Annotated in this window: 34 protein-coding genes and 3 pseudogenes (1 of these 37 running past the window's edge); 23 read left to right on the top strand and 14 right to left on the bottom strand. The window is 61.6% G+C overall.

The genetic code is table 11. The features are described 5' to 3' along the window. On the top strand, positions 1-539 hold the final stretch of the coding sequence (locus tag J1G33_RS26675; protein ID WP_223019099.1) for a TonB-dependent receptor. 1,579 nt of this gene lie to the left of the window's left edge; the window shows 539 of its 2,118 coding nt (coding positions 1,580-2,118); its start codon lies off the left edge, out of view; the stop codon is at positions 537-539. A gap of 1 nt (position 540) precedes the next feature. Here J1G33_RS26675 and J1G33_RS26670 read toward each other — a convergent pair whose 3' ends face one another. Then, the gene (locus tag J1G33_RS26670; protein ID WP_005789029.1) at positions 541-2,355 is read right to left on the bottom strand and encodes a sigma-54-dependent Fis family transcriptional regulator; all 1,815 of its coding nucleotides are present in this window, start codon (positions 2,353-2,355) and stop codon (positions 541-543) included. Between the two features lie 372 nt (positions 2,356-2,727). On the opposite strand from J1G33_RS26670, the gene J1G33_RS26665 reads away from it, so the two are divergent. From J1G33_RS26665 to J1G33_RS26615, 11 genes are all read left to right on the top strand, one after another. Beyond that, complete coding sequence (locus tag J1G33_RS26665; protein WP_032880725.1) at positions 2,728-3,822, top strand: ABC transporter ATP-binding protein; 1,095 nt, start codon at positions 2,728-2,730, stop codon at positions 3,820-3,822. Further along, complete coding sequence (locus J1G33_RS26660) at positions 3,822-4,919, top strand: ABC transporter ATP-binding protein (RefSeq protein ID WP_148853871.1); 1,098 nt, start codon at positions 3,822-3,824, stop codon at positions 4,917-4,919. Before J1G33_RS26665 ends, J1G33_RS26660 begins: the two co-directional genes overlap by 1 nt. Further along, positions 4,916-5,782, top strand: a complete 867-nt coding sequence (locus J1G33_RS26655; protein WP_223019098.1) for a sugar ABC transporter permease — start codon at positions 4,916-4,918, stop codon at positions 5,780-5,782. Before J1G33_RS26660 ends, J1G33_RS26655 begins: the two co-directional genes overlap by 4 nt. 10 nt (positions 5,783-5,792) lie before the next feature. Next, positions 5,793-6,593: a carbohydrate ABC transporter permease gene (locus J1G33_RS26650; RefSeq protein WP_223019097.1), complete on the top strand. Its 801-nt coding sequence runs from the start codon at positions 5,793-5,795 to the stop codon at positions 6,591-6,593. Positions 6,594-6,604: 11 nt separating this feature from the next. Continuing rightward, positions 6,605-6,877 (top strand): DUF2160 domain-containing protein, encoded by a 273-nt coding sequence (locus J1G33_RS26645; RefSeq protein WP_122734058.1) that lies wholly within the window; start codon positions 6,605-6,607, stop codon positions 6,875-6,877. Between the two features lie 32 nt (positions 6,878-6,909). Continuing rightward, a complete protein-coding gene (locus J1G33_RS26640; RefSeq protein WP_003192009.1) occupies positions 6,910-8,652 on the top strand; it encodes an ABC transporter substrate-binding protein in 1,743 nt (580 codons plus the stop codon). Positions 8,653-8,800: 148 nt separating this feature from the next. After that, positions 8,801-8,995: a hypothetical protein gene (locus tag J1G33_RS26635; protein ID WP_032880727.1), complete on the top strand. Its 195-nt coding sequence runs from the start codon at positions 8,801-8,803 to the stop codon at positions 8,993-8,995. After that, on the top strand, positions 8,995-9,270 hold the full coding sequence (locus tag J1G33_RS26630) for a type II toxin-antitoxin system RelE/ParE family toxin (protein ID WP_223019096.1): 276 nt from the start codon (positions 8,995-8,997) through the stop codon (positions 9,268-9,270). Before J1G33_RS26635 ends, J1G33_RS26630 begins: the two co-directional genes overlap by 1 nt. Before the next feature lie 186 nt (positions 9,271-9,456). Next, positions 9,457-10,836: an iron-containing redox enzyme family protein gene (locus J1G33_RS26625; protein WP_223019095.1), complete on the top strand. Its 1,380-nt coding sequence runs from the start codon at positions 9,457-9,459 to the stop codon at positions 10,834-10,836. 11 nt (positions 10,837-10,847) lie between these two features. Then, positions 10,848-11,792, top strand: coding sequence for a class I SAM-dependent methyltransferase (locus tag J1G33_RS26620; protein ID WP_223019094.1), 945 nt, complete (start codon positions 10,848-10,850; stop codon positions 11,790-11,792). A gap of 6 nt (positions 11,793-11,798) precedes the next feature. Further along, entirely contained in the window at positions 11,799-12,917 is a 1,119-nt protein-coding gene (locus tag J1G33_RS26615; protein WP_223019093.1) for a carboxylate-amine ligase, read from the top strand. A 29-nt stretch (positions 12,918-12,946) separates the two neighbouring features. Here the strand turns inward: J1G33_RS26615 and J1G33_RS26610 are convergent, their stop codons facing one another. Both J1G33_RS26610 and J1G33_RS26605 read right to left on the bottom strand, forming a co-directional pair. After that, positions 12,947-13,378, bottom strand: coding sequence for a hypothetical protein (locus J1G33_RS26610; protein WP_223019092.1), 432 nt, complete (start codon positions 13,376-13,378; stop codon positions 12,947-12,949). A gap of 92 nt (positions 13,379-13,470) precedes the next feature. Next, positions 13,471-14,259 (bottom strand): helix-turn-helix transcriptional regulator, encoded by a 789-nt coding sequence (locus J1G33_RS26605; RefSeq protein WP_032880733.1) that lies wholly within the window; start codon positions 14,257-14,259, stop codon positions 13,471-13,473. An 85-nt stretch (positions 14,260-14,344) separates the two neighbouring features. Here J1G33_RS26605 and J1G33_RS26600 point away from each other — a divergent pair, with 85 nt between their 5' ends. From J1G33_RS26600 to J1G33_RS26590, 3 genes are all read left to right on the top strand, one after another. Beyond that, positions 14,345-15,343: a bile acid:sodium symporter family protein gene (locus J1G33_RS26600; RefSeq protein WP_148853876.1), complete on the top strand. Its 999-nt coding sequence runs from the start codon at positions 14,345-14,347 to the stop codon at positions 15,341-15,343. Positions 15,344-15,429: 86 nt separating this feature from the next. Further along, positions 15,430-15,792 carry a type 1 fimbrial protein gene (locus tag J1G33_RS26595; protein ID WP_032880735.1) on the top strand — a complete coding sequence of 121 codons (363 nt, stop codon included), beginning with the start codon at positions 15,430-15,432 and terminating at the stop codon, positions 15,790-15,792. Positions 15,793-15,904: 112 nt separating this feature from the next. After that, positions 15,905-17,089 (top strand): sugar transporter, encoded by a 1,185-nt coding sequence (locus tag J1G33_RS26590; RefSeq protein WP_032880736.1) that lies wholly within the window; start codon positions 15,905-15,907, stop codon positions 17,087-17,089. 152 nt (positions 17,090-17,241) lie between these two features. Here the strand turns inward: J1G33_RS26590 and J1G33_RS26585 are convergent, their stop codons facing one another. The 3 genes and pseudogenes from J1G33_RS26585 to J1G33_RS26580 form a co-directional block, all read right to left on the bottom strand. After that, positions 17,242-17,463 carry a hypothetical protein gene (locus tag J1G33_RS26585; RefSeq protein WP_032880737.1) on the bottom strand — a complete coding sequence of 74 codons (222 nt, stop codon included), beginning with the start codon at positions 17,461-17,463 and terminating at the stop codon, positions 17,242-17,244. A gap of 248 nt (positions 17,464-17,711) precedes the next feature. Further along, positions 17,712-17,864, bottom strand: a pseudogene (locus J1G33_RS28010) (NAD(P)/FAD-dependent oxidoreductase); the annotation flags it as partial. Between the two features lie 35 nt (positions 17,865-17,899). Next, positions 17,900-18,046: pseudogene (locus J1G33_RS26580) on the bottom strand (ABC transporter substrate-binding protein); the annotation flags it as partial. 466 nt (positions 18,047-18,512) lie between these two features. Here J1G33_RS26580 and J1G33_RS26575 point away from each other — a divergent pair. The 4 genes from J1G33_RS26575 (at position 18,513) to J1G33_RS26560 (ending at position 46,015) form a co-directional block, all read left to right on the top strand. After that, on the top strand, positions 18,513-31,430 hold the full coding sequence (locus tag J1G33_RS26575) for a non-ribosomal peptide synthetase (RefSeq protein WP_223019091.1): 12,918 nt from the start codon (positions 18,513-18,515) through the stop codon (positions 31,428-31,430). Continuing rightward, complete coding sequence (locus J1G33_RS26570) at positions 31,427-42,754, top strand: non-ribosomal peptide synthetase (protein ID WP_223019090.1); 11,328 nt, start codon at positions 31,427-31,429, stop codon at positions 42,752-42,754. The genes J1G33_RS26575 and J1G33_RS26570 overlap by 4 nt, the downstream gene beginning before the upstream one ends. Before the next feature lie 147 nt (positions 42,755-42,901). Continuing rightward, positions 42,902-44,053, top strand: a complete 1,152-nt coding sequence (gene macA, locus J1G33_RS26565) for a macrolide transporter subunit MacA (protein WP_032880740.1) — start codon at positions 42,902-42,904, stop codon at positions 44,051-44,053. Positions 44,054-44,056: 3 nt separating this feature from the next. Beyond that, on the top strand, positions 44,057-46,015 hold the full coding sequence (locus J1G33_RS26560; RefSeq protein ID WP_223019089.1) for a MacB family efflux pump subunit: 1,959 nt from the start codon (positions 44,057-44,059) through the stop codon (positions 46,013-46,015). Between the two features lie 131 nt (positions 46,016-46,146). On the opposite strand, the gene J1G33_RS26555 is transcribed toward J1G33_RS26560, so the two are convergent. Next, positions 46,147-46,818, bottom strand: a complete 672-nt coding sequence (locus J1G33_RS26555) for a helix-turn-helix transcriptional regulator (RefSeq protein ID WP_177327439.1) — start codon at positions 46,816-46,818, stop codon at positions 46,147-46,149. Between the two features lie 228 nt (positions 46,819-47,046). Continuing rightward, positions 47,047-48,291: a methionine gamma-lyase gene (locus tag J1G33_RS26550; protein WP_223019088.1), complete on the bottom strand. Its 1,245-nt coding sequence runs from the start codon at positions 48,289-48,291 to the stop codon at positions 47,047-47,049. 123 nt (positions 48,292-48,414) lie between these two features. Between J1G33_RS26550 and J1G33_RS26545 the strand changes: the two genes are divergently transcribed. Beyond that, complete coding sequence (locus J1G33_RS26545; protein WP_005788981.1) at positions 48,415-48,885, top strand: Lrp/AsnC family transcriptional regulator; 471 nt, start codon at positions 48,415-48,417, stop codon at positions 48,883-48,885. Between the two features lie 29 nt (positions 48,886-48,914). On the opposite strand, the pseudogene J1G33_RS28120 reads toward J1G33_RS26545, so the two are convergent. After that, a pseudogene (locus J1G33_RS28120) lies at positions 48,915-49,019 on the bottom strand (outer membrane lipoprotein carrier protein LolA); the annotation flags it as partial. Next, positions 49,010-50,446, bottom strand: a complete 1,437-nt coding sequence (locus tag J1G33_RS26540) for a PLP-dependent aminotransferase family protein (protein ID WP_223019087.1) — start codon at positions 50,444-50,446, stop codon at positions 49,010-49,012. The gene J1G33_RS26540 and the pseudogene J1G33_RS28120, both read right to left, overlap by 10 nt. 172 nt (positions 50,447-50,618) lie before the next feature. Between J1G33_RS26540 and J1G33_RS26535 the strand changes: the two genes are divergently transcribed. The 3 genes from J1G33_RS26535 (at position 50,619) to J1G33_RS26525 (ending at position 53,666) form a co-directional block, all read left to right on the top strand. Continuing rightward, positions 50,619-51,251 (top strand): LysE family translocator, encoded by a 633-nt coding sequence (locus J1G33_RS26535; protein ID WP_148853881.1) that lies wholly within the window; start codon positions 50,619-50,621, stop codon positions 51,249-51,251. A gap of 80 nt (positions 51,252-51,331) precedes the next feature. After that, positions 51,332-52,390: a diguanylate cyclase gene (locus tag J1G33_RS26530; RefSeq protein ID WP_103734597.1), complete on the top strand. Its 1,059-nt coding sequence runs from the start codon at positions 51,332-51,334 to the stop codon at positions 52,388-52,390. A gap of 46 nt (positions 52,391-52,436) precedes the next feature. Next, complete coding sequence (locus J1G33_RS26525; protein WP_223019086.1) at positions 52,437-53,666, top strand: M20/M25/M40 family metallo-hydrolase; 1,230 nt, start codon at positions 52,437-52,439, stop codon at positions 53,664-53,666. A gap of 155 nt (positions 53,667-53,821) precedes the next feature. Here J1G33_RS26525 and J1G33_RS26520 read toward each other — a convergent pair whose 3' ends face one another. The 4 genes from J1G33_RS26520 to J1G33_RS26505 all read right to left on the bottom strand — a co-directional run. Continuing rightward, positions 53,822-54,238 (bottom strand): hypothetical protein, encoded by a 417-nt coding sequence (locus J1G33_RS26520; RefSeq protein WP_032880747.1) that lies wholly within the window; start codon positions 54,236-54,238, stop codon positions 53,822-53,824. Continuing rightward, positions 54,232-54,516, bottom strand: coding sequence for a hypothetical protein (locus tag J1G33_RS26515; RefSeq protein WP_223019085.1), 285 nt, complete (start codon positions 54,514-54,516; stop codon positions 54,232-54,234). The genes J1G33_RS26520 and J1G33_RS26515 overlap by 7 nt, the downstream gene beginning before the upstream one ends. A gap of 44 nt (positions 54,517-54,560) precedes the next feature. After that, positions 54,561-54,917 (bottom strand): hypothetical protein, encoded by a 357-nt coding sequence (locus J1G33_RS26510; protein ID WP_032880749.1) that lies wholly within the window; start codon positions 54,915-54,917, stop codon positions 54,561-54,563. A gap of 2 nt (positions 54,918-54,919) precedes the next feature. Beyond that, a partial coding sequence (locus J1G33_RS26505; RefSeq protein ID WP_223019084.1) for an RHS repeat-associated core domain-containing protein occupies positions 54,920-57,671 on the bottom strand: 2,752 nt, incomplete at its 5' end.

Genomic DNA, 57,671 nt, shown 5'->3' with positions numbered 1-57,671 from the left:
CCGTGGAAACCCAGGCCCAGACTGCCAACAGCAGCGCGATCATCGCCGAATCCAACGCCAGCCCCACCATGCACCAGGGCGTGGAACTGAGCCTGCTCAGCCCGCTATGGGACGGCGGCCGCAACGGCAAGCTCGACCTGCGCCAGGCCTATACCTTCAGCGACTTCCACTACCGTGACGATGACCGTTTCGGCGACAACACCTTGCCCGGCATCCCCAAGCATTACTATCAGGCGCAGGTGCGCTACAGCCACCCGACGGGTTTCTACACCAGCCTCAACACCGAACATGCCTCGCGGGTAGCGGTGGACTACGCCAACTCTTACTACGCCGCGGCCTACACCACCCTCGGCGCCACGTTCGGCTATGACGCGCCCAAGCAAGACTGGCAAGCCTGGGTCGATCTGCGCAACCTGACCAACCGTCGCTATGCCAATACCGTTACGCCGGGGTACGACGACAAAGGCGTGGACGCAGCACGTTCTACCCCTGCCGATGGGCGGGGTATCTACACCGGCGTGTCGTGGAGCTGGCGTTAAATCAACCTTCGTGCTGGCGCAGGCGCTTGTACAGGGTGTTGCGGCTCACTCCCAACTCCCGCGCAAGGTGGGAAATATTGCCGCCCACGGCTTGCAGGCGTTGGTTGAGGTCAAGGTTTTCATCCAGGCGCTCGCAGGTGGGCAGCGGCGCCGTTTGCTTCAAATCGGTAAAAAAATCATCGGGCAGATGTTCTGCGCGGATCGGCTGCTCCTCGGCCATCGCCAGCGCCACCTGTAACACGCTGCTCACCTGACGCAAATTGCCCGGCCACGGATGTTGCTCGAATAAGCCCAACACCTCGGCACTCAGCCCGGCCCACTGGTTCGGCTCGCGATGTTGCTGCCACAGTTGCTGGAATAACGCTTGCTTGTCGGTGCGCTCGCGCAATGGCGGCAACTCCAGGGTCAGGCCACCGATGCGGTAGTACAAATCCTCGCGGAAGCGCCCGGCCTGCACCAGCTCGCGCAGTGCGCGGTTGGTCGCCGAGATGATGCGCAAATCCACCGGGAACACCTCACTGCTGCCCACCGGTTGCACACAGCGCTCCTGCAACACCCGCAACAGGCGGGCCTGGGTCGGCAAGGGCATATCACCGATCTCGTCGAGAAACAGCGTGCCCTTGTCCGCCTTGCGAATCAGGCCGATGCTGCCTTTCTGATTGGCGCCGGTGAAGGCGCCTTTTTCGTAGCCGAACAGTTCCGATTCCACCAGCTCAGCCGGAATCGCCGCACAGTTCACAGCGATCAATGCCTGTCGGCTGCGCGAGCTGGCCTGATGCAGGGCTTTGACGAACACCTCTTTGCCCACCCCAGTCTCGCCGTGAATCAGCAATGGAATGTCCTTTTCCAGCAGGCGTTCGGCCTGGCGCACCGCTTTCTCCATGCGTACATCGCCAAAATGCAGGGTCTTGAGGTTGATCGAGGTCGGCGCTGGCGGCGGTTGGCTGAACACCCGGGCCTGCACTGGCATCTGCCTGGGTCGCTTCAACAGGCACTGGAAGCGGTTGCGCCCAGCCGCCTGCAACGCAAAGGGCAACCCTTCGGGCTGGTTGAGCAACTCCAGCAGCGACACCTTGAACAGACTGTCGATCATCACCCGCGACAGGCTGATGCCCAGCAGGTTATCCGCACGCCGATTGGCTGATAGTACCTGGCCGCTTTCATCAAAGATCAGCAGGCCGGCCCACTGGCTGTCGAGGTTGCTCAAGCCGGTGTTGAAGGTCAGTTGGAAATGTTCGCCACGGAACAGGTTGAGGATCAGCCGGTTTTCCACGGTCTGACTCATCATCTTGACCATGCCCAGGGTATGGGAGGGCGGCAGGTAGCTGTCGCTGGACACATCCAGCACCGCGATGATTTCGCGCTGGGCGTCAAAGATAGGCGCCGCTGAACCGGTCATGAAACGGTTGGCCTTGAGGAAGTGTTCATCGTGCTCGATATGCACAGCCTGGGCGCAGGCCAGCGCGGTGCCGATGGCATTGGTTCCGCTGGCACGTTCCATCCAGCTGGCGCCGGGGCTGAAGCCACGGGCCAGCTTGGGTTCGATAAACCGCTGGGTGCCCCACGAGGTCAGGACCTGGCCCTGATTGTCAGCCAGCATGATCAGGCAGTTGGAGTTGCTGAGGATGTTTTCATAGTAGGGCAGTACTTCCTGGTGCGTGGTCTGCACCAGTGAATGCTGGCTTTCCAGGAGTTGACTGATGCCTTCGGCGGGCAGTTGATCAAAGCTTGGCGTGCTCTGGTGGTCCAGGCCGAAGGCGCGGCAACGTCGCCAGGATTCCTGGATAAGGGTGTCGTGTGCCAGTGGTTCGGCCATGGTGCGACCTTCATTTTTATTGTTATTGTTATTGGATGTGCACATTCAACCATTGAAATGGGTTCAAGTGTGGGAGGGGCGGTGCGACGATTCGACTTGCTCCCGATAGCGGTATGTCAGTGAAAAGATGCTGACTGATACACCGCTATCGGGAGCAAGCCCCCTCCCACATTTTTATCTTGTGTTGGTCATGAGAGTGTTGTTCAGAACTGTTCATTGTCAACCCCGAAAGTGTTCAGTTGTTCAGCCACTTTGTTCACTCCTGAACATCACCATTAACCCATTCCCTTACGCATCAAGCGCTTGCAGTTTTGGCACGAAACTCGCTCTGACACCTGGCCAGATTCATTCCAATAATAAAAAGGTCGTGTCATGTCATTGACCCTGGAACATGTCTCCCGCGTTGTCGACGGCCAAACCTGGATCGACGACGCCAACCTGCGTTTTGAAGCCGGCTCTTTCAACGTCTTGCTCGGTCGCACCCTGTCCGGCAAAACCAGTCTGATGCGCCTGATGGCCGGTCTGGACAAGCCCGACAGCGGCCGCATCCTGATGAACGGCGTAGACGTTACGCAAAAGCCGGTACGCCTGCGCAATGTGTCGATGGTCTACCAGCAGTTCATCAACTATCCCACCATGACCGTATTCGAGAACATCGCCTCGCCGTTGCGCCAGGCCGGTGTGTCCAACGAGCTGATCCAGAGCAAGGTGCTGGAAACCGCCAGGATGCTGCGCATCGAGAAGTTCCTGCAACGCCACCCGCTGGAACTGTCCGGTGGCCAGCAGCAGCGCACCGCCATGGCCCGCGCCCTGGTCAAAGACGCCGAACTGATTCTGTTCGATGAGCCCCTGGTGAACCTGGACTACAAACTGCGCGAAGAGCTGCGTCAGGAAATGCGCGAACTGTTCAAGGCGCGCCACACCATCGCCATTTACGCCACCACCGAACCCAACGAGGCTCTGGCCCTGGGTGGCACCACCACCATTCTTCACGAAGGCCGGGTGATCCAAAGCGGCAGGGCCGCCGAGGTCTATCACCAGCCGCAAACCGTGCTGGCCGCTGAGCTGTTCTCCGAACCGCCGATCAATCTGATGCCAGGGCGCATCAGCGGCAACGAAGTGAGCTTCGCCAATTTCGTGCATTTCCCACTCAACGTCGACCTGCGCCCCATCGGCGAGGGCGAGTTCCGTTTCGGCGTGCGTCCCAGCCATATCAGCCTGGTACCGAGCAATGACGATGACCTGGAGTTGGCGGTGACCGTGGAAGTCGCCGAGATCAGCGGCTCGGAAACCTTCCTGCATGTGCGCAGCGAGCACTTCCTGCTGGTGCTGCACCTGCCGGGGGTGCATGAGTACGATGTGGACGCGCCGATCCGCGTGTATATCCCCACCCATAAACTGTTTGTGTTCGATGGCCAGGGCCGTTTGGTCCAGGCCCCCGGGCGCCGTGTTGCGAGGGTTGCCTGATGGCCGAGATCCATTTGCGTAACCTGGCCCATAGCTATAGCCCCACGCCAAAAGGGCCTGACGACTACGCCATTCGGGAAATGAACCATGTGTGGGAGCAGGGCGGTGCCTACGCGTTGCTCGGGCCGTCGGGCTGCGGCAAGTCCACGTTGCTCAATATCATCTCCGGCCTGCTCAGCCCCTCTGAAGGCCAGGTGCTGTTCGATACCCAGGTGGTCAACGACCTCACTCCGGAGAAACGCAATATCGCCCAGGTATTCCAGTTCCCGGTGGTGTACGACACCATGACGGTGTTCGACAACCTGGCCTTCCCGCTGCGAAACCAGGGCATGGCCGAGGCGAAAATCCACAGCAAGGTGCAGGAAATTGCCGAAGTGCTGGACCTGCAAACCCTGCTGAGCAAAAAAGCCCGCAACCTCACCGCCGACGAAAAGCAGAAAGTCTCCATGGGCCGTGGTCTGGTGCGCGATGACGTGTCGGCGATCCTGTTCGACGAGCCGCTGACGGTGATCGACCCGCACCTGAAATGGAAACTGCGGCGCAAGCTCAAGCAGATCCATGAGCAGTTCAATATCACCATGGTCTACGTCACCCACGACCAACTGGAAGCCTCCACCTTCGCCGACAAGATCGCGGTGATGTACGGCGGGCAGATCGTGCAGTTCGGCACACCGCGTGAGTTGTTCGAGCGGCCGAGCCACACCTTTGTCGGCTATTTCATCGGCAGCCCTGGGATGAATCTGATCGAAGTGCAGGCCAAGCCTGGCGGCGTAGGCTTTGCCAACACACTGCTGCCGTTGTCCGACGCGTTGCAGCAACGTATCCATGCGACCGACTGCAAAAAACTCCAGGTTGGCATCCGCCCGGAATTTATCCATGTATGGGATGACCACAACCCTGACGCCCTGCAAGCCGACGTCACGCATGTGGAGGACTTGGGCACCTACAAGATCATGACCCTCAACCTCGACGGCGCCACGCTCAAAGTGCGCCTGGCCGAAGACAAACCGGTGCCGGAGGGCAGGGCGTCCATCAGCTTCCCCGCGCAATGGCTGATGCTTTATGCCGACGATTACCTGCTGGAGGTGGCGCCATGAACAAGGTGCAGAACAACAAGGCCTGGTGGCTGGTGTTGCCGGTGTTCCTGCTGGTGGCGTTCAGTGCGGTGATCCCGATGATGACCGTGGTCAATTACTCGGTGCAGGATATTTTCGACCAGTCCAGCCGCTACTTCGTCGGGGCCGATTGGTACAAGCAGGTGCTGCTCGATCCGCGCCTGCACGACTCGTTGCTGCGCCAGTTCATCTACTCGGCCTGCGTGCTGCTGATTGAAATCCCGCTGGGCATCGCCATCGCCTTGACCATGCCGACCAAAGGACGCTTGTCATCACTGGTGCTGATTATCCTCGCCATTCCGCTGCTGATTCCATGGAACGTGGTCGGCACCATCTGGCAGATCTTTGGCCGTGCCGACATCGGCCTGCTGGGTTCGACCCTCAACGCCATGGGCATCAGCTACAACTATGCGGCCAACACCATGGACGCCTGGGTCACCGTGCTGGTGATGGATGTGTGGCACTGGACCTCGTTGGTGGCGCTGCTGTGCTACTCGGGTTTAAGGGCCATTCCGGATGTCTACTACCAGGCCGCGCGGATTGATCGTGCATCGGCCTGGGCAGTGTTCCGACATATCCAGTTGCCGAAGATGAAAAGCGTGCTGTTGATCGCGGTGATGCTGCGCTTCATGGATAGTTTCATGATCTACACCGAGCCTTTCGTACTCACGGGGGGCGGGCCGGGGAACGCCACCACCTTCTTGAGTCAGACGCTCACCCAGATGGCCGTAGGCCAATTCGACCTGGGCCCGGCAGCGGCGTTTTCGCTGGTGTATTTCCTGATCATCCTGTTGGTGTCCTGGCTGTTCTATACCGCCATGACACATTCCGACGCCAACCGCTGAGGCCGCCAACATGAGCAAGCGCAAGCTTATTCCGTTACTGATTTATATCCTGTTCCTGCTGGTGCCGATCTACTGGCTGTTGAACATGTCGTTCAAGAGCAACACCGAAATCCTCGGCGGCCTGACCCTGTTTCCCCAGGATCTCACCCTGGCCAACTACAAAGTGATCTTCACCGACCCGAGCTGGTACACCGGCTATCTCAACTCGCTGTACTACGTGAGCCTGAACACGGTGATCTCTCTGAGCGTGGCGCTGCCGGCAGCCTATGCGTTCTCGCGTTACCGCTTCCTGGGTGACAAGCACCTATTCTTCTGGCTGCTGACCAACCGCATGGCGCCGCCGGCGGTGTTTCTGCTGCCGTTTTTCCAGCTGTATTCCTCCATCGGCCTGTTCGATACGCACATCGCCGTGGCCCTGGCTCACTGCCTGTTCAACGTGCCGTTGGCGGTGTGGATCCTTGAAGGCTTCATGTCCGGCGTGCCCAAGGAAATCGACGAAACCGCCTACATCGATGGCTATAGTTTTCCCAAGTTCTTCGTGAAGATCTTTATTCCGTTGATCGGCTCCGGCATCGGCGTCACGGCGTTTTTCTGCTTTATGTTTTCCTGGGTCGAACTGCTGCTGGCGCGCACGCTGACTTCGGTCAACGCCAAGCCCATCGCGGCGGTAATGACCCGCACGGTCTCTGCGTCGGGTATTGATTGGGGCGTACTGGCGGCAGCGGGGGTATTGACTATCCTCCCGGGCATGTTGGTGATCTGGTTTGTTCGCAACCACGTGGCCAAGGGCTTTGCCCTGGGCCGGGTCTAGAGGAATCGATGATGGAATGGATGGCCTGGACCACCCCCACTGCGCTGTTCTTTGGCGGCATCGCCCTGATTCTGGCGGGTATGACCACTTGGGAACTGCGTTCGCCGAGCATTCCTCGGCGCGGTTTTCTACCGATCAGCACCACCCGTGGTGATCGCTTGTTTATCGGTCTTCTCGGCAGCGCCTACCTGCATTTGCTGGTCATCGGCGTTACCGACTGGAGCATCTGGGTGGCGTCCGCGCTCTCCCTGTTATGGCTGTTGAGTGTGATGCGTTGGGGCTAATGCCCTTATGAATAAACAACCAGGAGGTCTCTATGTTGAATAAAAACAATAAGCTGCGACATAGCATTTCATTGGCCGCCGTACTGGCCCTCAGCGGTTTGAGCGCTTCGGCCTGGGCCGATGCGTATGAAGATGCCGCGAAAAAATGGATCGGCAGCGAGTTCAAGCCCTCGACCCTCACCGAAGCCCAACAGCTTGAGGAGTTGAAGTGGTTTATCAAGGCGTCGGAGCCCTTCCGTGGGATGAAGATCAACGTGGTGTCGGAAACCCTCACCACCCACGAGTATGAATCCAAGGTACTGGCCAAGGCGTTCAGTGAAATTACCGGGATCAAGCTGACCCACGACCTGCTGCAGGAAGGCGACGTGGTGGAGAAGCTGCAAACCCAGATGCAGTCCGACAAGAATATCTATGACGGCTGGGTCAATGACTCGGACCTGATCGGTACGCACTTTCGCTACGGCAAGACCGAGTCCATCACCGACCTGATGGCCAACGAAGGCAAGGACTTCACCTCGCCAACCCTGGACCTCAAGGACTTTATCGGCCTGTCCTTCACCACCGCGCCGGACGGCAAGATCTATCAGCTGCCCGACCAGCAGTTCGCCAACCTCTACTGGTTCCGCGCCGACTGGTTCGAACGCCCGGAGCTGAAAGCCAAGTTCAAGGAAAAATACGGCTACGACCTCGGCGTACCGGTGAACTGGTCGGCCTATGAAGACATCGCCAAATTCTTCAGCGAAGACGTCAAGGAAATCGACGGCAAGCGCATCTACGGGCACATGGACTACGGCAAGAAAGACCCGTCCCTGGGCTGGCGCTTTACCGATGCGTGGTTCTCCATGGCCGGCGGCGGTGACAAGGGCTTGCCCAACGGCTTGCCGGTGGACGAGTGGGGCATTCGTGTGGAGGACTGCCACCCGGTGGGTTCCAGCGTGACCCGCGGCGGCGACACCAACGGCCCGGCGGCGGTGTTCGCCACACAAAAATATGTGGATTGGATGAAAGCCTACGCGCCGCCGGAAGCGGCGGGCATGACCTTCTCCGAATCCGGCCCGGTGCCGTCCCAGGGCAACATTGCCCAGCAGATCTTCTGGTACACCGCGTTTACCGCCGACATGGTCAAGCCGGGCTTGCCGGTGGTGAATGCCGACGGTACGCCGAAATGGCGCATGGCGCCGTCGCCGGTCGGGCCGTACTGGGAAAAGGGCATGAAGAAGGGCTATCAGGACGTAGGCTCCTGGACCTTCCTCAAGTCCACGCCTGAGAAACAGAAACTCGCGGCCTGGCTCTACGCGCAGTTCGTCACCTCCAAAACCGTGTCGCTGAAGAAGACTATCGTTGGCCTGACGCCGATTCGGGAGTCTGATATCAACTCCCAAGCCATGACCGACATGGCGCCCAAGCTCGGTGGCCTGGTGGAGTTCTACCGCAGCCCGGCGCGCACCGAGTGGTCGCCAACCGGCACCAACGTGCCGGACTACCCACGCCTGGCGCAATTGTGGTGGAGCAACATCGCCGCCGCCGCCAGCGGCGAGAAAACCCCGCAACAGGCGCTGGACAATCTGGCCAAGGAGCAGGACGCGATCATGACGCGCCTGGAACGCTCCAAGGTGCAACCGGTGTGCGGCCCGAAAATGAACCCCGAGCGTGACGCGCAATACTGGTTCGACCAGCCGGGCGCGCCGAAGCCGAAACTGGCAAACGAGAAGCCCAAGGGTGAAACCGTGAACTACAACGATCTGCTTAAACAGTGGGAGGCGGCGCGCAAGTAACAGCGCTGAGTGAGTACGACGCAACGGCACGTTTACGTGCCGTTTTGTTTGAAGCTTGAAGTGCGACACCCTGCATTTCATCCGGTGGTTCGAGACAGCCTGCCAGGTTACGACTAAACTGCTGAGCATTCATACAGGAGGTTATCTGATGGGTGTTCCACTTTCCCCAATTGTTTCCGAGTTTGAAACCGAAGAGCAGGCGAGTAGTCATGATCTCTGGTTTCGTAAAAAAGTCGAAAAAAGCTTGGCCAACCCCGGCCCCGGTGTACCTCATGACGAGGTCATGGCACGAGTTGAGGCGATTATTCTGCAAGCAGAGCTTGAGCAGCGGGCCAAGGCTTGATGTTGGCCGTTGTTTGGCTTGACGAAGCCATCGGCGACCTGATTGATATCGTGACTTTTATCGCAGCAGAAAACCCCGGCGCTGCACGACGCATCAAGACCCGCCTGGAAGGCGCGCCTCTACCATTGGCTGAGCACCCCTATCTGTATCCGTGCGGCCGGGTCCCAGGTACTCGTGAGGTGGTTGTACATCCCAATTATGTGCTGGTGTATAGCGTGACTGCTGAGCGGATCGAAATAGTCAACGTATTGCACGCCCGGCAAGAATATCCCTGAGCCTCCCGCCTTCGTATTTCATCAGCGAGCGCCTTTACTGCGACCGCTTATCCCCCCCTTCATAACCTCATTTGAATTTTCCACACGCCCCGACGCTCTGCATTCTAGAAGCGCGTGAAGTTGAGCGCTCTTGCGGGGCCACCTTGTGGGAGGCCCGTTGTAACGGACTTTGCGGAAACTGCCATCATGACACTCCTTACAGCGCTGTCGGGCCAGCCGGCCTCTCTCACCGACTCGGCCCAGGGCCGCCATCAACGGGTGTATCGACAGCTGTACGGCGAAACGCCAGACGCCGCCGAACTGGCGCATGACTACCTGCAGGATCAATTGGCCCAGGTAGAGGAAACCGACTGCGACTTGCCTGAGTCGCCCGAACACCTGGCGGCCTGGGTCGAACAGCGCTGCGCCGTCGTGGCCCAGGCCTATGCCGACTACCTTGAGCAGCGCCAGCAAGGCCGGCCACGGCGTTATTTTCACAACAAAGCCCACGCGTTGTATGTCCTGCAACGTGTGGCACCGACCAAACAGGTGGATGGCGCCTGGCTCTACGGCCTACTGCACTATTGGCAAGACCAGCGCTTCGACGGCTTGCTCACTACCTATCTGGAGGAATTGGGCGACGGTGAAGCCGCGCAGAATCACGTGGTGATCTATCGCAAGTTGCTCAGCGACCACGATGCCGACAGCGAAGCCGGCCTTGAGGATGAGCACTACCTGCAAGGTGCGCTGCAACTGGCCCTGGGCCTGTGCGCCGACCAATTCCTGCCGGAAGTCATCGGCTACAACCTGGGCTACGAACAGTTGCCGCTGCACCTGCTGATCACCGCTTACGAACTCAGCGAACTGGGCATCGACCCCTATTACTTCACCCTCCACGTGACCATCGATAACGCCAGCAGCGGCCACGCCAGCAAGGCCGCGCAATCGGTGTTGGGCCTGCTGCCGCTGGGCGAGGGCAGGGCCGCGTTCTACCGCCGCGTCGCCGCTGGGTATCGCCTCAACGATCTTGGCCCGGGTACCACGGCTGTCATCCAGCAGTTCAACCTGCACGACGAAGTGGTCGCGATGCTTGAGCGCAAACGCACTTTCGGCCAGCACATGCACTCGGACTACTGCCGCTTCGAAGGCCAGACCGTCAACCAATGGCTGGCCAAGCCGGGGCAGATCGGCGATTTCCTCACCGCCTTGCAGTACAAGGGCTGGATCAAGCGCAACCAGGACCCCGCCGACAGCCGTTTCTGGCAGTTGATCGAGGGGGCCGGCGCGGCGATGTTCGGGGTATTCAGCGCGGCGGAAAAACAGCTGCTGCATGACTGGATCGCCGGTGACTGGGCCAGCGGCCAGCGCGTGCCGCCGGTTCGACCGGGGCGCGGCAGTCGGCTTGCCCGCGAGCAGCAATGCCCGGCGGACCCCGACACCCAGGCCCTGGCCGATTCACTGTGGAACCTGCCCGACGAGCAACAGCTCAGTGCGCTGATCCCATGGATGTCAGCGCGGCGCCACAGCAGTCCCGCAGGCTTGTACGCCACCCGCCGCTTTATCCAACTGCGTGCGCGTTTGCGCTAAGGAATGTGCCTATGTCTGCCCAACAACTCGCTGATCGTGCCTTGCTGAACCTGGGCCGGGGGTTGAAGGAAAGCGGTTACCGCTTCATTACGCCGACGCCCTTGACCCATGAGCGCGTCTACCGGCGTTTGGCGACGCCGCTGGCGATGACGCTGCGCGACGTATTCGGCTGGTCGATGCCGTTCGACCACGACCTGTTGCCCGAGGCGTTTCGCGAAGAGTTGCAGCAAGCCGATGTGATCGAAAAGCACGATGCCTTATGGCGCAGCACGGTGCGTTGGTCGAGCCTCGACGATCTGCTGTTCGCCCATTCGCCGTATCCCACGGTACAAGCGGATGCGGTGTTCTTCGGCCCCGACAGCTACCGTTTTGCCCAGGTGATCGAAGCCCATTTGCAGCAGCGTTTCGAACCGCTCAAGCGTGCGGTGGACATTGGCTGTGGCGCCGGTGTGGGTGCCTTGGTGGTTGCCCGGGCCAGGCATGACGCCCAGGTGCTGGCGGTGGACATCAACCCGCGTGCCCTGCGCCTGACCGCCGTGAACGCCGAGCTGGCCGGGTTGAATAATGTCAGCGTGTACCACAGTGACGTGCTGGCCAGCGTCGAAGGGCAGTTCGACCTGATCGTCGCCAACCCGCCGTACATGAATGATGACCGCCAGCGTGCCTATCGCCATGGTGGCGGGGCGTTGGGGGAGCAGTTGTCGGTGCGCATCGTCAGCGAGTCCCTCGCACGCCTGGCTCTGGGCGGCAGCCTGTTGCTGTATACCGGAGTGGCGATGGTGGCGGGTGGCGATCCTTTCCTTGACGCGGTCAAGCCGTTGCTGGGCAGTGATGCCTACGGCTGGACCTACCGCGAACTGGATCCTGATGTCTTCGGCGAGGAGCTGGAAAAACCTGGCTATGAACGTGTGGAGCGCATCGCGGTGGTTGCGCTCACCGTCACCCGACTGCGTTGACCCCCGATGCTCACTTTCGGCATCGAAGAGGAATACTTCATCACCGATCTGCACACTCGCCGGATGCTCGGCGAGCTTTCGGCAGCGGTGCTGGCGGCCTGTCGCGAGGCGATCGGCGCGGGCTTTGCGTATGAAATGTTCCAGGGCCAGATCGAGGTTGCGTCACCGGTATTCAGTGCCAGCGCTGAAGCCGCGGATTACCTGGCGACAGTGCGCCGCAATCTGGCGCAGCGCCTGGGTGAATTTGACCTCGGCGTGGTGTGTGCCGGCAGCCATCCGTTGGCCGACTGGCGCGAACAGCAGCCTACTGACCAAGCCCATTTCCAGCAGTTGTTCGACGAGATTCAATACGTAGCGCGGCGCAGCGTGTTGTGCGGGCTGCATGTGCACGTGCAGGTGCCGCACACCCATGACCGCATCGCCGTGATGAACCAGGTGTCACCGTGGCTGCCGCTGCTGTTGCTGCTCAGTTGCTCTTCGCCATTGTGGGATGGCGCGCCCAGCGGCTTTATGAGCTACCGCCAGGCCGCTTGTGATGAATGGCCGCGCATGGGCGTGCCGGAACATTTCGCCGATTGGAACGAATACCTGCGCTACCTCGCGTTGCTGCATCGGATGGGTGCAATCAAGGCCGATGGCAACGGCTGGTGGGGCATCCGCCCGGCGGCGCGTTACCCAACCCTCGAACTGCGCATGACCGACGCCTGCCCGCGGTTGGCGGATGCCCTGGCCCTGGCCACGCTGTTTCGCGTCATGGTCACCCATGCCTGCGGCCTTGAGCGACCCGGCGCCGGGTTCTGTGCGCAAACGCGCTGGCTGCTCAAGGAAAATCGCTGGCAGGCCAAACGCTACGGCGCGGGCGGTCACTTTGCGTTGGACGACACAGGCGCCATGGGCAGCGCCGAACAGTGGTTGCACCGCGCGCGCCAGACGTTCGGTGCCACCGCAGAGGCCATGGGCGAGCCGCGGCTGTTCGATACGCTGCAAGCGCTGCTGCGGCGCGGCAACAGTGCCACCGAACAGTTACGTTGGTACGCCCAGGCCCGCGCCGACGGTGCCGATGAGGTGGGCAGCCTGGGCAGCGTGGTCGACCATCTGCTCGCTCAGAGTCGCGGCGACCATTGATGGGCTGCGCACAGGCGCCTTTTGATGTGTCAGGCCATGGCTTGCGGCTGAATACGCAACTCGCCGTCCACATCCTTGACCAAGCCACTGGCCACGAACAACGGCGCCAGGCGCTTGTGCAACTGCGGCTCGACAAACTCCTTGACCGTGTCCAGCACCAGCACGCTACTGAGCGGCAACTCGGCCTTGGTGTACGACAGCCATGCCTTTTTCAACGCCATCAACACATCGCTGCCCGCCGTCGAAGCGAAACGGCGATGCACCGGCTTGGCGTCGAAGGCGAAGGTGTGCTGGAACTCATAGCCGCTTTCGTCACCGCCACTGGCAGCGCAACGCACGCACGTGCAGGGGCCATCGCCGAAGGCGCTGCGCAGGTAGGCGTTGAAGTCCACCACGGGCTTGAGTGACAGGCGCTTATCGACCTCGAACAGGTCCCCGGTCATTTTTTCGTCAGTGTTCAACGTCCATTTCCTCGCAGTCGGTTGCTGTGTTTCAAAGCGCGGCACAATACCAGCCGAGCGTGGGTTTGGGGATTATTTGCGTCGTGGGAGGGTCAGCGGAAGAACTCACCGGGGGTGGAATCGAACTGCTGACGAAATGCATTGATAAACGCTGAGGTCGATTCATAGCCACACCCCAATGCCACATCCGTCACCCGCTCGCCTTGTTCCAGGGCGGGCAGGGCGCTCAACAGGCGCAGGCGCTGGCGCCACGCGCGGAACGTCAGCCCAGTGTCCTTGAGGAACAAGCGGCTGAGGGTCTTTTCGCTGACGCCCAGCCTGGGGCTCCAATCCCCCAGGGTGGTCTGCTGCTCGGGGTGCAGGTTCAAGCTGCGGTAAATCTGCCGCAGCCGCGGGTCATGGGGTAGCGGCAACATCAAATCCACCTGGGGGGCGGCTGCAAGTTGGTCGAGCAGCACCTGGGCCAGGCGCCCATCCGGCCCATCTTCAGCATATTCCACCGGCACCTGGCTGAAATTACGGATCAACTCGCGCAACAAACTGCTCACTTCCAGCACCTGACACCGTTCGGCCGCCCAGGCGGTGACGCTGCAATCGAGGTACAAGCTGCGCATTTCGGTATGGGGCGAACTGAACACCCGATGGGGCATGCCTGCCGGAATCCAGACGGCGCGCTGCGGGGGCGCGACGAAACGGCCGACGCTGGTGTGGATCTCCAGCACCCCGGAAATCGCGTAGGACAACTGCACCCACGGGTGGCTGTGCCGTCTTGTCAGCGCCCGATTGGGCAAGGACTCGGTACGCCCATACACCGGCCGTGGCAGGCTGGAAAGCCCGGGCACACTGCGCCGCACGGTTTTTTCATGTCCTTTTGGCGGCATTTACTGGCTCATTGGCGTTAGTCGGTAAAGGATCGTTACGTTAGAGTCGCCGGGACGCTCTTGGCAACCCCTGGAAGATTTGCTTATGACCCGCCCGCGCTTTCTGCCCGACAACTTCACCCTGACCCTGATCGCCACAGTGATCCTTGCCTCCCTGCTGCCGGCCAGCGGCCAGACCGCCGTGGCCTTCGGCTGGGTGACCAACCTGGCCATCGCGCTGCTGTTTTTCCTGCACGGCGCCAAGCTGTCGCGCCAGGCCATCGTCGCCGGCGCCGGCCACTGGCGCCTGCATCTGTTGGTGTTCAGCCTGACCTTTGTGCTGTTCCCGTTGCTGGGCCTGGCGCTCAAGCCGGTGCTGTCGCCGCTGATCGGCACTGAGCTGTACATGGGCATGCTCTATCTGTGCGCGTTGCCGGCCACTGTGCAATCAGCGATTGCCTTCACGTCCCTGGCCCGCGGCAATATCCCGGCGGCGATTTGCAGTGCGGCGGCTTCCAGCCTGTTCGGTATCTTCCTGACCCCGCTGCTGGTGGCGCTGCTGCTGAACGTACACGGCGATGGCGGCTCCACCGTCGACGCGATCCTGAAGATCAGCGTGCAGTTGCTGCTGCCATTCATTGCCGGGCAAATCGCCCGCCGCTGGATCGGCGACTGGGTCGGGCGCAACAAATCCTGGCTGAAATTTGTCGACCAGGGCTCGATCCTGCTGGTGGTCTATGGCGCATTCAGCGAAGCGGTCAATGAGGGCATCTGGCACCAGATCCCTCTGTGGCAACTGGGCGGTCTGGTAGTTGCCTGCTGCGTATTGCTCGCGTTGGTGCTGGTAGCGTCCACGTTGTTGGGCAAGGCATTCGGTTTCAGCCAGGAAGACCGCATCACCATCCTGTTCTGCGGCTCGAAGAAAAGCCTGGCCACCGGCGTCCCTATGGCCCAGGTGCTGTTCGCCGGGGCGAGCATGGGCGTGCTGATTTTACCGTTGATGCTGTTTCACCAGATCCAGCTGATGGTGTGCGCGGCGCTGGCTCAGCGTTATGCCCAGCGCCCGGAAACCATCCCCGAGTTGATGGGGCAGGTGGATCCGTGATGCACCTCTCATTCCCAGACAAATAAGCTCAAGTTAACCGCTGCGCCGACGACTAACTTCTTACTAACCCAAGAAGGAGTCTCGGCATGAACGTTCGTCGATTTGCGGTAGTGACAGGCCTTCTTTGCCTATGGGCAAGCACCTGCGGCGCGGCGCAGACGGTGGGGCAGGGCACCATCAGGTTCACTGGCGCCATCGTCGAGCCGGGGTGTGCGACAAATGCGCGCAGCGGGTCGGTGATGGAACTGCGCGGCTGTGCCAGAGTGAGTCGCGGTAGCCGCTTCGAGGTGCGCAATGTGGCGCCGGTGGCCAGCGTCAACGCGGCCCACGTGCGGCTGGTGGCAGACAGCGGCGAGGGGCGCTATTACGACCAGCGCTATCTGCTGGTAGACGCCGCCGGCAAGCCCATTCAGTCCGGCAACTACATCATTACCATGACGTCGCCATAAGCCATCGGGCGACGATCCGCATCAACAGCCGTGCGAGAAACCTATAGAATGCTCGGCGGCGGCGCTTGTCCTGGGTGGCCGCTTGATCATCGCCAGAGTACCCCGCCCGTCAATGAGCCTTTCAGCCGCAACCCCCCAAGCCAATTGGCAACCGGTCATCGCCCTCGCGCTGGCCGCGTTTGTGTTCAATACCACCGAATTCGTGCCTGTCGGGTTGCTCAGCGCCATTGGCGCCAGCTTCGACATGCCCGTGGCCAGCGTCGGTCTGATGCTCACCATCTATGCGTGGATCGTGTCCCTGACCTCGCTGCCGGTGATGCTGCTGACCCGCAACGTCGAACGGCGCAAGCTGCTGATCGTACTGTTCGGTCTGTTTATCGCCAGCCATATTCTCTCTAGCGTGGCCACCAGCTTCGGTTTGCTGATGGTCAGTCGTGTCGGCATTGCCTTGGCCCACGCGCTGTTCTGGTCGATCACCGCCTCGCTGGCCGTAAGATTGGCGCCGGAGGGCAAGCAGGTGCAGGCCCTTGGTTTGTTGGCCACGGGCACGTCCCTGGCGATGGTGCTCGGCATTCCCTTGGGACGCCTGCTTGGTGAGGCCATGGGCTGGCGTACCACGTTTCTGGTGATCGCCGCGTTCGCCGCCGCCCTGGTGTTCTGGCTGGCGCGCACCTTGCCGCTGTTGCCGAGCCAGAACTCCGGCTCCCTGCGTAGCCTGCCGCTGCTGTTCAAGCGCCCGGCACTGGTGGCGCTCTATGTGCTGACCGCGATGACCGTCACCGCGCAATTTACCGCTTACAGCTACATCGAACCCTTCGTCGAAGGCGTCGCCGGGCTGGGTGGCAGTGCGGTGACGTTGATTCTCTTGGTGTTTGGTGGTGCCGGCATTATCGGCTCGTTGTTGTTCAGCCTGGTGCACCGCTTCAACCCGCACCTGTTCGTGATCGGCGCAGTGTTCATCCTCGCCGCGTGCCTGGCGCTGATGCTGCCGTTGAGCGGTGCTGAATCCTACCTGGTGGTGTTGAGCATTTTCTGGGGCATGGCGATCATGGGCTTTGGCCTGGCCATGCAGTCCAAAGTGCTGGTGCTTGCACCGGATGCCACCGACGTGGCCATGGCGATGTTCTCCGGTATCTACAACATCGGCATCGGCGGTGGCGCGTTGATGGGCAGTTGGGTCGGCAGCCACTTCGGCTTCGCCTGGATCGGCGCGGCGGGCGGGTTGCTGGCGGCGCTGGCGTTGGTGGGATATTGCCTGGCGATTCGGCGGTTTGGGACGGGTGTGGTGACGCAATAGTGGGATTCAAGTGTAGCCAGGCATTCCTCATGTAGTGAGGCACCTAGAGGGCAGTGAAGTAAGCGCGGTGCATACAAATACCACAGGGGATTTATCAATAGATAAAATCCCCTGTGGTTGTTTTTGGGGTAAGGACCACTTTGCTTGGTGGATCAATATTCGTCTCTATCTCTTGGTTCGTCGTCGTCTTGAGCTTCCCAATCGTCAATGACTTGCTCGATGCGGCTTAGGGAATCGTAAGTTAGGGTGCTAGCTTCCCCATCTTTTTCAAAGCGGTAAGCTTCTGATTGGTCGACTAATTTGTCGCCTTCATAACGCCCTCCTGTTAGATCTTTATGTATGTCATATCCTTTATAGTTTTTTACAAATGCCATGTCAGTACTCCTTGTATAAGGCTTGGTTGAAGTGAACGGCTATTCAGTTATAAATCTTCAATAGGTAGTGAAGTATTGAAGTGATTTAAAGGTAGAGGGAGTAAGTGTGGTTGGGTACTGTCATAATTGACAGTTTTTTAGATGGTTTAGCTATATTAGGGTTATTCATACACAGGCGACTATACGGCTGCAAAGGGGCCGAGCCGGGATTAGAGTCCGGCGCGGTCTCTCGGCGGAACATAATGCTTCACCCCGCCGGCATCCACCGAGGCCATCGAAGTATTCAGTATCCATTGCAGTCCCGATTCCCGGCTGGCTTCGATGATTGACGGGCGTGTGCCATCGCCCATGGATGCTGCGATTTGCGGGCCGCGGTCCACCACGATTACCCGAATATCGGCCAGCTGACGTCGATGTGGTCGGCGTTGAGGGCTTATTCCAGGGTGCCCTGGGTTTTCAGCAGGGTGATCAGGGTTGAGGATTTCTGATAGCCGATACGCAGGGTCTCCTGGGCGTCGGCGCTCACGGCGATGGAGAAAACCAGCGATCCTAATACAGCAGCAAACGGGCGGCGAAGGGTCATGAGCGGCTCGATATTCAACGGAATGAGCCGAAGCATAAGGTTCTGAAAACCGGTTGATAAATACCCTTTCGATCTGAGCTTAAGGACACTTGGGGCATTGTCCATTGACTGACTGTGCATCTGCCAGATCGGGCCATGAGCAATCATTCGTTGAGGCGACACAGGCCAAAATGTGGGAGGGGGGCAAGCCCCCTCCCACAGGTGTGACATGGACGATCATCGCCGCAGTACTGGTAAAACTCAGCAAAGTTGAAGAGCCGCGAGCAAACACGGGAACCCTCCCACCCGACACGTGTCCCCGCTTCCCATGTCACCCCCCGCCGCGCAAATCCCTTAATTTTTCAAGCCTGCCGGAAGCCTCTCCAGGCCCCCGGCTGCGCCCGTTGTTTTTCAAGGGCGCCGCGCCTAGCGGCAAAACTGAATACGGACATTCTCTTAAACCGTGACTTATCAGGCAGGTTACCCCATGCAGTTCAGCGACTTACTGGCAGCGATCTCCACCCATGCGATCCGTCTGCAAACTGAAGAAGGCGACCTGATCGTCCTGGGCGATGACGAGGCGTTGGATGACGCGCTCTGGGATCAATTGATCGCGCATAAACCCCAGTTGCTGGCCCTGGTCGCCGAGCATGGCGGTGACTGGCTGAGCCCGGCTTATCGCATCACCCCGGACATGCTGGCGCTGGTCAACCTCGACCAGCCGGCCATCGACCGTATCGTCGCGTCCATCCCAGGCGGCGCGGCGAATGTGCAAGATATCTACCCCCTGGCGCCGCTCCAGGAAGGCATGCTTTACCACCATCTTTCTGCCGCGCAGGGCGACCCCTACGTGCTGCACGCGCAGTTTGTGTTCGACAGCCGCGCACGCCTGCAAACCTTTGCCGAGGCGCTGCAATGGGTGATTGACCGCCACGATATCCTGCGCACCTCCATGGTGTGGGAGCGCCTCGACGAGCCGCTGCAAGTGGTGTGGCGCAAGGCGCATCTGGCGTGTGAAGAAGCGCATTTTGATGGCGGCGACCGTCTCGCTCAATTGCTCGCGCGCTATGACGCCCGTGCCTATCGCATGGACCTTGGCCAGGCGCCGCTGCTGCGTCTGGTGTTCGCCGAGGACCCGGCCAACCAGCGCGTGGTGGCGATGCTGTTGTTCCACCACACCATTCTCGATCACACCGCCCTGGACGTGGTGCGCCATGAAATCCAGCTGTACCTGGCCGGTGAGCACGCGCAAGCGGGCACGCCGGTAGCGTTTCGCAGCTACATCGCCCAAGTGCGCCAGGGTGTGAGCGAACAGGCCCATGAGGCGTTCTTTCGCGACATGCTCGCCGATATCGATGAACCGACGCTGCCGTTCGGCCTGCAAGATGTGCAGGGCGATGGTCAGGGCATTGATGAAGCGCGCATTCCCGTCGATAGCGCCCTTGGTCGTCGCCTGCGCAGCGTGGCGCGGCCGTTGGGGGTGAGCGTGGCGAGCCTGATGCACCTGGCGTTGGCGCGGGTGTTGGGCGTGATTTCCGGTCGCGAGATGGTGGTGTTCGGCACCGTGATGCTCGGGCGCATGGGCGCAGGCGAGGGCGGTGAACGGGCCTTGGGCATGTTCATCAACACCTTGCCGCTGCGGGTTGATGTTGGCGCGCAAAGCGTGCGCGCTGCGGTGCAAGTCACCCACGAGCGTCTTACGCGCCTGCTTGATCACGAACATGCGTCCCTGGCACTAGCCCAGCGCTGCAGCGGGGTGGCAGCACCCACACCGTTGTTCAGCGCGATCCTCAACTATCGCCATAGTGCGGCCACCGACATGGCCGCCGTGATCGAGGTTGCCGAAGGCATCCAGGTCCTGGGCGCCGAGGAGCGCACCAACTACCCGCTGACGGTCAACGTCGACGACCTGGGGCAAGACTTCGCGCTGACGGTGATGGTGGATGCGGCCATTGGTGCACAGCGGGTTGCCGGCTATCTGCACACCGCGCTGCAAAGCCTGGCCGACGCCCTTGAGCAGCGACCGGACAAGCCGCTCTGCGGCCTGAACATCCTGCCCGACGCTGAACGCCACGCCCTGCTGCATACCTTGAACCACAGCCCCACGCACTACGCCGATACCGCGTTGATCCATCAGCAAGTCGAAACCCACGCCGCCGCCCAGCCTGAAGCCATTGCCGTGCGCTTTGAGCAGCAGCGCCTCACCTATCGTCAACTCAACGAACGCGCCAACCAGGTCGCCCATGCACTGCTGGCCCAGGGCGTTGAGCCTGACAGCCGCGTGGCGATCTGCGTGGAGCGCGGCCCGCAGATGATCATCGGCCTGCTCGGTATCCTCAAGGCCGGTGCCGGCTACGTGCCGATAGACCCGGCTTACCCGCAGGAACGCATTGCCTACACCCTGGCCGACAGTCAACCGGTGGTTGTGCTGGTACAGGCCGGCACTCGTCACCGGGTAGGCGAACTGGCGCAGCTTGACCTCGACAGCCTGGGCCAGTTGCCCATCACCGATCCACGGCTGCACCTGAGCCCGGCCAATCTGGCCTATGTAATTTACACCTCCGGCTCCACCGGCCAACCCAAGGGGGTGATGATCGAGCATCGTCAGGTGGCGCGCCTGTTCAGTGCCACTCAACACTGGTTCGGGTTCAACCCGCACGATGTATGGGCACTGTTCCACTCCTTCGCATTCGATTTTTCTGTGTGGGAAATCTGGGGCGCGCTGATGCACGGCGGCCAGTTGCTGATCGTGCCGCAACTGGTCAGCCGCTCGCCGGATGAGTGCTATACGCTGCTCTGCGAAGCCGAAGTGAGCATCCTCAACCAGACGCCGAGCGCGTTCCGCCAATTGATCGCGGCCCAGGGTCACAGCACCCAGGCGCATTCGTTGCGGCAGGTGATCTTTGGCGGTGAGGCCCTTGAACCGGCCATGCTCAAGCCATGGTATGCGCGGGCGGTGAATGCCGGTACGCAGCTGGTAAACATGTACGGTATTACCGAAACCACGGTGCACGTGACCTATCGTGCGCTGGAGGCGGTGGATGCCCAACTGGTGGGCGTCAGCCCGATTGGCGTACGCATCCCCGACTTGCAGCTGTATGTGTTGGATGAACAACACGAGCCGTTGCCATACGGTGTGGTGGGCGAGCTGTACGTGGGCGGCGCCGGGGTGGCGCGCGGTTACCTGAACCGCGAGGCACTCAACGCCGAACGCTTTCTCGCGGACCCGGCCACGGGCCTGCGCATGTACAAGACCGGTGACCTCGGCCGCCTGCTGGCCGACGGCAGTGTCGAGTACCTGGGGCGTAACGATGACCAGGTCAAGATTCGCGGTTTCCGTATCGAGCTGGGCGAAATCCAGGCACACCTGGCCACCGCCCACGGCGTGCGCGATGCGGTGGTGATCGCCCGTGAGGATGAGCCGGGTGACAAGCGCCTGGTGGCCTACGTGATCACCGAGGGTGAGCCCAGCGTTGCCGCCTTGCGCGATCACTTGCTACAGAGCCTTGCCGAACATATGGTGCCCAGCGCCTTCGTGCGCCTGGAGGCGTTCCCCCTGACCACCAACGGCAAGCTCGACCGCAAAGCCTTGCCCGCACCCGATGCCGAGGCGTTGGCCCGGCGCAGTTATGCCGCGCCCCAAGGTGCGGTGGAAAACGCCATTGCGATGATCTGGCAGGACCTGCTCAAGCTCGACCGGGTGGGGCGTGATGACAACTTCTTCGAGTTGGGTGGGCATTCGCTGCTGGCGGTCAAGCTGATCGAACGCATGCGCCAGGTAGAGCTGAGTGCCGATGTACGCGTGCTGTTCGGCCAGCCGACCCTGGCAGCCCTCGCAGCGGCGGTGGGCGGGCACCATGAGGTGCAGGTCCCGGCCAATCTGATTCAGGAACACAGTGAGCACATCACGCCGGACATGCTGCCCTTGGTCGAGCTGGACCAGGCCGCCATCGATCACATCCTCCAGGCCGTGCCCGGTGGCGTGGCCAACGTGCAGGATATCTACGCTCTCGCGCCTTTGCAGGCCGGTATTCTCTACCACCACCTGGCAACCAGCGAGGGCGACCCCTACGTGTTGCAGGTGCAGTTGCGCTTTAACGACCAGGGCGCGGTGGATGGCTTTATTCAGGCGCTGCACAGTGTCATCGAACGCAACGATATCCTGCGCACTGCGATTCTCTGGGAGGGCCTGGAGGAGCCGGTGCAAGTGGTGTTGCGCCAGGCGCCGCTGGCCGTTGAGCGCGTGGACACCCAGGGCACCGATGCCCTGGCGCAGTTGCAACAGCGTTTCGACCCTCGCCACTATCGCCTGGATCTGTCTCGCGCTTCGCTGATGCGCCTGGCCTACGCTGAAGAGGCGGACGGCTTGGTCGGCATCCTGCTGCTGCACCATATCCTGCTCGATCACACGGCGCTGCAAGTGCTGGTCGAAGAAATGAGCGCCAGCCTGCACGGCAACCGCGTGCAACTGCCTGATGCGGTGCAGTACCGCAACTACGTGGCCCAGGCGCGGCTGGGCCTGAGCCAGGCGCAGCACGAAGCCTTCTTCAGCCAGATGCTCGGCGATATCGACGAGCCCACCCTGGCCTTCGGCTTGCAGGATGTGAACGGCGACGGCAGCGGCATCCATGAGGCCCATCTGCCGCTGGAACCGGCCCTCAGCCTGGCCCTGCGCGAACAGGCGCGGCAACTGGGCGTCAGCACGGCGAGCCTGGTGCATCTGGCATGGGCCCAGGTGCTGGGCCAGGTGTCGGGCCAGCAGGACGTGGTGTTCGGGACGGTCTTGCTGGGGCGTATGCAGGGCGGCGAGGGCGCCGACCGCGCGCTGGGGATGTTCATCAATACCTTGCCGCTGCGGGTCAGCCTTGGCAGCGTCGGCGTGCAAGCCGGCGTGCGCGCCACCCATGCGCGCCTGGCGCAGTTGCTCGCGCATGAACATGCAGCGCTGTCCCTGGCCCAGCGCTGCAGCGGCGTGCCGGGTTCGTTGCCGTTGTTCAGCACCTTGCTCAACTACCGGCACAGCGCACCCGATGAAGCGCCGGGGGACAACCCCTTTGCCGCGTTCGGTATCCAGATCCTCAGCTCCGAAGAGCGCAGCAACTACCCGCTGGTACTCAACGTCGATGACCTGGGCATGGGGTTGGCCCTGACGGTGCAAGGTGTCGCCCATCTGGATGTGCAACGTGTGGGTGAGTACATGCTCACCGCGTTGCGCCATGTGGTGAGCGCGCTGCAACACGCGCCCACCACCGCCCTGCACAAGGTGTCGATTGTGCCGCCCGCCGAGCGGCGCTTATTGCTTGAAGACTTCAATGCCAGCGCCCGGGAATACCCGTCGCAGCTCACCGTAGCTCAACTGTTCGAAGCCCAGGCACTGGCCCGGCCTGAAGCCGTGGCGGTGGTGCATGGCCCGCTGTCGCTGAGCTACCGTGACCTCAATCGCCGCGCCAATCGCCTGGCCCATCATTTGATTGGCCGTGGCGTGCGGCCAGGTGAAGCGGTGGCCCTGGCGCTGCCGCGCTCCATCGACCTGGTCGTCAGCCAGTTGGCGGTGCTCAAGTGTGCGGCGGTGTACGTACCGCTGGATGTCAACGCGCCGCTCGAACGTCGAACCTTCATGGTGCAGGACAGCGGCGCCCGCCAGGTGCTGGACAACCTTGCCGAACTGGACCTGGCCGACCTGCCGGCGGACAACCCGGGGCTGGCCCGGTCTGCGCAGGACGTGGCGTACATCATGTACACCTCCGGCTCCACCGGCCAGCCCAAGGGCGTGCTGGTGCCCCATCGCGGTATCACGCGCCTGGTCATCAATAATGGCTATGCCGACTTCAACGCCAGCGACCGCGTGGCCTTCGCCTCCAACCCGGCGTTCGATGCGAGCACCATGGATGTGTGGGGCGCATTGCTCAACGGCGGGCAAGTGCAGGTGATCGACCATGCCACCTTGCTCGACCCGTTGGCGTTCGGCGCCGAGCTTAAGGGCGCGACGGTGTTGTTCGTGACCACCGCACTGTTCAACCAGTACGTGCAATTGATCCCCGAGGCGTTGGCCGGTTTGCGCATCCTGCTGTGCGGCGGTGAGCGTGCTGACCCGGCGGCATTTCGCAGCCTGTTGGCGCGTGCACCGGCGCTGCGCCTGGTGCATTGCTACGGGCCGACCGAAACCACCACCTACGCCACCACCCATGAAGTGCGCGAGGTCGGTACGGATACCGACAGCGTGCCGGTGGGGCGGCCCATTTCCAATACACAGATCTATGTGCTCGATGCACAGATGCAACCGGTGCCGCTGGGCATCACCGGTGAAATCTGCATCGGCGGCGATGGCGTCGCCCTGGGCTATTTGAATCGCCCCGAGCTGACGGCTGAAAAGTTTGTGCAGGATCCCTTCAACCCGGGCGCCTTGCTGTACCGCACCGGCGACCTCGGGCGCTGGACGCAAGACGGCTTGCTCGAATGCCTGGGTCGCAACGACGACCAGGTGAAAATCCGTGGCTTTCGTATCGAGCTGGGTGAGATCGAGGCGCGCCTGGCCAGTTGCCCGGGCATCCAGGACGTCGCCGTGTTGGCCAGGGAAGATATGCCAGGTGAAAAGCGCCTGGTCGCCTACTTCACCTGGGCCGGGGCAGACCTGGGCATTGAGCTGGTCCACGCCCACCTGCAAGGCCAGTTGCCGGACTATATGCTGCCGTCGGCCTATATGCAGCTGGCCAGTCTGCCCCTGACCAACAATGGCAAGCTCGACCGCAAAGCCTTGCCGGCACCGGACCCGTCGGCCTTGCTCAGTCGTGGCTACGAAGCCCCGCAAGGCGAGGTGGAAACCCTACTGGCGCAGATCTGGCAAGACGTGCTCAAGCTCGAACGCGTCGGGCGTCACGATCATTTCTTCGAGTTGGGCGGGCATTCGCTGCTGGCGGTGAGCCTGATCGAACGTATGCGCCAAGTGGGCCTCAGTGCCGATGTGCGCGTGCTGTTCAACCAGCCGAGCCTGGCGGCGTTGGCGGCGGCGGTGGGCAGTGGTCGCGAAATCGTGGTGCCGGCCAATGGCATCCCGGCCGGTTGCACACAGATCACACCGTCCATGCTGAGCCTGGTGCAGCTCACTCCGGATGCCATCGAGCGTATCGTCGCCAGCGTGCCGGGTGGCGCGGAGAATGTGCAGGACATCTACCCGCTGGCGCCGTTGCAGGAAGGCATTCTCTACCACCACCTCAGTGCCGAACAGGGCGACCCGTACCTGCTGCAATCGCGCATGGCGTTCGACAATCTCGACCGCTTGCACGGGTTCATGGCGGCGCTGCAACAGGTGGTTGCCCGCCACGATATCCTGCGCACGGGCGTAGTCTGGGAGGGCCTGGACAGCCCGGTGCAAGTGGTGTGGCGCAAGGCGCAACTGGGGGTGCAGGAGGTTCATCTGGACCCGGCCGACGGTGGCATCATCGAACAACTGCACGCCCGCTTCGATGCCCGGCACTATCGGCTGGACATCACCCAGGCGCCGTTACTGCGCATGGTCTATGCCCAGGACCCGGCGCACAACCGTGTTGCGGCGATCCTGCTGTTTCACCACCTGGCGCTGGACCACACAGCCATGGAGGTGGTCGGCCAGGAAATGCGCGCCTTCATGTTCAACCAGGCCCAGGACTTGCCCGCTGCCGCGCCATTTCGCAACTATGTGGCCCAGGCGCGCCTGGGTGTCAGTGTGGCCGAGCATGAGCAGTTCTTTCGCGACATGCTCGCCGATGTGGATGAACCAACCTTGCCGTTTGGTTTGCAGGATGTGCAGGGCGATGGCCGTGCCATCGAGGAGGCCGGGCTGCCATTGGACGCCGCGCTGGCGCAGCGGGTTCGCCAGCAGGCGCGACAGCTGGGTGTGAGCGCCGCGAGCCTGATGCACCTGGCCTGGGCCCAGGTCGTGGGGCTGGTGTCGGGCCGCGATGACGTGGTGTTCGGCACGGTGCTGATGGGCCGTATGCAAGCCGGTGAAGGTGCAGACCGCGCGCTGGGGATGTTTATCAACACCTTGCCGCTGCGGGTCGATGTTGCCGCCGGGGCGTCAGCGGCGGTCAAGGCTACCCATGCACGCCTGAGCGCTGTGCTCGGGCATGAACATGCCTCGCTGGCCCTGGCTCAGCGTTGCAGCGGTGTGCCGACCAGCACGCCATTGTTCAGTGCCTTGCTCAATTACCGTCACAGCAACCCCGCCGAGATGGCCCGCGACGGCCACGGCATCTGGGAGGGCGTGCGGCTGCTGGGTGGTGAGGAGCGCAGTAATTACCCATTGACCCTGAGCGTGGATGACCTGGGCGACGGCTTCGGGCTGAGCGTGCTGGCGGTGCCACAGATCGGTGCGCAACGCCTGTGCGACTACATGCACAACGCTGTGGCGCAGTTGCTCACAGCCTTGGAGTGCACGCCGGACACGGCACTCAATCGTTTGCCGATCCTGCCCGCGGCGGAGTATGAAACCCTGCTGCGCGAATTCAATGCCACGGCCCAGGATTTCCCCCGTGGCCACACCGTGCACGGCGCATTTGAGGTACAGGCTGAGCGCCAACCCCACGCCATTGCCGTGCAGCAGGGCGGCAAGGCGCTGACCTATCAGCAGCTCAATCAGCGTGCCAACCAACTGGCCCATCACCTGTTGGCCCTCGGCGTGCAACCGGATGACCGCGTGGCGCTGTGCTGCCGCCGTGGCCCGCAGATGCTGGTGGGGCTATTGGGCATTCTCAAGGCCGGCGCCGGCTATGTGCCGATTGACCCGGCGTATCCCGCCGAACGCATCGCTTATTTGTTGCAGGACAGCGCCCCGGTGGCAGTACTCGCTGAGGCCAGTACCCGTGACCTGCTGGACACGATCATGCTGGTCGACTTGCATGACCCCGACTGGCAGCACCTGCCTGTCAACAATCCACAGCTGCCCGCACTGACGCCCGCGCACCTGGCCTACGTCATTTACACCTCAGGCTCTACCGGCCAGCCCAAAGGCGTGATGGTGGAACACCACAACGTGGAAAACCTCGTGCATTGGCACTCTGAAGCCTTTGGCCTGGCTGCTGCGAGTCACACCAGCAGTGTGGCCGGGTTTGGTTTTGACGCGATGGCCTGGGAAGTCTGGCCGGCCCTGTGCGTCGGGGCGACCCTGCACCTGCCGCCCGCCGAAGTGGGCAATGAAAACATCGATGAACTGCTGGCCTGGTGGCGGGCGCAGCCGCTGGACGTGAGCTTTTTGCCCACGCCGGTAGCCGAGTACGCGTTCAGCCAACACCTGCAACACCCCACCTTGCGCATCCTGCTGATTGGTGGCGATCGCCTGCGCCAGTTCACCCAGGAACGGCGCTTTGCCGTGATCAACAACTATGGCCCCACCGAGGCCACGGTGGTTGCCACCTCCGGTCGCGTGCGGGCCGGGCAGGCGTTGCATATTGGTCGACCCATCGCCAATGCCGGCAGCTATGTGCTGGATGCGCAGTTGCGCCCGGTGCCGGTCGGTGTGGCCGGTGAGCTGTATGTAGGCGGCAGCGGTGTGGCACGGGGTTACTTGAATCGCCCGGACTTGACTGCCGAACGCTTCCTGCAAAACCCGTTCAGCCCGGGGCGCATGTACCGCACCGGCGACCTGGTGCGCTGGTTGCCCGACGGCAATCTGGAGTACCTGGGCCGCAACGATGACCAGGTCAAACTGCGTGGCGTGCGGGTTGAGCTGGGCGAAATCGAAAGCCGCCTGGCCGCCCTGGACGGCATTCGCGAAGCGGTGGTGCTGGTGCGCGAAGGCCGGCTGCTGGCCTGGTTCACCGAGCAACGCGCACTCCCCATCGAGACCTTGCGCGCGCAATTGCAGGCGCAGCTTCCCGATGCGCTGGTGCCGGTCGCCTACATGCGCCTCGATGTGTTGCCCCTGACCGCCAACGGCAAGCTGGACCGCAAGGCACTGCCCGACCCCGATCAGGCCGCCGTGCTCAGCCGCGAGTACCAGGCCCCCCAGGGCGAGGTCGAAACCACCCTGGCGCGTATCTGGGCCGAGGTGCTGCAAGTGGAGCAGGTGGGCCGTCATGACCATTTCTTCGAACTGGGCGGCCATTCATTGCTGGCCGTCAGCCTGATCGAGCGTATGCGCCAGGTTGGCCTCAGCGCCGACGTGCGCGTGCTGTTCAGCCAACCCACCCTGGCCGCGCTGGCCGCTGCTGTTGGCAGTGGTCGCGAGGTGCAAGTGCCGGCCAACCGGATCAGTGCCGAGTGCCAACGTATCACCCCCGACATGCTGGCGCTGGTGACCCTCGACCAGTGTGCGATTGATCAGGTAGTCGCCCAGGTGCCAGGCGGCGCTGCCAACGTGCAGGACATCTACCCGCTGGCGCCGCTGCAGGAAGGCATTTTCTACCACTACCTCACGGCCGCGCAGGGCGACCCGTACCTGCTGCAATCGCACCTGGCGTTTGACAGTGTCGAGCGTCTGCAAGCCTTCGCGCAGGCGCTGCAACAGGTGATCGACCGCCATGACATTCTGCGCACCGGGGTGGTGTGGGAGGGGCTGGCGCAACCGTTGCAAGTGGTGTGGCGCAAGGCGGCGTTGAGCGTTCAGGAGCTGCATTTGCACGGCGACGTGCTTGCCGGCCTGCATGAGCGTTTAGACCCGCGCCACTACCGCGTCCCGATGTCCAAGGCACCGCTGGTGCGTCTGGTATTCAGCCATGATCCAAGTCGGCAGCGGGTGGTCGCGATTCTGCTTTTCCATCACATCGCTCTTGATCACACTGCGCTTGAGCGAGTGCGGCAAGAGATGCAAGCCAGTTTGCTGGGGCAGGAACAGGATGCTGATGAACCTATTCCTTACCGCAACTACGTGGCGCAGGCTCGTTTGGGGCTCAGCGAGCAGGAACACGAAGCGTTCTTCGCCAACATGCTGCGTGACGTCAATGAGCCAACCCTGCCGTTCGGTCTCCAGGATGTGCAGGGAGACGGCAGCGCTATTGAAGAGCACCAGCAGTTTCTGGAGCCGTCCTTGAGCCTGCGTCTGAGGGCTCAGGCACGACTATCAGGTGTGAGTGCCGCCAGTCTGTTTCACCTGGCGTGGGCTCAGGTGTTGGCCTGCACCGCCAACCAGCCCAGTGTGGTGTTCGGTACGGTCCTGATGGGGCGTATGCAGGGCGGAAAAGGTAGTGACCGTGCGTTAGGTATGTTCATCAATACGTTGCCTCTGCGTGTGGAGATTGATGATATCGGCGTGCGTGCGGCGCTTGTGCAAACCCATGAACGCCTGACGGCACTGCTCGGTCACGAACACGCGTCACTGGCCTTGGCGCAGCGTTGCAGTGGTGTCGCCGCACCGCTGCCATTGTTCAGCGCGATGCTCAATTATCGCCACAGTGACAGTCAGCAGGCATCCGCATCACAAGCGTGGCAAGGCATCCAGACCCTTAGCAGCGAGGAGCGTACCAACTACCCGTTGACCCTGAACGTGGACGATCAGCGCGATGGTTTCCGCTTGACTGTCATGACCGCGGCGCACATCGGCGCAGAGCGTGTCTGCGGTTATATGCAAACGGCGTTGCATGGGTTGGTCGAAGCGTTGGAGCAATCGCCCCATCTGGCGGTCAACCGTGTATCTGTAGTGGGTAAGCAGGAGCGCGAGCAACTGTTGAATGGCTTCAATGCGACAGTAGTCGATTACAACCTTGACCAGACACTGCATTCAATGTTCGAGGCCCAAGTTGCGAGCACACCGGATTGCGTGGCGGTGAAATCGGGCGAGCAACAACTGACCTACCAACAGCTCAACGAGCACGCCAACCGCCTGGCCCATCACCTGCGTGAAAGGGGCGTGCAGCCGGACTCACGGGTAGGCATTTGCCTGGAGCGTGGCCTGGACATGGTGATCGGCCTGTTCGCCATCCTCAAGGCCGGTGGCGGTTATGTGCCGCTGGACCCGGCCTACCCGCAAGAACGCATCGCCTACATGCTGCAAGACAGCGCGCCGGTGGTGGTGCTGGCGCAAGCCTCCACTCGTGCCTTGCTGGGCGACGTGGCCGTGATCGACGTCGGCCACAGCACTTGGCACCAGCAGCCTTGCGTCAACCCGCAGGTCGCGGACCTCACTGCCCGGCACACGGCCTACGTGATCTACACCTCCGGTTCCACTGGCCAGCCCAAGGGCGTGATCAATGAACACGCCGGGGTGGTCAACCGTCTGTTGTGGATGCAGGACGCCTATGGCCTCAAGGCCCATGACGCGGTCTTGCAGAAAACCCCGTTCAGCTTCGACGTGTCGGTGTGGGAGTTCTTCTGGCCGCTGTTTACCGGCGCACGCCTGGTGATGGCGCGCCCGGGTGGGCACAAGGACCCTGCGTACCTGTGCGAAGTAATCGAGGCAGAAAACATCACCACCCTGCACTTTGTGCCGTCGATGCTTGACGTGTTCCTGGCCCATGGTGATGTGAGCCAGGCGGCCGGGTTGGTGCGCGTGATGTGCAGCGGCGAGGCGCTGCCGGGCAGCCTGGTGCGTCGGTTCAAGCAGCAGTTGCCAGGCATTGGTTTGTACAACCTGTATGGCCCCACGGAAGCGGCGGTGGACGTGACGGCCTGGAACTGCGCCCGCCCGGACGTGCCGGACAACACCCCCATCGGCAAGCCGATTGCCAACACGCGCATGTACGTGCTGGACGGGCAGTTGCAGCCGGTGCCTCTGGGGGTGGTCGGTGAGCTGTTCATCGCTGGCGTGCAAGTGGCGCGGGGTTATCTGAACCGTGCGCAGCTGACCGCCGAGCGCTTCCTCGATGACCCGTTTGCGCCTGGCCGGATGTACCGCACCGGTGACCTGGGCCGCTACTTGCCGGACGGCAATATCGAATACCTGGGGCGCAACGATGACCAGGTGAAAATCCGTGGCCTGCGCATCGAGCTGGGGGAAATCCAGGCGCGGCTGATCGAGCATCCGGCGGTCAACGACGCGGTGGTGGTGGTTCGTGATGAGCGCCTGGTCGCCTATTACACTGGCCTGCCAAGCGACATCGACGGCCTGCGCGCCCAGCTGTTGCAGCACCTGCCGGACTTTATGGTGCCCGCGCTGTTCGTGTACCTGCCCGTCATGCCCCTGAGCCCTAACGGCAAGCTCGACCGCAAAGCGTTACCCGCACCGGGTATGGACGCACTGACGGTGCGTGAGTACGAAGCACCCGAAGGCGATACCGAAATCCTGCTGGCCCAGTTGTGGTCCGAGCTGCTCAAGGTGGATCGGGTAGGCCGGCACGACAATTTCTTTGAACTGGGCGGGCACTCGCTGCTCGCTGTGAGCTTGATCGGACGCCTGCGCCAGGAAGGCATGGAAGCCGATGTGCGGGCGTTGTTCGAACAACCGACCCTGGCCGGCTACGCCGCAATGACCGAACGAATGGAGATCGTCCTGTGAACATCCTCGAGCTGCTGGCAACCCTGAAAACCAAGGACGTGCAACTGGCGCTCAAGGGCGAACAGTTGTCGGTGAACGGCAACCGGCAAGCCTTGAGCGACCCGGCAATATTGGCCGCCTTGCGCGAGCACAAACCGGCGCTGATCGAGCTGATCAAGGCCGGTGAGTACTCGGCTGCCAAGGTTGGCGAAGTGGCCGTACCGGCCAATGGCATTCCCGCCAACGCCGAGCGCATCACCCCCGACATGCTGACCCTCTCGACCCTGAGCCAGGACGAGATCGAGCGCATCATCGCCACCGTGCAGGGCGGTGTGGCAAATATCCAGGACATCTATCCGTTGGCGCCATTGCAGGAAGGCATTCTGTTTCACCATGCCAGCGCCGAGCAGGGCGACCCCTACGTGATGCAGTCGCAGTTCGCGTTTGACAGCCTGGAGCGCTTCGAGGCGTTTGCCCAGGCGCTGCAAAGCGTGATGGACCGCCACGACATTTTACGCACCGGGGTGGTCTGGGATGGCCTGGCGCAACCTTCGCAAGTGGTGTGGCGTCAGGCGCGCCTGCCGGTGCAAGCTTTGATGCTCGACCCGGCCGACGGCGATATCGCCGCACAGCTGCATGAACTATTCAATGCCCGTCATTATCGCCTCGACGTGACCCAGGCACCGTTGTTGCGCCTGGTACATGCTGAAGACCGGACCCACCAGCGCATCGTCGCTACCTTGCTGTTCCACCATATGGCGATGGACCACAGCGCTCTGGAAGTGGTACGCCACGAGATGCAGGCGTTTTTGCACGGTCACGCCGCTCAGTTGGGCCTTGCCGTGCCGTTTCGCGACTATGTCGCCCAAGCGCGCCTGGGTGTTACCGAGCAAGAACATAAAGCATTTTTCCAGCAGATGCTCGGTGATGTGGTTGAACCGACCTTGCCCTTTGGTTTACAGGATGTACAGGGCGACGGCAGGGGGATCGCTGAACTCGACTGGCCTTTAGCGAACTCCCTCAGCCAACGCTTGCGCGCACAGGCTCGTGTGCTGGGCGTGAGCGTTGCCAGTCTGTTCCACTTGGGGTGGGCCCAAGTGCTGGGCAGGGTGGCAGGCAAGTCCCAGGTGGTGTTCGGTACGGTATTGATGGGACGTATGCACGGCGGGCATGCGACGGATCGCGCCCTGGGTATCTTCATCAATACGCTACCGTTTCGCGTCGACATTGGCAGTGAGGATCTGCGCAGCGCTGTCAAGGCCACTCACATGCGCTTGACTAGCCTGCTGCGGCATGAATATGCGCCATTGGCTCTGGCTCAGCATTGCAGTGGCGTCATTGCGCCGTTGCCGCTATTCAGTGCGTTACTCAACTATCGTCACAGTGGCACCGGTACTCGCAGCGAGGCGATTGCGGCCTGGCAAGGTATCGAAACGCTGCGTTCCGAGGAGCGTACTAACTATCCGCTCACACTCAGTGTGGACGATCTGGGCGACGATTTTATCCTGCGTTTGTTGGCCAGCACCCAGGTCGACCCCCACCGCGTCTGCGCCTACTTGCACACCGCGCTGGAAAACCTGGTTACCGCGCTGGAGCAGGCGCCGCACACTGCGCTTGACCAACTTTCGGTAGTGCCCGCCGCCGAACAGCGCCTGCTGTTGCAACAGTTCAACGCCACCCAGGCCGTGTTCCCGCAAGGCACCACCTTGCACGGGCGTATCGAAGCCCAGGCTGCGCTCACGCCGGACGCCATCGCCGCCGTGCACGAAGGGCGGCAACTGACCTACGCCGAACTCAACCAGCAAGCCAACCTGCTGGCCCATCATCTGCTGGCGCTGGGGGTTCGGCCCGATGATCGCGTGGCCATTGTGGCGCGGCGCGGGCTCGACACCTTGGCCGGGCTGCTGGCGATCCTCAAGGCGGGTGCCGGTTATGTGCCGGTAGACCCGTCCCACCCGGCCGAGCGTTTGAGCTACTTGCTCAGCGACAGCGCCCCGGTGGCGGTGCTCACCCAACACGCGTTGCTGGCTCGTTTGCCCGAGCTTGAGGTGCCGGTGATCAACCTCGATCGCTTCACCTGGCAGCATCACTCGGCGAGCAACCCCAAGGTCGCCGTCGGCCCGACGAACCTCGCGTATGTGATCTACACCTCGGGTTCTACCGGCTTGCCCAAAGGTGTGATGGTGGAGCACCACACCGTCGCCAACCTGGTGGACTGGCATTGCAGCGCTTTTGACCTGCGCGCCGGGCGGCATACTGCCAGTGTTGCCGGTTTCGGCTTTGATGCGATGGCCTGGGAGGTCTGGCCGGCGCTGTGTGTGGGCGCCACCCTGCACCTGCCACCCGCCCATGACGGTACCGAAGATATCGACGCGCTGCTGGCCTGGTGGTGCGCACAGCCTTTGGACGTAAGCTTCCTGCCCACGCCGGTGGCCGAGTACGCGTTCAGCCAGACTATCGAGCACCCGACCTTGCGCACCCTGCTGGTCGGCGGCGATCGCCTGCGCCAGTTCGGCCGGGCGCAGCGCTTTGAATTGATCAACAACTATGGCCCCACCGAAGCCACGGTGGTCGCCACGTCGGGCAAGGTCGAGGCGGGCCAGCCGTTGCATATCGGCAAGCCCATCGCCAATGTCACCGTCTACGTGCTCGATGAACATCAACGCCCGGTGCCACTGGGGGTGGCGGGGGAGTTGTACGTAGGCGGCAAGGGCGTGGCGCGAGGTTACCTGAACCGCCCGGAACTGACCGCCGAGCGCTTCCTGCGCGACCCATTCAACCCCGGGCGCATGTACCGCACCGGCGACCTGGTGCGCTGGTTGCCCGATGGCACGCTCGACTACCTGGGGCGCAACGATGACCAGGTCAAAATCCGTGGCGTGCGCATCGAACTGGGCGAAATCGAAACCCGGCTCAACCAATTGCCTGGCATCCTGGAAGCGGTGGTGCTGGTGCGTGAAGAGCGCCTGGTGGCCTACTTCACCGAAAACCCGCAACTTGACGCGCTGACGGTAGGCGAAATCCGCGCTCACCTGGTGGCGCAGTTGCCGGACTACATGGTCCCGGTCGCCTTCATGAAGCTCGACGCGCTGCCGCTGACCACCAATGGCAAGCTCGACCGCAAGGCTTTGCCAGTACCGGACATGGCCGCAGTGTTTACCCGCGAATACGCAGCGCCCCAGGGCGAGATCGAAACCGTGCTGGCGCAGATCTGGGCCGAGGTGTTGCAAGTGGAACGGGTCGGGCGGCGTGACCATTTCTTTGAGTTGGGCGGGCACTCGCTGCTGGCGATGCGCATGGTCTCCCAGGTCCGCCAGCGGCTGGGGGTCGAGTTGGCGCTGGGCGACCTGTTCGCCAACGCCGAACTGGCAGCGGTCGCCGAACAGGTCGCCCAGGCCGGGCGCAGCACCTTGCCGGATATCCTGCCGGCCAATCGTGATGAAGAGATGCCGCTGTCGTTTGCCCAGCAGCGCCTGTGGTTCCTGGCGTTGATGGAGGGCGCCAACACCGCCTACAACATTCCTATCGGCCTGCGTTTGCGCGGGCAGTTGCATGTGCAGGCACTGCAACGGGCGCTGGCGCGGATCGTGGCGCGGCATGAAACCCTGCGCAGCCGCTTTGCCCAACACGGCGACCAGGCCCAGGTGCTGATCGTGCCGGCCGAGGAGGTGTTACCGCTGCAGGTGCAAGACTTGCGTCGCCACGCGCAACCGCAACAGGCGCTGGACGCGCTGATCCACGGCGAAGCCTCGGCGCCCTTCGACCTGGAGCGTGGCCCGTTGCTGCGCGGTCGCCTGGTGGTGATGGCCGACGATCACCATGTGCTGCTGCTGACCCTGCACCATATCGTCTCCGATGGCTGGTCCATGGGCGTGCTGACCCGTGAACTGATGGCGCTGTACCAAGTCTTCAGCCACGGCCAATCCGACCCGCTGCCGCCCTTGCCGATCCAGTACGCCGACTTTGCCGTGTGGCAACGCCTGTGGTTGAGCGGCGAAGTGTTGCACCGCCAAAGCACCTATTGGCAGCAGACCCTGGCCGGCGCGCCGGCGTTGCTGACCCTGCCCACCGACCGCCCGCGCCCGGCGCAGCAGGACTACGCCGGCAGCAGCGTCGAAGTGCGCCTGGATGAACGCCTTACTGCCGGGCTCAAGGCCTTGAGCCAGCGCCATGGCACCACCCTCTATATGACCTTGATGAGCGCCTGGGCTTCGTTGCTGGCGCGCTTGTCCGGACAGCCGGAGCTGGTGATCGGCACGCCGGTGGCCAACCGCACGCGCACCGAGGTGGAAGGGCTGATCGGTTTGTTCGTCAACACCCTGGCGCTGCGCATCGACACCTCGGGCGAGTTGAGCACCGAGGCCCTGCTGGCTCGGGTCAAGGCGCTGACACTGGCGGCCCAAGCCCATCAGGATTTGCCGTTCGAACAGGTGGTGGAAATCACCCGGCCGCCGCGCAGCCTGGCCCATAGCCCGCTGTTTCAGACCCTGCTGAGCTGGCAGGACAGCAGCGCGCCGACCCTGGCGTTGGGCGACCTGGCCCTGGAAGGCATTGTCGAAAACAGCCATTTCGCCAAGTTCGACCTGTCGCTGAACCTGGGGGAAGTGCAGGGCAGTATTCTCGGCGCGCTGGAATATGCCGTGGCGCTGTTCGATGAATCGACGATACGGCGTTACCTCGGCTACTTCACCCGCGTGTTGCAGGCCATGGTCGCTAACGACCAGGCGGTGCTTGCGCATGTGCCGCTGGTGGATGAGCGTGAGCGCAAGCAGTTGCTGGTGGATTTCAACGCTACCACTGTGGACTACCAGCTCGACCAGACCCTGCACGGGATGTTCGAAGCGCAGGTACTGCGCACGCCGCAGGCCGTGGCGGCAAAGGCCGGCGAGCAGCAACTGACCTACGCCGAACTGAACGCTCGCGCCAACCAACTGGCCCACCACCTGCAAGCCCTCGGCGTGCAGCCGCAGGCGCGGGTGGCGATCTGCGTGGAGCGTGGCCTGGACATGGTCATTGGCCTGTACGCGATCCTCAAGGCCGGCGCCGCCTATGTGCCGCTGGACCCGGCGTACCCGCTGGAGCGTATCGCCTACATGCTGCACGACAGCGCGCCAGCGGTGGTGCTGGCCCAGGGCAGCACCCTCGGGCTGCTGGGCGAGGTGCCGGTGGTCGATCTGGACCAGCCCACCTGGCAGCACCAGCCCATCACCAACCCAGCGGTGGCCGGGGTGGCCGCCTATGTGATCTACACCTCCGGCTCCACCGGCCAGCCCAAAGGTGTGATCAACGAACACCCCGGGGTGGTCAACCGCCTGCTGTGGATGCAGGACGAATACCGGCTCACGGGAGGCGATACGGTGTTGCAGAAAACCCCGTTCAGTTTCGATGTGTCGGTGTGGGAATTCTTCTGGCCGCTGTCCACCGGAGCACGCCTGGTGATGGCGCGCCCGGATGGGCATAAAGACCCTGAGTACCTGTGCCAGGTGATCGCAGCCGAAGGGGTCACGACCTTGCACTTCGTGCCGTCGATGCTTGATGTCTTCCTCGCCCACGGTGACGTCAGCCAGGCGGGCGGGCTGGTGCGGGTGATGTGCAGCGGCGAAGCCTTGCCGGGCAGCCTGGTACGCCGCTTCAAGCAACAGTTGCCGGGCAGCCAGCTGCATAATCTCTATGGGCCCACCGAAGCGGCGGTGGATGTCACTGCCTGGCACTGCGCAGGCTTTGACGTGCCCGACAACACCCCCATCGGCAAGCCAATCGCCAACACGCGCATGTACGTGCTGGACGGGCAGTTGCAGCCTGTGCCGTTGGGCGTGGTGGGCGAATTGTTTATCGCGGGGGTGCAAGTCGCACGGGGTTACCTCAACCGTGCCGAACTGACCGCCGAGCGTTTCCTCGATGACCCGTTTGCCCCTGGGCGCATGTACCGCACCGGTGACGTCGGGCGCTACTTGCCGGATGGCAACATCGAGTACCTGGGGCGCAATGATGACCAGGTCAAGATCCGTGGCCTGCGCATTGAGCTGGGCGAAATCCAGGCACGCTTGACCGAGCATCCGGCGGTGCAGGAAGCCGCCGTGATTGCCCGCGAGCAGCGCCTGATCGCTTACTACACCGGCGTGCCGAGTGAAATTGAAAGCCTGCGCGCCCATTTGCTGCTGCACCTGCCGGAGTTCATGGTGCCGGCCAGCTTCGTGCACCTGGAGGCGCTGCCGCTGAGCCCCAATGGCAAACTCGACCGCAAGGCATTGCCGGCACCGGGCGTGGAGGCGTTGGTGGTGCGCGAGTACGAGGCGCCGCTGGGCGACACGGAAATCACCTTGGCCGCGCTGTGGGCCGAGTTGCTCAATGTGGAACGCGTGGGCCGGCACGACAACTTCTTCGAACTGGGCGGCCACTCGTTGCTGGCGGTCAGCCTGGTCGGGCGTATGCGCGGCCTGGGCTTGTCGGCGGACGTGAAAGTGCTGTTTGGTCAACCGACCTTGGCTGCCCTGGCGGCAGCTTTGGGCGGCGGGCGTGAAGTGGCGGTGCCGGCCAATGGCATTGCGGCCGATTGCGCGCGCATCACGCCAGACATGCTGGCGCTGGTCAGCCTGGATCAAGCGGCCATCGAGCGCATCGTCGCCAGCATCCCCGGCGGTGCGGCGAATGTGCAGGATATCTACCCGCTGGCGCCGTTGCAGGCCGGCATCCTGTATCAGCATCGCGCTGCGCAAGGTGATGACGCCTATGTGTTACAGGCGCAGTTTGCCTTTGACAGTCGCGCACGCCTGGATGCCTTCGCCAGCGCATTGCAGGCGGTGATCCAGCGTCATGACATCCTGCGTTCATCCTTGCATTGGGATGGCCTGGAAGAACCGGTGCAGGTGGTGTGGCGCCACGCCCGGCTAAGCGTTGAGAGCGGGCCGCTGCCGCCACGCCTGGACCTTGGCCAGGCGCCGCTGATGCGGCTGGTGTACGCCGAGCAATCGCAACGGGTGGTCGCGACGTTGCTGTTTCATCACCTGGTGATGGACCACGTTGCCCTGGATATCCTGCAACACGAGCTGCAGGCGTTTCTGCTGGGCACTCAGGACACCCTGGCCGCGCCCGTGCCGTATCGCAACTACGTGGCCCAGACCCGTTTGGGCGCTGAGGATCACGAGACGTTTTTCCGCGAGATGCTCGGTGAGGTCGACGAACCCACCGAGGTGCCCAATCTGGGGGCCGTGGAAAACGTACGCGTGGGTCTCGACCTGTCGCTGAGTCGACGCCTGCGCAGCCAGGCCCGCCAGGCGGGGGTCAGTGCGGCCAGCGTGATGCATTTGGCCTGGGCTCACGTACTGGGCAAGGTTTGCGCCCGCGAGCAGGTGGTGTTCGGTACGGTGATGCTCGGCCGCCTGCAAGGCGGCGAAGGCGCCGAGCGGGCCATGGGCGTATTTATCAATACCTTGCCGCTGCGGGTCGACCTGGGGGAACACTCAGTGCTGACGGCACTGCGTACCGCCCATGGGCGCCTGACTCAGCTGCTCGGTCATGAACATGCGCCCCTGGCGTTGGCCCAGCGTTGCAGTGGTGTGGCGGTGGCGACGCCGTTGTTCAGCGTATTGTTCAACTATCGTCACAGCGCACCCCAGGCCGGTGGCGTGGCCGAGGCGTGGCAGGGGATCGAGTTGTTCAAGGCCGAGGAGCACACGCACTACGGCGTGGCGGTCAGCGTGGATGACCTCGGTGAAGGGTTCAGCCTGACCGTCATGGGGCAGGGCGCCCGGCGCTTGTGCAACTACCTGGAAATCGCGCTGGCGCAGGTGGTGCAGGCCCTGGAAGGTCATCGTGATATCGCCATCAACCGCTTGCCGATTCTGCCGCAGGCCGAACGCCAACGGGTGCTTGAGCACTTCAACGCCACTACCCGTACATTCGCGCGTGAGCACACGGTGCAGCGCCTGTTCGAAGCCCAGGCCATGGCGCGTCCCGACGCGGTGGCGCTGGTGCACAACGAGCGGCGGGTGAGCTACGGCGAACTCAATACCCGCGCCAACCGCTTGGCCCATCACCTGCTCGGCCTGGGTGTGCGCCCTGGCGATCACCTGGCGATCCTGCTGCCGCGTTCGCTGGAGTTACTGGTCAGCCAATTGGCCATCCTCAAATGCGCCGCCGCGTATGTGCCGTTGGACGTGAATGCACCGGCTGAACGCCAGGGGTTCATGCTGCAAGACTGTGGAGCGGCCTGGTTGCTGACCCGCAGCGATTGCGTCATAGAGAGCAGGGTGCGTCGCCTGGACCTGGACACGCTTGGTCTCGCCCCGCAACCGAGCCACAACCCGGACCTGTCGCAACCCTCGGACAGCGTGGCGTACATCATGTACACCTCCGGCTCCACCGGCCAGCCCAAGGGCGTGCTGGTGCCCCATCGCGGCATTACGCGCCTGGTGCTCAACAACGGCTATGCCGATTTCAATGCCGCCGACCGCGTGGCCTTTGCGTCGAACCCAGCGTTCGATGCAAGCACCATGGACGTGTGGGGGCCACTGCTCAATGGCGGCCAGGTGCAGGTGATTGACCACGCCACCTTGCTCGATCCGAGCGCTTTCGCCCAAGCGTTGCAGGACGTGACGGTGCTGTTTGTCACCACCGCGCTGTTCAACCAATACGTGCAGTTGATTCCCCAGGCCCTGGCTGGCTTGCGCATCCTTTTGTGCGGCGGTGAGCGGGCAGATCCGGCGGCGTTCCGCACGCTGTTGGCGCAGGCACCCGCGTTGCGCCTGGTGCATTGCTATGGGCCGACCGAAACCACCACTTACGCCACCACCTGCGAAGTGCACACGATTGCCGATGATGCCGACAGCGTGCCGGTGGGGCGGCCGATCTCCAACACCCAAGTGTATGTGCTCGATGCGCAGCAGCAGCCGGTACCGCTGGGTATCGTCGGTGAAATCTGCATTGGCGGCGATGGCGTCGCCTTGGGCTATTTGAATCGCCCCGAGCTGACGGCTGAAAAGTTTGTGCAGGACCCGTTCAACCCAGGCGCCTTGCTTTACCGTACGGGCGATCTCGGGCGCTGGACGGCCGACGGTCTGCTGGAGTGCATCGGGCGTAATGACGATCAGGTGAAGATTCGAGGTTTTCGTGTTGAGCTGGGTGAAATCCAGGCGCGACTGGCGACGTTCGCAGGCATCCAGGATGCCGTGGTGCTGGCCCGTGAAGAAGTTCCGGGGGACAAACGCCTGGTGGCCTATTTCACCTGGGCGGGCGAACCCGTTGCTGTCGAGTCGGTGCGGGCTTACCTGCACGCGCACTTGCCCGAGTACATGGTGCCGTCCGCCTACGTCGCGCTGGAGCAATTGCCGTTGACCGCCAACGGCAAGATCGACCGTAACGCCTTGCCGGTGCCTGCCTGGGACGCCTCGACCAGCCGCACGTTCGAAACGCCGGCCGACGCCCTGGAGCAGACGTTGGCGCAACGCTGGGCCGAGGTGTTGAAACTCGAACAGGTGGGGCGGCATGACAGCTTCTTTGAACTGGGCGGGCATTCGCTGTTGGCGATTCGCCTGGTCAACCTGCTGGACGAGGCCGGTTTGCCGGTGTCGTTGGCCGAGCTGTTCCAACATGCCAGCGTGGCCGGCGTCGCGGCGATGCTGCGTCAGCGCGGGGATGATGTACTGCCCGACACCCGCGTGATTACCGTGCGCAGCAGCGGGGCGCAGGCACCGTTGTTTCTGGTGCATGAGTTCAGCGGCATGGACGTGTATTTCCCGGCGCTGGGCCAGCACCTGCCGGGTGATTATCCGATCTACGGCCTGCCGGGGCTGGCGTTGGGCGAGGCCCACCTGAACAGCATGGAAGGCCTGGCGGCGCGCATGGTCGGGCTGATCCGCGAGATTCAGCCCCACGGTCCCTATCGGGTAGCGGGCTGGTCTTTTGGTGGGGTGCTGGCCTACGAAATCGCCATGCAACTGCTGGGGCTGGATGAAAGCGTGGCCTTCCTGGGTTTGATCGACAGCTATGTGCCGCGCCTGACTGACCAGGGCAAAGCACGCTGGAGCGGGCCGGATGCATTCAAGCGGCACCTGTTGCTGCAATGCACGGCTTATTGGAAAGCGCAGGGAGGTGTAAATGAGCTGGCAAGCCTTGAACAACTGGAGGCGCGGATTGGACAGCTGGACTTTGCGGATCTGCTGCAACGCTGTCGCGATCAAGGTTTGCTATACGCGCAAATGGCGGCGGCGTCGGACGCGGACCTGTTGAGTTTTCTTCAGCGCGAAGTCGGGCACGGGCACGCCCTGGCCCACTACAGCCTGTTCCCGCTGCCGATTCCGGTGCACTTGTTCAGCGCCGAGCAGCGCCCCACCGAACTATCGCAACGCAATATGGCGTTGGGCTGGGACACGGCTTTGGCGCCCGGGCAACTGCGCCAGGTGCACGTGCCTGGGGATCACCAGAGCATGATGCAGGCGCCGCATATCCAGGGCCTGGGCCGAGCGATGACCGAGGCGCTGGCGACGAGTACGCCGGTGAGTTGCGCGGCCCATCAGCCGTTGTTGCGCATCCAGACTGGGCGCGCCGGCTATGCCCCGGTGTTCTGCGTGCCGGGAGCAGGTGACAGCGTGACCGGTTTCGTGGGCTTGAGCGACGCCCTGGGACGTGATTGGCCGCTGTATGGCCTGCAGCCCCGTGGGTTGGATGGCGAGGCGGTGCCCCATAGCCAGGTGGAAGCGGCGGCGCGGTGTTATCTCACGGCGTTGGAGCAGGAGTGCCCGGACGGGCCGGTGCATCTGGTCGGGCATTCGTTTGGCGGCTGGGTCGCGCTGGAAATGGCCCTGCGCTTGCAGGCGATGGGGCGCGAGGTGGGCTCTTTGACAGTGATCGACAGTGAGGCGCCGGGGCGTGATGGCAAGCCCTATACCTCGACGGCGGCGCTGTTGCGGTTGATCGAGGCGATGCAGTTGGCGGCCGGGAAGTCGCTGGGGATTGATCCGGTGGACTTCGCCGGGCGCGATGAGGTGGCGCAGCGACAGTGGCTGCATACGGGGATGGTCGGTGTCGGGTTGCTGCCGGCGCGTGCTGCCGTGGATGCAATGGATGGGCCTGCGCGTACTTATGCGGCGGCGTTGCGCACGGTTTATCGGCCGCAGGCGCGGTATGACGGGGTGGTGCGCCTGGTGCTGGCGCAGGATCCGGCCTTGGATGCGGCGGGGAACCAGCGTGAGCAGGGGTTGATGGTTGAGGGGTGGAAGGGGCAGGGGACTGGGTTGGAGGTTTGGTATGGCGGGGGTAATCACTTCACCTTGCTCAAGGTGCCGAATGTTTCGGGTTTGGCCAAGTGGTGGTTGGAAAGGGTTGGGGTTGGGGAGGTGGTGTCTTGAAGGCTGCACATCGATCCAAATGTGGGAGGGGGCAAGCCCCCTCCCACATTTTTAAGCTGTGCAAGTCAATGAAACCTCACTCTGCTTTTGCAACCCGATGCCGCGTCTACCCGGCCAACGGATCTGTACTCAATCAAGAAGCCAACCATGCAAACGTCTAAATTCCGCAAAATCGGCCTCCTGGCAGCATTGGCCGTCGCCATCGGCCTGATCATCTACACCGTAAAGGCCCCCGCCGACGCCCCCCAATACCTCACCGCCACCACCGAACGCGGCGATATCGAAAACGCAGTATTGGCCACCGGCCTGCTCGAAGGCATCAAGCAGGTCGACGTCGGCGCCCAAGTCTCCGGCCAGCTCAAATCGCTGAAAGTCAAAGTCGGCGACAAGGTAAAAAAGGGCCAGTGGCTCGCCGAAATCGACCCGCTGATCCTGCAGAACACCCTGCGCAAAGCCCAGGTCGACGAAGAAAACCTCCAGGCCCAACGCCGCGCAACCGCCGCGCAGCTCAAGCAGGCCAAGTCTGTCTATGAGCGCTACAAGGGCCTGCAGGCCGACGAATCGGTGTCACGCCAGGATTTCGAAGACGCCGAATCAAGCTTCCAGGTGCAGCAGGCCAACCTGCTGTCCCTGGACGCACAGATCAAAAGCGCACACATCCAGATCGACACCGCCAAGGTCAACCTGGCCTACACCCGCATCAACGCGCCCATCGACGGCGACGTAGTGGGCATCGTCACCCAGGAAGGCCAGACCGTGATCGCCAGCCAGCTCGCACCGGTACTGCTCAAGCTGGCGGACTTGGACACCATGACCGTCAAGGCCCAAGTCTCGGAAGCGGATGTGATTCATATCAGCCCCGGCCAGCAGGTGTACTTCACCATCCTCGGCGAGGCGGACAAACGCTATTACGCCAAACTGCGCGGCACTGAACCAGCCCCGCAGAACTTCCTCGAAACCCAGACCGCCGGCACCCCCAAGCAGAACACCGCGGTGTTTTATAACGCGCTGTTCGACGTGCCCAACCCTAACCACCGCCTGCGCATCGCCATGACCGCACAGGTGCGCATTGTGCTCGACACCGCCGAGGCCGCGTTGATGGTGCCGGTGGCGGCGCTGGGAGCACGCAATGCCGACGGCAGTTACCCGGTGCGGGTGCTGGATGCCAAGGGCAAAGCGGTAGAGCGCAACGTCAGGACCGGCATCAATAACAACGTCAAAGTGCAGATTCTGGATGGCCTGGCCGAGGGCGACAAGGTGGTGATCGGCGACGCCACACCCGCCGTGGCAGGGAGCTGATCCATGACTCAGCCTCTGTTGGAACTCAAGGGCATTACCCGTAGTTTCATGGCCGGCGAGCGTGAATTCATCGCGCTCAAAGGCATCGACCTGACGATTCATGCCGGGGAAATGCTGGCGATCATCGGCGCCTCGGGCTCGGGCAAATCGACCCTGATGAATATCCTTGGCGGCCTGGATTACGCCACCGCCGGCAGCTACAAGATCAATGGCATCGAAACCCGCTCCCTGGGCGATGAGCAACTGGCTGAGCTGCGCCGTGATTACTTCGGCTTTATCTTCCAGCGCTACCATTTGCTTGCTCACCTGAGCGCCTTGCACAACGTGGAAATGCCAGCGATTTATGCCGGTACTCCTGAAAGCCAGCGTCACAGTCGTGCGCGGGAGTTGCTCCAGCGGTTGGGCCTGGCGAGTCATATCTCCCACCGGCCCAGCCAGCTGTCCGGCGGGCAACAACAGCGCGTGAGTATCGCGCGGGCCCTGATGAACGGCGGCGAAGTGATCCTCGCCGACGAACCCACCGGCGCCCTCGACACCCACAGCGGCAAGGAGGTGATGCGTATCCTCGCAGAGCTGCACGCGGCCGGGCACACGGTGATCATCGTCACCCACGACCCCAAGGTCGCCGCGAATGCCCAGCGCATTGTCGAGGTGTGTGACGGTGAGATCGTCAGCGACAAGGTCAATGACAGCGTTGACCTGGAGCTGCCCAGCGAAGCGCCGATCGAGCCCAGGCGCAGCGGAGCGCGGCGCCTGGTGGCGAGCCTGGGGCTATTCAAGGAAGCCTTCAACATGGCCTGGGTGGCGCTGATTTCGCACCGCATGCGCACCTTGCTGACCATGCTCGGCATTGTGATCGGGATCACCTCGGTGGTGTCGATCTCGGCCATCGGCGAAGGCGCCAAGCGCTATGTGCTCAAGGACATCCAGGCGATCGGCAGCAACACCATCGATATCTTTTCCGGCACCAGCTTTGGCGACAGTCGCGCCTCGGCGATCCAGACGCTGATGCCCTCGGATGTGGACGCGCTGAACCAGCTGTATTACGTCGACAGCGCCACGCCGGTGGTGGGCCGCAACCTGTTGCTGCGCTTTGGCAACATCGATGTGGATGCCCAGGTCAACGGCGTCAGTGATCGCTACTTCAAGGTCAAGGGCCTCAAGCTGGAAGCCGGCATTGCCTTCAGTGAAAGCGATGCGCGGCGCCAGGCGCAGGTGGTGGTGATCGACCACAACACCCGCCAGCGGCTGTTCGGGCCGAATATCGAACCGCTGGGCCAGGTGATCCTGGTGGGCAACCTGCCGTGTACGGTGATCGGCGTGACGGCGGACAACAAGAATATGTTCGCCGCCAGCAAGGCGCTGAACGTGTGGGTACCGTATGAGACGGCGGCGGGGCGCCTGTTGGGCCAGCGTCATCTGGACAGCATCACCGTGCGCATCAAAGACGGCCAGCCGAGCAAGGTGGTGGAGGACAACGTCAACAAGCTGATGCTGCAACGTCACGGCACCAAGGACTTCTTCACCAACAACCTCGACAGCATCATGCAGACGGTGCAAAAAACCAGCCGCTCCCTGGCGCTGCTGTTGTCGTTGATTGCGGTGATTTCATTGCTGGTGGGAGGCATTGGCGTGATGAATATCATGCTGGTGTCGGTCACCGAGCGTACCCGCGAGATTGGTATCCGCATGGCGGTGGGGGCGCGCCAGTCGGATATTCGCCAGCAGTTTCTGGTGGAGGCGGTGATGGTGTGTTTGATCGGCGGGATCATCGGGATCTCGTTGTCCTACGCCATCGGTTATCTGTTTTCGCTGTTTGTGAAGGAGTGGGAAATGGTGTTTTCGGTGGGCTCGATCATTACCGCGTTTGCCTGCTCGACACTGATCGGCATTGTGTTCGGTTTTGTGCCGGCGCGAAATGCGGCGCGGTTGGACCCGATAGAGGCATTGGCAAGGGACTGATCCCTATCTGCCAATGAGGACCCCATGTGGGAGGGTGCTTGCTCCCGATAGCAATTTTTCAGTCAAAGATGTAATGGCTGATACACCGCTATCGGGAGCAAGCCCCCTCCCACAGTTTGATCTGCGTCCGCCTAGAAACGGGTGCTGTCTTGGGTCGAGTACATCCACCGCAACAACGAATGCCGCCCACTGATCCCCAGCTTGATCGCCGCGCGCTTGAGGTAGCTTTCGATGGTGTTGACCTTCAATGCCAGTTGTTCGGCCAGCTCCGGTGCGGTGCGCCCGGCCAGCAGGCCCACGCACACTTGCAGTTCACGGTTGGACAGGGTCAGCCCCGATTGCACCAGGCGCTCCTGGATGCGTCGGCGCAGGGTTTCGATGCCCTGGTGCTGTGGCACTGCCGGCGGGCTGTCCTGACGGCCAGGCTGGATCGCGGTGATGTGTTTTTCCACCATGGGCAGCAACAGCGTGGAGAAGTCCTGCAACATGCTGCGCTCTTGGGCAGAAAAACTCTGCGAGGGGTGCGAGCGGTACACCGACAGCACGTAGCGCACATCGTCCTTGTGTCGGGTGAGGTGCAATTGTGCGGCGGGTTGCTCGGCCCCCAGGGTTGCCACCGAGTCGGTGTAGACCGGGCTGATCTTGCGGCGGCTGTGGCCTTCGCTGTTGACCTGCAGCTGGGTGATATGGGTGGCGTCCACGGCCAGTTGGGTGAGGATGAGGTCATGCAGCATACGTGGGAAATGGCGGCTGCCGGTGCTGGCGATGACCTTGCCTATATGTGGGAACAGGTGTGAGTTCATCAATTCGTCCATGAGTTTCGGGTACAGGTATTGGGCGTTATAGCGGCGGGAGTCAACAAGGTAACCGCTATGAATAACCTGCACGGATAATCCTTCCCGCCGCCACCATGCTAGTACAGGCTGGCAAAGGCAGGGGGATCCAATCGATAAAATTCAGATTAAAAACGCATAACGGTAGTCGGATCCGTCCGACCACCGCCAGGATAAAAATCACTTTACGTGTAGGCGCTATCTCACAGCAGAGGGCGCTGTCGCGGCCTGACGCACCGTGTTGCGGCCGCACTTGGCCAGGGCCTGATGCACATCCGCCAACAGGTCGGCGACGTCTTCAAGCCCCACCGACAAACGCACCAGGCCCTCGCTGATACCGTGCTGCGCAAGTTGCTCGGGGGTATAGGTGGAGTGGGTCATGCTCGCCGGATGTTGCGCCAGCGATTCGGCATCCCCCAGGCTGACCGCACGGGTGAACAGTTGCAGTGCGTTCATAAAGCGCCGCCCCGTCTCGATCCCGCCCTTGAGTTCAAAGGCAATCATGCCGCCGGGCAGTTTCATTTGCCGGGTCGCCAGTTCGTACTGTGGGAAGGACCGCAGCCCGGGGTAGATCACACTCTCCACGGCCGGGTGCGCCTGTAAGGCTTCGGCCAGCGCCTGGGCATTGCTGCAATGGCGGTCCATGCGCAGGGCCAGGGTCTTGAGGCCGCGCATCAGCAACGACGCGTCCTGGGGCGACATCACCGCGCCGGTCAGGTCCTTGAGCCCTTGCAGGCGAATGCGCTGTGCCAGCGCCTGGTTGCTCACCGCAATGCCTGCGGTGATGTCGCCATGGCCGCTGAGGTATTTGGTGGCCGAGTGCACCACCACATCGGCGCCCAGTTCCAGGGGCCGTTGCAGGTAGGGCGTGCAGTAGGTGTTGTCGACCACCAGGGTGACATTCGGCTGTTGATGGGCAAGCCTGGCCACGGCGGCGATGTCGATCAGGCGCAGGTTGGGGTTGGCCGGGGTTTCGCAGTAGATCATGCGGGTCGCCGGGGACAAGGCCGCTTGCAGGGCGGCCAGGTCGGTCAGGTCAACATGCCGCACCTTGATGCCGAATTCGCCGATGCCGTGGTGCAACAGAGCGAAGGTGCAGCCATACAGGGTCTGGCTGACGATCACCTCGTCGCCCGGGCGTAGCAGGGTCCAGAACGTCGCGGCAATCGCGCCCATGCCGGAGCTGAAGGCCACCGCCGCTTCACCGTTTTCCAGGGTGGCCATGCGTGATTCCAGCAGCGCCAGGGTCGGGTTGGAAATGCGCGTGTAGAAGTGGCCGCTGGCTTCGCCGGCAAAGCACGCGGCGCCGTATTCAACCGTGGGAAAGGCGAAGGTGGCCGACAGGTAAATCGGCGGTACGAGCGCGCCGTGGTGGTCCTTGGGGTCATAGCCGTGGTGAATGGCACGGGTGGAAAAGCCGCAGGTGCTGTGTTTATTAGTCATGTCGGGCGCTCCTTATTTCCTACAATGCTATGCTCATAACCACGGACGAACCTTGCAAAAACTGCTGGAAAAACCCGCGTTTGTGGATTAAACACCGATAAAAATAATGATTAGAGGCACGTTATGCCCATCAAGCTGGACCGCACCGACAAAGCCCTTTTAAACGCATTGCAGGGCAACGCCCGCCTGACCGTGGCCGAACTGGCCGAGCGGGTCGCCTTGACGACCTCACCCTGCTGGCGCCGGGTGCGCACCCTGGAGGAAAGCGGGGTGATCAGCGGCTACCAGGCGATCCTCTCGCCCAAGGCGCTGGGCTATGGGGTGACCGCGTTTGTCAGCATCATGATGGACAGCCACACCCAGGAAATCGCCCGCGCGTTCGAGCAGCGCCTGTTGGAGATTCCGGAAATCGTGGCGTGCCATAACGTGTCGGGCCGCTATGATTTTTTGCTGGAAGTGGTGGCCAAGGACCTGGAATCGTTTGGCGAGTTTGCCCGCGAAGTCTTGCAGACCTTGCCCTGCGTCAAGGAAATCTATTCGAGCTTTTCGTACAAGTCGGTGCGGCCGTTGCGGGTAATTCCGTTGCCGGGGTGAACGGCTCAAAACACCTCAATTGGCTTTTCTGTAGGAGCAAGCTTGCTCGCGAAAAACCTGAGAGCGCCGCGCTTGGGCTGTAAACCCGCGTCATCGTTGACGACCTTCGCGGGCAAGCCCGCTCCTACAGGGATTCGCGCCCGGCATGGGCATTGCTCTGCGCCACTTCATGCAACAACGCCTCAAACACCCGCTGCACCCGTGGCTCATCACTGTGGGCCACATTGAAGCGCATCGAGTCGCGATGGGCCGGGTCGTAGCCAAACAGCGCACCGGGCGCCAGCACCATGCTGCGTTTCAACGCTTCCTGGGCCAGCAATTCGCCGTTCACCCCCTTCGGCAGACGCGCCCAGATAAACATTCCGCCTTCATAGGCCATCGGCAGTTCGCAGCCGCAGCGCTTGAGCCATTGTTCGATGCGTCCACCGGCCTCCATCAGGCGTTGCACCATGCGCTTGCGATGCTTGGCATAACTGCCTTCGGTGAGCATACGGTAGACGATCTGTTCGAACAGTTCGGAGGTTACGCCGCCGCTCATCAACTTCATATTGGTGAGGTTGGCGGCCAGTTGCGGCGCGGCCACGACGTAGCTGACCCGGGTGTTGGCGCTGAGGATCTTGGAGAACCCTGACAAGTAGGTAACCTGATCGAGCCCGGCGACGGCAGCCAGGCGCGGGGGAGGGTTGGGGTGCAGGTCGCCATAAAGATCATCCTCGACGATATGGCAGTGGTATTGCTGGGTCAGTTGCAGCAGGCGAAACGCTTGGCTGGGGCTGAAGGTATGCCCGGTGGGGTTATGCAAAACGCTGGTGGTCAGGTAAAGGCTGGGGCGGTGTTTGGCCAGCAACTGTTCGAGGGCCGCGAAATCGAAACCGTCGGGGCGGCGCTCAATGGTCACGACCTTGACCCCATGCAGCGCCAGGTTGGCGTGGAAGTTGAAGTAGCACGGCGCGTCGAGCAACACCGTGTCGCCAGGTCGGGCCAGCAGGCGCATAAGCATGTCCAGGCCCTGCACAGTGTTGGGCGTGGTGATGATCTGTTCTACGGGCACCGACAAACCTTCACCGTGCAGTTTCTGTTGCAGCGCCTGGCGCAACGGCAGCAGCCCGGCTGGCGTGCCCAAGCCTGCGATGCGCAGCGTTGGCGCACGCACCACACTGCGCATGGCCTGGCGAATCGCTTCGCCATTGAGCCATTCCTCCGGCAAGTGCCCACCGCCGGGGCGCAGTTCGCCACTGGCGGTGACCAGCGGGCGACGCAATATGCTGAGCAGGTCCTGGGGCAGCAAGTCGACCCAGGTCGCCGTTGCCGGCCGGGCGCTGTCCATCGCCACGAAGTAGCCACGGCCTTGGCTGGAGGTGAGCAAATGGCGCCCGCGCAGGCGGTCCAGCGCCTCATTGACGGTGAACTTGCTCACGCCCAGGGTCTGGGTCAATTCCCGTACCGACGGCAACTTGCTGCCCGGCGCCCATTCGCCGTTCTCGATGGTCTGGCTGAACGCCTCGACGATCTGCTGGACCTTGGGGGTGCCTTCCACAAAAGCGATGGCGGATACAAACATGACGGGACCTTATGTTTGCCGGTGATTTTACCGGTGAAGTCAGGCCGGATTAGGCATCACTTTACCTGCCTTGTGCAATGCCGCTGCCCTAGACTGCGCCGTAACCAGACCGCCAAGGCCGCCCTGGGGCGGGCGCTTGAGGCGTGTTTCTCTCCATTCAAGGTCCGCGGCCATGACAAGTGCATTAACCCTGTCTTCGTTTCTCTACTTCCTGCTGTTTTGCACCACCATGACCTTCAGCCCCGGCCCCATGACCCTGCTGTTGCTGAGCCTGGGCTTGAAGGACGGCCTGCGCAGTTCGATCCCGGCGCAGATCGGCGCCAGTGTGTCGTACCTGATTTCCATGCTGATTTTTGCCGTCGGTTTCTCGGAGTTAATCAAGGGCAACCTTGCCATTACCCAGACCATCCAGTTTGTCGGGGTAGCCTATATTCTCTACCTGGCCTACAAGCAGTGGACCAGCAGCGGCGTGTCGATCAACAGCGCGGGCGCCGTGGAAGGCTCGCGCAGCCTGTTTGGCAAAGGGCTGTTGACCGGGTTTTCCAACCCCAAGACCATCATCATGTTCAGTGCGGTGTTCCCGCAGTTTGCAGGTGCGGGCGAGCACAGTTCGGCGGCGGACATCGCCATTCTCGGGGCGACCTTCCTGTTGCTGCAATTTGCCAGCGGGTGCCTGTATTGCTATTTCGGCCAGCGCATCAAGCATGTACTGGAAAACCCCAAGCGGCGGGTGTTGTTGCAGCGGGTCACCGCAGTGCTGCTGTTGGGCGTTGCATGGATGCTGGCGCGTGGCTTTTCACACTGAAGGATTAGCGTGTAAGCAGTAGTGGCGATTTGACGTTGCCCTGTTAGACTCCAGGCACTCACTCAGGATCGCACCCCACCATGCCAGCCGTAGGAGGAAAGGGACTTCCGCTCGCTTCGCGCTTGTACAAATCTCGTCTTCTGGGGCTGAGCCTCGGCTTCATCTGCGTGGTGTTTGCCATGTATCCGCTGAGTCCTTCCCTTTGGGTGTGGGCCTGGATGCTGATCAACGCTTTTGTGTGGCCGCATGTGGCGTTTCAATTGTCTTTGCGTGCAGCCCATACCCTGGGCAGTGAGCGTCGTAGCCTGTTGTTCGATTCTTTTTGCGGCGGGTTTTGGGTCGGCGCGATGCACTTCAACCCACTGCCCAGCGTCACCACCCTGTCGATGATGACCATGAACAACGTGGCCATCGGTGGCACGCGCTTTATGCTGGCGGGGTGGGCGGCGCAGGCGCTGGGGCTGGGCGCGGCGCTGCTGATTTTTGCGCCTGGGTTTATCGCCGTGACCACCCAGGCCCAGTTGTATGCCTGCCTGCCGATCCTGATGCTGTATCCCCTGGTGCTGGGCTGGATCTGCTACCGCCAGGCCGTGACCCTGGCCCGGCACAAGCGTGAGCTGTTGGCCTTGAGCCGCACCGACAGCTTGTCCGGCCTGCTCAACCACGGTGCCTGGAAAGACCACCTGGACATCGAGTTCCAACGCTGCCGCCGAAACCAGGCGGGCGCCGCCATCGCGCTGATTGATATTGACCACTTCAAGACTATCAACGACACCTATGGCCATGTGACCGGCGATATCGTCCTGCGCCAATTGAGCAAAGTGCTGCGCCAGAACCTGCGCGCCACCGATCTGGCCGGGCGTTATGGCGGCGATGAGTTCTGCGTGATCCTGCCGGACATGCCCCTCAATCGCGCCACCGAAGTGATGGAGGCCTTGCGCGATCGCTTCAACGCCTTGGCCTATGCCCAGGACCCGGCATTGCGCGTCAGCTTGAGTATCGGCCTGGCGCCGTACCAGCCGACCCACGCTGACTCCATCGGTTGGCTCAACGATGCCGACCAGGCGTTGTACGAAGCCAAGAGCAGCGGGCGCAACCGGGTAAACGCCGTGCAGGAGGGTTGGTTGCGGTCGGTCTAGTGAGATAGGGTGTGGGGAGCCCATTCCAACAAAAAAGGATCGCTCCATGCTCTTCACTTTCCCGCGTACCCTGCTGGCCGCCACCCTGGCGTTGTCCTTCGTCATGCCGGCCTACAGCGCCGAACCTCACAAGCAGATCCAGGCGGATGCCGAGCAGTACAAGGCCCAGGCCCTGAAGCTGTTGGAGCGCCTGGTAAATATCGACTCGGGGTCAGGTTACGAGCCGGGCCTGACCCAAGTGCGTGACATCGCCGTGGATGAGTTGAAGCAATTGGGGTTCAGCATTGAATTGGTACGGGACAAGGCGGCCAATAACAGCCACGTGGTTGCCACCCTCAAAGGCACCGGCAAGGCCAGGATCCTGCTGATGGCGCACATGGACACTGTCTTCAAGGAAGGCTCGGCCGCCGAGCGCCCGTTCCACATCAAGGATGGTCGTGCCTATGGTCCCGGCGTGATGGATGACAAGGGCGGCATCGTCGCCGGCATCTACGCGCTGAAAGTCCTGAAAAACCAGGGCTTCAAGGACTACGCACAGATCACCTTCCTGCTCGACGCCAGCGAAGAAACCGGCTCTGAGGCTGCCTCGGAACTGATCCGTAAAACTGCCAAGGGCCATGACGTGACCCTCAACCTGGAACCCGGCCGCCCAGCGGACGGCCTGGTGGTATGGCGCAAAGGCAGCGCGACCGCGGTGGTCGAAGTCAAAGGCAAGTCCGCCCACGCCGGCGTCGCCCCGGAACTGGGACGCAACGCCGCCATGGAGGCCGCGCACCAGATCCTGCAACTGGGCAAGCTCGGTGATGAAGAGAAGAAGACCACCATCAACTTCACTGTGCTCAAATCCGGTGACCGCACTAACGTTATCCCCGACCAGGCCACTGCCAAGGCCGACGTACGTGCGGCGGTGCCGGAAGAGTTCGATCGAATCGAGAAGGATCTGGCGCGGGTATCAGCCAACAAGTTGATCCCCGACACTGAAGTGAAAACCAGCCTGCAACGTGGCCTGCCACCAATGCCGCAAACGGCCGAATCGGATAAGTTGGTGGCGATCGCCCAAGGTATTTATGGCGAGTTGGGGCGCAAATTGACCATCGAAGGCAGTGGCGGCGCGGCAGATGCCAGCTTGTCGGCCGGGGTAGGGACGCCGACGTTGGATGGGTTTGGGATTGTGGGGGGCAATATCCACACGGCGGAGGAATATGCCGAGGTGGAGAGCGTGGTGCCGCGGGTTTATCTGTTGAGCCGGATGATTATGGAGCTGGCCAAGCGCTGATCGGAGCGTTGGATTGAAGCACTGAAGAGATTCAAATGTGGGAGGGGGCTTGCTCCCGATGGCGGTGGATCAGCTTGCATATGCTTTGGCTGACCCACTGCTATCGGGGGCAAGCCCCCTCCCACATTGGATATTCAGTGTGGTCAAGATTCGGGTCACCATGTGGCAGGGTCTTCGAGGCTGGCTTTTTGGAGGTCTTCTTTCCACCACTCATTAGCTAATCTATAAATTTCTTCGAAAAAACCTTTTGGATTGTCCATGTCACTCCATCCCCAAGGCAGGGTGCAGTAATAGCCGGGAGCCTGTCTCAATAAGTGCGAAAAATTATAGGTTTCGTCGCTAAGTGCAGCCCCCAATTTGTCGCATAAGACCTTGCGATGTCGATAGCTTAGATCTGAAGATTTCTCAATTATGTATTTTTTGATCAGCCGTCTTCTGTCTGTGTAAAGGTTGATGTCGTAACGTGCAAACTCTTCACCTAAAGTCTCTTCGCGATCATAAATATCGAACGGACTGAGTAAGTGTCGAAGTTTCGGTGCGTACGGGATATCTAGAAAAGGGTGTTTCAGCATTGGTCATTGCTCACAGGAAATACGGTATAAAGTTCTTTGGTCTCGCGATCGAATTTCGCAATCGCTGCATCCATATTTTCATCAAGGATTGGATTGTTCCGATCATTAGGATTTGGTATATATCCTCTTCCGCAACCCTGCATTTCGATTCGGACAATTGGGTTGCCGTAGTAATCTTCCCCGGTAAAAGGCGGTAGATTGCGTTCCGCTCTTGTGGTCGCCTCATTTAATACAGCGAATTGCGCTCGATGACTTTTAAATTGTGTGCTTAGCTGCATTGGGTTTTTCCTTTTACTGGGGGTTGTTTATTTGTTTAGGGTCGTTAGCTCGCATCGGACTCTATATTGTAGTGCTGTAAGCAGCGTAACAGCACAGCCATGAATTGCCGGTGATCAATTATTTCGTCATCAAAATAGGTGTCGAAAAGATAAAAAACAGAATCAAAGTTTTCATCTGTATTTAAATAGTAGTGAAGCGTGTCGATATGCCACTGTTGGATTTCAGGCTTATATGATAGAAATTCTGGTTTAGTCAATTTTTCAAAAAGCTCGGCGAGTTCTGTTTCGCTGTTGACATTTTTTGAAGCGATGAAGCACTCTCTTTCAGGGTCGTCGTAGTTTTCAATGCTGTAGGTGAATAGTAGGCTTCTGAGTATTGATAGTTCTGGTCTGAGCTTCATGTTTAGAATTCCGTGTACGCAGTAATCGGATTGCCATCATTGTCAAGTATTACAATAGCTTTGCTTTGTCTTCCGTATTCAAAATTATTTTTTTTGTATCCTTCTCCAATTATTTTTCCCATGTGCATTGGTCTGCGAGATGTTTGTAGATTTGTATATTTAAATATAAGTTGTGCGCGATAAATGGCGTTGAGTTGGTCCCGGTGGCTGAAATATCTAGTGGCTGCAGTAGGTATTTTGGGTTCACCATCTTTTCTTCCACCAATGTATCTTTCGATTTCTTCTGTTGTTGGGTTTTTACCTGATCTTACTCTTTCGAGTTGGGAGTCGGAGGTTGTCTGCGCGCCGTGCTTCTCCAAAAAATGTGCTCTTGGGAATGCTTGTTCGATCTCTTTCAAACGTCTGTAGGCGTTTGCCTCGGCTAGCTCATCAATTCTCGCCTGCCGCTGCGCGCGGGTCAGTTGCGGTAAGGCAGGCTCTCCGTGGTTAACACTCTCCGCAGGATTTGGAGCACTAGTGCTGGGTTTACACCCGTCAGCACCTGGGCATGTATTCAAGCCTAGCGGGTCTACCCATCCCGTCGGATTGGGCACGTACTGGTAACCATTGATCCCACCCGCCAACTTCACCGGATCCGGCGTCAGGTAGCGACCAATATCTGGATTGTAGTAGCGATGGCGGTTGTAGTGCAGCCCGCTTTCCTGGTCAAAATACTGCCCCTGGAAACGCAGCGGATTGTCGATTTTGCCTACGTCGAGCCGGGCGATCTGGCCGTAGGCGCGGTAGTGGGCGGACCAGACGATTTCGCCTTCGGTGTCGGTCAGTTCTTGCGGTGTGCCGAGGTGGTCGAGTTGGTAGTGGTAGGGCGTGGTGCCCTTTGGGCCATAGCCTTCCAGCAGTGCCAACGGGCAGAAGCTGTCCGGCTCGTAGATGTAGCTGCGATGACAGTTTGCATGGTGTTCGGCAATCAGCTTGTCGCCTTGCCAGAAAAACTCGGTGGTCTTGCCATCCACGGTTTTGCTGACACGTCGCCCAAACGGGTCGTAGCGATAACTAGCGGTTTCGCCGTTCGGTTTTGTGATGGTGATTAACCGATGTTGGCAGTCGTAGCGGTACTCAGTGACGAGTTGCTGGCCCTTGCCGCGTCGTTCGCGGATCAGGTTGCCGAAGGCGTCGTAGTCGTAATGGCGGTCGCCCTGGATCATCAGGCGGTTGCCGGCAACGATGTCCGGGCCGGGGCGGTCTTGCATCAGCAGGTTGCCCGCTGGGTCGTGGGCGAAGCGTTCCTGGACGTCTTGGGAATGATCGGCGCGGGTTAGCCGGTTAAGCGGGTCGTAGCGATAGTCGTGCTGGCCTTTGCGGGTATCGAGCAGGCGGGTGAGGTTGCCGGATTTGTCGTAGTCGTACTGGCGCTGGTAAAGGTAGTTTTCCTGCTGTGTGACGGCGTGGGCGTGTAGGCGGTTTTGGTCGTCGTAGTGGTAATGGCTGAGCAGTTGACCTTGTTGGCGTTGGTGTTCGCGGCCGCTCTTGAATAAATGTGCAGTGAGCACCTCACCATTGAGCTCGACCGTAGCGAGATGGCCTCCCTTGTCATGGTTGAAGGTGAGGCGGTTGTTGTCGGGCAGGCGCAGTTTTTGTAATTGGCCGCAGGCGTCGTAGCCGTAGCGCAGGGTGCCCCAGCCTTGGTGTTCGGCGGTCAGGCGGTTTTGGCGGTCGTATTCGTAGGCCAACGCCCAGTGACCGTCTTCGACGCTGAGGAGGTTGCCTTGGCGGTCGTAGGCATAGTCGACCACGCTGGTATCGGGCAGGGTTTTTCGTACGAGGCGACCGGCGTGGTCGCGCTCGTAACGGGTGATTAGCTGACTGCCGTCGTCGCCGTGTTCGGTCTTTTCCTGCAGATTGCCGTTGAGGTCGTAGACGTAGGCGGTGCGTTGGCCGTCGAAGCCGGTTTCCTGTTGGATCAGGCCGTTGGGGTGGTAGTCGAGTTGATAGGTTTCGCCGACTTCGTTTTCGATTTCGGTCAGCAGTAACCGAACATTGTCGTAGCGATACTTGACCTGGGTGCCGTCGGCGTTGATGCGGCGGCTGATCAGGTGCAGGCCATTGGCATATTCGTAGCGGGTGACGTGGCCGAGCTCATCGCGTTCGGCGATGATTTTTCCGTAGGGGTTGTAGCTGAATTCTCGTGTGGTGCCGCCTGGCAAGACGAGGCGAATCAACCTACCGACGCTGTCCCATTCATAGACTGTCTGCGCGCCGTGTTCATCCTCGCGGGCAATCTGTCGGCCTAAATCGTCATAGCGATAACGCTTGATCCCGCCATTGGGCAATTGCTCTTCCAGCAACTGCCCACGCTCATTCCACACCAGCCGATGGCAGCTGTGATCGGGGTACCAAACCCCCGTCAGTTGCCCGTATTTGTTGTAGCTGTAGTCCGTCACCTGCCCATCGGGATCAGTCCTACGCGTAACATCGCCCTGGCTATTACGCTCGTATTTCCAGACCGCCTCCCCACGCCTCACAACCCGAACAAAGCCGTTGTCATGTTCGTAGGAGGTCGGCTCATCATCCCCGGGAAACAACGCCACCAAGCGTCCGGCTTCGTCGTACTGATACGCCATCACCGCGCCCAGCGGATCCTGCTCGACGGTCAGCCGCCCCTTGGCATCGTAGGATTTGAAATGCTGCGCGCCGTCCGGATCGATGCGCTGCACCAACCGCGCCCGGTCGTCGTGGACATAGACTTCCTGGCTA

Origin of the sequence: Pseudomonas sp. P867, from assembly GCF_019891455.1 — a bacterium.
Taxonomy (GTDB): domain Bacteria; phylum Pseudomonadota; class Gammaproteobacteria; order Pseudomonadales; family Pseudomonadaceae; genus Aquipseudomonas; species Aquipseudomonas synxantha_A.
The sequence above is the reverse complement of the archived record's forward strand: the minus strand, read 5'-3'. Positions and strand labels throughout refer to the sequence as shown.

What these genes read in the sequence shown, in the direction of transcription:
- J1G33_RS26670 (WP_005789029.1), bottom strand. Translation starts at nt 2,355, where the DNA reads ATGGCCGAACCACTGGCACACGACACCCTTATCCAGGAATCCTGGCGA.
- J1G33_RS26665 (WP_032880725.1), top strand. Translation starts at nt 2,728, where the DNA reads ATGTCATTGACCCTGGAACATGTCTCCCGCGTTGTCGACGGCCAAACC.
- J1G33_RS26660 (WP_148853871.1), top strand. Translation starts at nt 3,822, where the DNA reads ATGGCCGAGATCCATTTGCGTAACCTGGCCCATAGCTATAGCCCCACG.
- J1G33_RS26655 (WP_223019098.1), top strand. Translation starts at nt 4,916, where the DNA reads ATGAACAAGGTGCAGAACAACAAGGCCTGGTGGCTGGTGTTGCCGGTG.
- J1G33_RS26650 (WP_223019097.1), top strand. Translation starts at nt 5,793, where the DNA reads ATGAGCAAGCGCAAGCTTATTCCGTTACTGATTTATATCCTGTTCCTG.
- J1G33_RS26645 (WP_122734058.1), top strand. Translation starts at nt 6,605, where the DNA reads ATGGAATGGATGGCCTGGACCACCCCCACTGCGCTGTTCTTTGGCGGC.
- J1G33_RS26640 (WP_003192009.1), top strand. Translation starts at nt 6,910, where the DNA reads ATGTTGAATAAAAACAATAAGCTGCGACATAGCATTTCATTGGCCGCC.
- J1G33_RS26635 (WP_032880727.1), top strand. Translation starts at nt 8,801, where the DNA reads ATGGGTGTTCCACTTTCCCCAATTGTTTCCGAGTTTGAAACCGAAGAG.
- J1G33_RS26630 (WP_223019096.1), top strand. Translation starts at nt 8,995, where the DNA reads ATGTTGGCCGTTGTTTGGCTTGACGAAGCCATCGGCGACCTGATTGAT.
- J1G33_RS26625 (WP_223019095.1), top strand. Translation starts at nt 9,457, where the DNA reads ATGACACTCCTTACAGCGCTGTCGGGCCAGCCGGCCTCTCTCACCGAC.
- J1G33_RS26620 (WP_223019094.1), top strand. Translation starts at nt 10,848, where the DNA reads ATGTCTGCCCAACAACTCGCTGATCGTGCCTTGCTGAACCTGGGCCGG.
- J1G33_RS26615 (WP_223019093.1), top strand. Translation starts at nt 11,799, where the DNA reads ATGCTCACTTTCGGCATCGAAGAGGAATACTTCATCACCGATCTGCAC.
- J1G33_RS26605 (WP_032880733.1), bottom strand. Translation starts at nt 14,259, where the DNA reads ATGCCGCCAAAAGGACATGAAAAAACCGTGCGGCGCAGTGTGCCCGGG.
- J1G33_RS26600 (WP_148853876.1), top strand. Translation starts at nt 14,345, where the DNA reads ATGACCCGCCCGCGCTTTCTGCCCGACAACTTCACCCTGACCCTGATC.
- J1G33_RS26595 (WP_032880735.1), top strand. Translation starts at nt 15,430, where the DNA reads ATGAACGTTCGTCGATTTGCGGTAGTGACAGGCCTTCTTTGCCTATGG.
- J1G33_RS26590 (WP_032880736.1), top strand. Translation starts at nt 15,905, where the DNA reads ATGAGCCTTTCAGCCGCAACCCCCCAAGCCAATTGGCAACCGGTCATC.
- J1G33_RS26585 (WP_032880737.1), bottom strand. Translation starts at nt 17,463, where the DNA reads ATGGCATTTGTAAAAAACTATAAAGGATATGACATACATAAAGATCTA.
- J1G33_RS26575 (WP_223019091.1), top strand. Translation starts at nt 18,513, where the DNA reads ATGCAGTTCAGCGACTTACTGGCAGCGATCTCCACCCATGCGATCCGT.
- macA (WP_032880740.1), top strand. Translation starts at nt 42,902, where the DNA reads ATGCAAACGTCTAAATTCCGCAAAATCGGCCTCCTGGCAGCATTGGCC.
- J1G33_RS26560 (WP_223019089.1), top strand. Translation starts at nt 44,057, where the DNA reads ATGACTCAGCCTCTGTTGGAACTCAAGGGCATTACCCGTAGTTTCATG.
- J1G33_RS26555 (WP_177327439.1), bottom strand. Translation starts at nt 46,818, where the DNA reads ATGAACTCACACCTGTTCCCACATATAGGCAAGGTCATCGCCAGCACC.
- J1G33_RS26550 (WP_223019088.1), bottom strand. Translation starts at nt 48,291, where the DNA reads ATGACTAATAAACACAGCACCTGCGGCTTTTCCACCCGTGCCATTCAC.
- J1G33_RS26545 (WP_005788981.1), top strand. Translation starts at nt 48,415, where the DNA reads ATGCCCATCAAGCTGGACCGCACCGACAAAGCCCTTTTAAACGCATTG.
- J1G33_RS26540 (WP_223019087.1), bottom strand. Translation starts at nt 50,446, where the DNA reads ATGTTTGTATCCGCCATCGCTTTTGTGGAAGGCACCCCCAAGGTCCAG.
- J1G33_RS26535 (WP_148853881.1), top strand. Translation starts at nt 50,619, where the DNA reads ATGACAAGTGCATTAACCCTGTCTTCGTTTCTCTACTTCCTGCTGTTT.
- J1G33_RS26530 (WP_103734597.1), top strand. Translation starts at nt 51,332, where the DNA reads ATGCCAGCCGTAGGAGGAAAGGGACTTCCGCTCGCTTCGCGCTTGTAC.
- J1G33_RS26525 (WP_223019086.1), top strand. Translation starts at nt 52,437, where the DNA reads ATGCTCTTCACTTTCCCGCGTACCCTGCTGGCCGCCACCCTGGCGTTG.
- J1G33_RS26520 (WP_032880747.1), bottom strand. Translation starts at nt 54,238, where the DNA reads ATGCTGAAACACCCTTTTCTAGATATCCCGTACGCACCGAAACTTCGA.
- J1G33_RS26515 (WP_223019085.1), bottom strand. Translation starts at nt 54,516, where the DNA reads ATGCAGCTAAGCACACAATTTAAAAGTCATCGAGCGCAATTCGCTGTA.
- J1G33_RS26510 (WP_032880749.1), bottom strand. Translation starts at nt 54,917, where the DNA reads ATGAAGCTCAGACCAGAACTATCAATACTCAGAAGCCTACTATTCACC.